A 56,553-nucleotide genomic window follows, 5' to 3' on the forward strand; every position below is an offset into this window, starting at 1 on the left:
GGCAGGCCTTGCAGCCAGTTGCGCACCTGCGCCAAGCGGGGGTCGTGATCGTTTTTCAAGGAAGATCCGTGTCAGAAGGGCAAAATTGGGGAATTTTCGATTTGGCGAACATAAGGCTGGGCGTTGTTCGCGGCTTCTCTATAATACCGGCTCGTTTCCGTCAGCATTGGCGCCGCGTGGGCGTCTCTGTGCGGCTCTCCCATGGTCATAAAGGGCTGTTTTCATTCGTGCGCAAGGTTCCGTGGTTGATCCTCTCCGTAGTCAGCGTCGCCGCCGGAGCCGCCCAGGCTCAAAGTAGCCCGGGCGCCGCTGCTTCCGCGCCGTCGGTCACGTCAACCCCGCAATTGCGCACCTCGCCTGGCCTGCGCATGCACCGGTTGCCCGACGAGAGCATTCCCGCTTTCATGGAAGCGGACACGATTTCGGGCGATCCCGACTACGAGCTCAACCTGACCGGCAACGCGCAGGTGCGCCGCATCGACGGCGTGATCAAGGGCGACGCGATCAATTACCGCAAGGACACCGGCAAGGTCGACGTCCGCGGCAATGCCCGCATGATGCGCGATGGCACCCTGGTCACGGGCCCGTCCGCCACGTTCAACGTGGACCGGTATTCCGGCGAGGTCGAAAAGCCCAACTTCTGGCTGGGCGCCACCGGCGGCTTTGCCGTCGCCGACCACGCGGACATTTTCAGCAAGTCGCAGATGCGGCTGCACACGGTGACGTACAGCGGCTGCCCGTGCGAAAACCCATCCTGGTACATCAAGGCCAATTCGGTCGACATCGACTTCGACGAAAACGAAGGCGTGGCCCGCGGCGGTGTCCTGTACTTCAAGGATGTGCCGATCCTGGCGTCGCCCTACATGACCTTCCCGGTCAAGCGCGAACGCAAGTCCGGCTTCCTGATCCCGACCTACGGCACGACCAGCCAGGGCGGCTTCGACATTTCGATTCCGTACTACTTCAACCTGGCGCCCAATTACGACCTGACGGTGCAGCCGCGCTACTTCTCCAAGCGCGGCACCCAGCTGGGCGGCGAGTTCCGCTACCTGGGTTACGGGTACAGCGGCATTATGGACGGCACCTACCTGCCCAATGACGACGTGACGGGCAAGGACCGCTGGATGTACTGGTGGCGCCATCAGCAGCAGTTCTCGCACGGTTTCTACGCCGACTGGGATATCGCCAAGGTCTCGGACGACAATTACTTCCGCGACATTTCGCAGCTGGGCCTGAACCAGGCCTCCACGACTTACCTGCCGCAACGCGGCCGTGTGGGCTGGGTCTCCAACTACTGGAGCGCCTACGCGCAGGTCTACAAGTTCCAGACGCTGCAGGATCCCGATGCGCCGCTGGTCCCGCCGTACAACAAGGAACCCGAGATCTACCTGCGCGGTTCGCGGTACGACGTCGGCGGCTTCGACCTGGACTGGACCTCGACCGCGGTGCGCTTCAGCATGCCGGAGTACGGCGCGGCGTTGCGAGCCCCCGATGGCGACCGCTTCCAGACCTATCCCACGATCTCGTATCCGATCGTCCGCCCCGGCTGGTTCATCACCCCGAAGGCGGGCGTGAACTACACGTCGTATCAGACCAAATGGTATGGCGTGGATGCGCAGGGGCTCAATGGCGGCACAGCCAATGGCCTGCCGCGCTCGCAGTCCCGCACGGTGCCCATCCTGTCGCTGGATTCGGGCCTGATCTTCGAGCGCGACACCACGCTGTTCGGCAAATCGTCCACGCAGACGCTCGAACCGCGTCTGTACTACCTGTACGTGCCGTACCGCGACCAGTCCAAGATTCCCGTCTTCGACACGTCGCTGGCTGACTTCAGCTTCACCCAGGCATTCGAGGAAAACATCTACTCGGGCGGCTGGGACCGTATCGCCAACGCCAACCAGCTGACCGCGGCCCTGACGACGCGCTGGCTCGATGCCGACAGCGGTTTCGAGCGCCTGTCGGTGGGCGTGGCGCAGCGTCTGTACTTCGAAGACCAGAAAGTCACGCTGCCGCTGGAAACCCCGCGCACGGACGTGCGTTCCGACTTCCTGGTGGGCGTCAGCGCCGCGTTGACCGATACGCTGAACACGGACCTCGCCGCGCAGTACAACCCCTACGACAACAATTGGTCGCGCGGGCTCATCAGCGCGCGCTGGTCGCCGCAGCGCCTGACCACCGTGGCGGTGGCCTACCGCTACCAGCGCGATCCGCAGCCGGGCGTGTTCTACCAGCCGCAGGGCCAGAACCAGGTCAGCCTGGCCGTTCAATGGCCATTCAGCAAGCGGTGGTACGGTGTGGGCCGGGTTGACTATTCTTTGCGTTCCGGACCGTCCAGTACGATTGCCAATACGACGGAATCCCCGCGCGTGACGCAGGCCATCGCCGGCCTGGAGTACAAGGGCGACTGCTGCTGGGTGGGCCGCATGGTCTACCAGCGCTACGCTGTATCGGCGGCGGACACCAATTCCGCGCTGTTCTTCCAGCTTGAGCTCACGGGCCTGGGTTCCCTCGGAACCGACCCCATGAGCCTGCTGAACAGAAGTATCCCCGGTTACACGCGCGTCACGCCGCCCGCGCAGGCCGGGACCACATTTGAAAGGTATGAATGATGCGTAGGTTGCACTCTTTGCGCCGCCTCTCCGGCAACGCGCTGCTGCTGGCCCTGTGCGCCGGCTTGCCCGCCGCCCATGCGGCCGAGCAGACCAGCCGCGGCGCCAACAGCGCCAAGGCCGCTCCCGCCGCGCAGAAACAGGACGCGCCGGCGCCCAAGGGCGAGCAGTTCGTGGACGGCATCGCCGCGATCGTCGACAAGGACGTGATCACGCTGCGCGAACTGCGCGACGCCTCCCAGCGCGTTGCTGGCGAATTGAAGTCGCGCGGCATCCAGGTGCCCGATGACCAGACGCTGCAGCACCAGGTGCTCCAGCGTCTCATCATGGAACGCGTGCAGCGCCACGAAGCCGACCGCCTCGGCATCCGGGTTGACGACAAACAGATCGACACCGCCATCCAGGCGATCGCCTCGCGCAACAAGATCACGGTGCAGCAACTGCGCCAGGAACTGGAAAAGTCCGGCACGACCTGGGAAAACTACCGCAAATCGTTGCGCGACGAGATCCGTTCGGATCGCCTGCGCCAGCGCGCGGTCGACTCGACCATCGTCATTTCCGACGCGGAAGTCGACGCCTTCCTGAAAGACCAGCGCCGCAACCCGGCTTTTGGCGCGGCGCCTGCGCAGGCGGCGCAAGCGCAGCCTCAGGCGCAACCGCAGCCCGCGCCCGAGCAGGCCGCCGCGCCCGCCGGCCCGATGCTTTACGCGCTGGCTCAGATTCTGGTGCGCGTGCCGGAAGGTTCGTCGCCCGACCAATTGGCGCTGCTGCGCAAGAAGGCCGAAGGCCTGCTGGCGCAAGCCAAGCGCGGCGACGATTTCGCCAGCCTGGCCGCGGCATCGTCCGACGGCCCCGAGGCGCTGCAGGGCGGCGTCATGGGCGTGCGCCCGCTGGACGGTTGGCCTGACCTTTTCGTCAAGGCCATCAGCAATCTGCAAAAGGGCCAGGTCAGCCAGCTGATCCAAAGCGGCAATGGCTTTCACATCATCAAGGTGATGGACCGCGGCACCGCCCAGCCCGCGCCCGGCCGCACGGCCCGCGCCCCGGCGCCGCAAGCCGCGCCGCAACCGGCGCCTCAGCCGGCCGCACGCGAGCAGGCGCCCCAGGGTCCGACGCAGGTCATCCAGACGCGCGCCCGCCACATCCTCATCAAGACGTCGACCGTCATGAGCGATGATCTGGCCCGCCAGCGGCTGGAGCAGGTTCGCCAGCGCCTGGTCAATGGCGCCGCCACGTTCGAGGAAATGGCGCGCCAGTATTCGCAGGACGGCAGCGCGCCGCAAGGCGGCGAGCTGGGATGGCTGAACCCGGGTGAAACCGTGCCGCCGTTCGAGGCCGCAATGAACGCGCTGCAACCTGGCGAAATCAGCCAGCCCGTGCAGTCGCCGTTCGGCTGGCACCTGATCCAGGTGGAAGAGCGCCGCGAGCACGACGCGACCGACGACCTGGCGCGCATGCGCGCCCGCCAGACGCTGTTCGAGCGTCGCGCCCAGCCGGCCTTCGAAGACTGGCTCGAGCAGCTGCGCGCACAAGCGTACGTCGATAACCGCTTCGAGAAGCAGCAGAAAATTCAGCAGAACAACCGCTAAACGCATTACGGGCTTTTCATGTCTCAACACCAGGCGCGCAAGCGCTTTGGCCAGAACTTCCTGACCGACGACAGCGTCGTCGAGTCCATCGTCCGGGCGGTTGCGCCCGCCCGCGACGATGCCGTGGTCGAGATCGGACCTGGCTTGTCCGCGCTGACGCGGCCGCTGCTCGAACGGCTGGACCATCTCACTGCGGTCGAAATCGATCGCGACCTGGCCGCCCGGCTTCGCAAGCAGTTCGACGCATCACGCTTGACGGTGGTCGAGGCCGACGCGCTGACGGTGGATTTCTCGCAGTTTGGCGGCGCGCTGCGCGTCGTGGGTAATCTGCCCTACAACATTTCCAGCCCGTTGCTGTTCCACCTGATGACGTGGGCCGACCACATCCGCGATCAGCATTTCATGCTGCAGCGCGAAGTGATCGACCGCATGGTGGCCAAGCCCGGCTCGGGCGACTTCAGCCGCTTGTCCGTGATGCTGCAATCGCGCTACCGGATGCACAAGCTGTTCGACGTGCCGCCCGAGGCCTTCGATCCGCCTCCTAAGGTCGTGTCGGCGATCGTGCGCATGGTGCCGTTGCCGGCGGACCGCCAGAGGCCCCTCAGCGAGCGCGCTTTCGAAACCGTGGTGGCCCGCGCCTTTTCGCAGCGCCGCAAGATGCTGCGGCGGGTGCTGGCCGACTGGGCCGCGCAAGTGCCTTGGGAAGCGCTGGACATCGCGCCCACCGCGCGCGCCGAGGACATTTCGGTGGACCGCTACATGCGTCTGTCGGATGCGCTGGTCGAAGCCGGGGTGTTGGCGCGGGAGTGATGTCTTTTCGGTATGGCAAGGCAGTGCAAAAAGGCCCCGCGGGGCCTTTTTGCATTTGGGTGCTGGGAGCGTGAGACGGTGTCAGACACCCAGGGGACATGGGCGTCAGCCTGTGACGGCGGTTCAGCGGGTTGCCCCTGGCGCCCGATCACAGCATGCGTTTCTGCGCGGCCATCCACAGCTGCATCACGTCGCGTGCCCGGTCGGCAAGCAGGCGCTCGGCGTCGGCCAAGGCCTGCTGCAATGTGATGGGGCCGGGGGCCAGGCTGAATGCGGCGCTGATGCCGCAGGTGTGCAGGGCCTCGTAGCCTTCGCCCAGGGAGCCGGCCAGCGCCACGACGGGAACGCCCGCGCGCTGGGCAATCCGGGCCACGCCTGCGGGCGTCTTGCCGCGCAGCGTCTGTGCGTCCATCCGGCCTTCGCCGGTGAATACCAGCGTTGCGCCTTCCACGGCGTCGGCCAGACCGCCCAGCTCTGCGACGATCTCCACACCCGGCCGGAAATGCGCGTTCAGGAACGCCTTGGCGGCAAAACCCAGGCCACCGGCGGCGCCCGCGCCAGGGGCGTCGCGGTGGTCGGCGCCGAGGTGCTTTGCGCACACGTCGGCGAAGTGACTCAGCAGGGTGTCCAGGGTCTGCACCTGTTCCGGCGTCGCGCCCTTTTGCGGCCCGAACACGTGCGACGCGCCATGCGGGCCGCACAAGGGATTGTCGACGTCGGAGGCGATGTCGACGCGCACCTGGGCGAGCCGCGGGTCCAGGCCATGCGTGTCGATGGAGGCAAGTTGGCCCAGCGCCCCGCCGCCCGGCGGCAGGCTGTTGCCGCCGGCGTCCAGCAGCCGCACGCCCAGCGCCGTCAGCATGCCGGCGCCCGCGTCGTTGGTGGCCGAACCGCCCAACCCCAGGATGATGCGCTTGGCGCCCGCGTCCAGCGCCGCGCGCATCAGCTCGCCCACGCCGTGGCTGCTGGCGCGCATCGGGTCGCGCTTGGAAGGAGAGATCAATTCAAGGCCCGCCGCGGCGGCCATCTCGATGACCGCGGTGCCGTCGTCCAGCAAACCCCACACGGCGTCGACCTTGTGGCCGAGCGCGTCATTTACGGTGATCTGATGTTCCTTGCCGCCGGTGGCCGCGAGCACGGCTTCGACGGTGCCTTCGCCGCCGTCGGCCATCGGGATGCACACGGTGTGCGCGCCGGGAAAGGCGGCCTTGACGCCGCGCGCAATGGCCGCCGCCGCATCGGGCGCGGAAACGCTTTCTTTGAACGAGTCGGGAGCGATGACGATTTTCACGGTCGGAAGGGGGCGCGTTAGTGATCGATGTGTCACCCATGATACCCGTGACAACGCGGCCGGCGTACCATAGCGCTTTCGTTGCTTTTGCGAGAGTGGACCGCCATGCCTGTATTGCGCCGCACAAAAATTGTCGCCACCCTGGGACCCTCGACCTCGTCGCCCGAACGTATCGACGCGCTGATCCGCGCGGGGCTGGACGTCGCACGGCTGAACTTCTCGCATGGCAGCGCGGACGATCACCGCGAGCGCGCGCGGCTGGTGCGCGAGATCGCGGCCAAGCAGGGCCGCTTCGTCGCGATCATGGGCGACCTGCAAGGGCCCAAGATCCGCATCGCCCGCTTTGTCGACAAGCTGGTGCAATTGCACGTGGGCCAGCCGTTCACGCTGTCGCGCGTGCATCCCAAGGATGCGGGCACGTCCAGCATCGTGGGCATCGACTATCCGGAACTCGTGACCGATTGCCGCGTGGGCGACGAGCTGCTGCTTGATGACGGCCGCGTCGTGCTGGTCGTGGATCGCGTCGAAGGCGACGAAGTCCACACCACTGTCACGGTGGGCGGTCCGCTGTCCAACAACAAGGGCATCAACCGCCGCGGCGGCGGCCTGTCCGCGCCCAGCCTGACCGACAAGGATCGCGTCGACATCAAGCTGGCCGCCGAAATGGAGCTGGACTACGTGGCAGTGTCGTTCCCGCGCTATGGCAGCGACATCGACGAGGCCCGCACCTTGCTTGCCGAGGCCGGCAGCCAGGCATGGATCATCGCAAAGATCGAACGCGCCGAGGCAGTTGCCGACGACGAGGCCCTGGATGCGCTGATCCGCGCAAGCGACGGCGTGATGGTGGCGCGGGGCGACCTGGGCGTGGAAGTGGGCGACGCCGAGCTGGTGGGCATCCAGAAGCGCATCATCCAGCACGCGCGCACGCTGAACAAGGTCGTCATCACCGCCACGCAGATGATGGAATCGATGATCTCCAGCCCGATGCCCACCCGCGCCGAAGTCTCCGACGTGGCCAACGCGGTGCTGGACTACACCGACGCCGTCATGCTGTCGGCTGAAAGCGCCTCGGGCCAGTATCCGGTCGAAACCGTGCAAGCCATGGCGCGCGTGTGCCTGGGCGCGGAAAAGCATCCCACGTCCACGAAGTCGCATCACCGCATGGGCGAGACCTTCACGCGCTGCGACGAAACCATCGCGTTGGCGGCCATGTATGCCGCCAACCATTTTCCCGGCGTCAAGGCCATCATCGCGCTGACCGAAAGCGGCCACACGCCGCTCATCATGTCGCGCATCCGCTCGGGCGTGCCCATCTATTGCTACAGCCCGCACAGCGTGACGCAAAACCGCGTGACGATGTTCCGCGGCGTGTACACGATTCCGTTCGCGCCGTCGGACTACGATCCGGCCGATCTTTCCAACGCCGCCATCGACGAGCTGCGCAAGCGCAATCTGGTGCAGACCGGCGATTGGGTGATCCTGACCAAGGGCGATTTCTATCGCGACAGCGGCGGCACCAACGGGATGAAGATCCTGCTGGTGGACTGAAGCAGGGCGCCTAGCCGAAGAACCAGTAGCAGACGCCGATCGCGGCCAGCACCCCGGCCAGGTCGGCGATCAGCGCGCATCCGACCGCATGCCGAGCGCGCAGAATCCCCACCGACCCGAAGTACACCGCCAGTACATAGAAGGTGGTCTCGGTGCTGCCTTGCACCACCGCGGACAGCAGCGCCGGGAAGCTGTCGACGCCGAAGTGCGTCATGGTCTCCAGCATCATCGCGCGCGCCGCGCTACCCGAGAACGGCTTGACCAGCGCGGTGGGCAGCGCGTCCACGAAGCGCGTGTCCCAGTTTGCCTGCTGCGCCAGCCAGCGGATGCCATCCAACAGGAAGTCCAGCGCGCCGGACGCGCGCAGCACGCCCACGGCGCACAGCATCGCCACCAGATACGGCAGCAGGCTCTTGGCGATATCGAACCCTTCCTTGGCGCCTTCGATGAAGGCCTCGTACACAGGCACTTTTTTCCACGCGCCGACGACCAGAAACGCCAGCAGGATGCCAAACAGCGTCAGGTTGCCCAGCAGCGAAGACAGCGACGCGATGGCAGCTGCCGACATGCTGGCCAGAAGCGCCATGAATCCGCCCAGCAGCAGCGCCGCGCCGCCCAGCCACAGCAGGATGACCGGATCGGCCAGTCGCAGCCGCTGGCACAGCGCGACCGCCAGAAAGCCGGCCAGCGTGGACGCGCTGGTGGCCAGCAGAATGGGCAAAAAGACCAGCGTGGGATCGGGCGCGCCCTGCTGCGCGCGGAACATGAACAGCGTGACGGGCAGCAGCGTCAGCGACGACGCATTGAGCACCAGGAACAGGATCTGCGCGTTGGTGGCAGTGTCCGGCTTGGGATTGAGCGCTTGCAGCTCGCGCATGGCGCGCAAACCGATGGGGGTGGCGGCGTTGTCCAGCCCCAGGCCATTGGCCGCGAAGTTCAGCGTGATCAGGCCGATGGCTGGATGATTGCGCGGCACCTCGGGCATCAGGCGCGCGAACAGGGGGCCCAGGACGCGCGCAAGCTTTTCGACCAGGCCTGCGCCCTCGGCGATGCGCAGGAAACCCAGCCACAGCGTCAGCGTGCCAAAGAGCAGCACCATCACGTCCACGGACACGCGCGCCATGTCGAACAGGCTGGCGACCATCTGGCGAAAGACTTCCGGGTCCCCGATGACGAGCCAGCGGTACAGCGCGGCCGCGGCAGCGGTAAGGAAGAAGCCAAGCCAGAGTTTGTTCAGCATGCGGACGTGCCCGGACAGCGGTTGATTGCGCATCTGCGCGGCGACGCCCATTGTCGCAGAGTCGGTAAGCCGCAGCTTGGCCGGGCCGCGCCAATTCTGGTACTTTGGCCCGATACGTCTTGTAGCGAACAACAGGGGGACCCATGGATTTCAACGCCTGGCGCCGGCGCCGCATTTCGGAACCCGCATATCGCTGGGCCCGCAATGCCATGCCGGCCATGTCGGCCACCGAACGCGAAGCCATCGAAGCCGGCGACAGCTGGTGGGACGCCGACCTGTTCACGGGCAATCCCGACTGGCGCAAGCTGCTCAGCGTGCCGTCGGCCACGCTGACGCCGGATGAACAGCGCTTCATCGACGGTCCCGTGCGCGAACTGTGCGGCATGCTGGACGAATGGGATATCTCCTGGAACCGGCGCGATCTGCCGCCGCACGTCTGGGAATACCTCAAGACGCAGCGTTTCTTCGGCATGATCATTCCGCGCCGCCACGGCGGCCTGGGGTTCTCGCCCTATGCGCACTCCGAAGTGGTGCGGCGCATTTCCGCCTATTCCATCACGGCGGGCGTCACGGTCATGGTGCCGAACTCGCTGGGGCCGGGCGAACTGCTCATGCAGTTCGGCACGCAGGCGCAGCGCGATTACTGGCTGCCACGGCTTGCCGACGGCCGGGAAGTCCCGTGCTTTGGCCTGACCAGTCCCGAAGCCGGCTCGGATGCGGCCTCGATGGTGGATACCGGCGTCGTGTGCCGCCAGGTCGTGGATGGGCGTGAGCTCATCGGCATCCGGCTCAATTGGCACAAGCGCTACATCACGCTGGGGCCGGTGGCCACGGTGCTGGGGCTGGCGTTCAAGATGTCGGACCCAGACGGTATTCTGGGCGGGCCCAAGGATATCGGCATCTCGGTGGCGCTCGTTCCCACCGACGCGCCCGGCGTCGAGATCGGCCGGCGCCACCTGCCCGCCATGCAGGTGTTCCAGAACGGGCCCAACTCGGGCCGCGACGTTTTTGTGCCGCTGGATGCGCTGATCGGCGGCGTCGAGCGCGCCGGGCAGGGCTGGCAGATGCTGATGAGCGCACTGGCCGCCGGGCGCGGCATTTCGCTGCCGTCGCTGTCTGCCGCCGCCGCGGCGATGTGCGCGCACACCACCGGCATGTATGCGCGGGTGCGCGAGCAGTTCGGCATCCCGATCGGCAAGTTCGAGGGCGTGCAGGAGCGGCTGGCCAGTCTGGCCGGCAACGCCTATCTGGTCGAGGCCGCGCGCCGCCTGACCTGCGCCGCGCTCAATCAGGGCGTCAAGCCTGCGGTGGTGTCCGGCATCATGAAATACCACGCCACCGAGCGCATGCGCGTGTCGGTGAACGACGCCATGGACGTGCACGCGGGCCGCGCCGTCATGGACGGCCCCAGCAATTACCTGGGCTCCCTGTACCGCGCCGTGCCCATCGCCATCACGGTCGAGGGCGCCAACATCCTGACGCGCAATCTGATCATCTTCGGGCAAGGCGCCATTCGCGCGCATCCCTATCTGATGCCGGAGATCCTGGCGCTGGGCAACCCCGACGAGGAACGCGGCATCGAGGTCTTCCACGATGTCTTCTGGCGCCATCTGCGCCACGCGGGCATGAACACGCTGCGCGCGATCGGCCGCGCGTGGACGGGCGGCATGCTGGCGCCCGCGCCGGCCTCGGGACCGGTGGCGGGTCATTACCGCCGGCTGGGCCGTTATGCGTCGGGCTTCGCGCTGCTGGCCGACGCCACGCTGGCGCAACTGGGTGGGGGCCTGAAGCGCCGCGAAATGATCTCCGCGCGCCTGGGCGACATCCTGTCCGAACTCTATCTGCTGTCCGCGGTGCTAAAGCGCTGGGAAGACGAGGGGCGCAAGCACGATGACCTGCCGCTGGTGCGCTGGTGCATGGCGCAGGGTTTCGCCAGCATCGAGAAGAGCATGGATCAGGTGCTGCGCAACTTGCCGGTCAAGGCGCTGTCCTGGGCGTTGCGGGCGGCCATCCTGCCGCTGCGGCTGGCCAAGGGGCCGGACGACGCGCTCACGCGGGAATGCGCCGAATTGCTGCTCAAGCCGTCGCCCACGCATGTGCGTCTGGCGGCCGACCTGCAGCGCGAGCCCGGCGAGGATCCGCTGGGCCTGTTGACCCGCGCCTTTGCGCTGGCCGATGCGGTGCAGCCGATCCGCGACCGGTTGCGCCAGTCCAACGTGCGCAACTGGCGCGAGGCGCATCAGCGCGGCGCCATCACGGACGCGCAGGCGGCGCAGCTCGAAGCCGCGGAAGCGACGGTGCTGAAGGTATTGCAGGTGGATGATTTTGCGCCCCAGGCGCTGACGCCGCCGGGCGAAGGGGCGCCGGTTCAGGCGCAGGAACAGAAGCCGGAGCCGCAACCGCAGGCGTCCCAACAGCCGGAGCCGCCGCAGCAACCGCAGCCGCCGCAGCAGCAGGAGGACGAGCCCCCCGCTGCTGCGAAGCCCGGCGAGAACGCCTAGTCGTCCTGATTCGGGTCCATGCCCGGGAACAGGATTTCCGTGAAGCCGAACTTCGTGAAATCCTGGATCCGGGACGGATACAGGCGGCCGATCAGGTGGTCGCATTCGTGCTGAACGACGCGTGCGTGAAAGCCTTCGGCCTCGCGCTCGATCAGCTGGCCATACGGATCGCGGCCGCTGTAACGGATATGGCGGTAGCGCGGCACCAGGCCGCGCAGTCCCGGCACCGACAGGCAGCCTTCCCAGCCGTCTTCCATCTCGTCCGAAAGCGGCGTGATGACCGGATTGCACAGGATCGTCTGCGGCACCGGCGGCGCGTCGGGATAGCGGTCGTTGCGGTCGAACCCGAAGATCACCAGTTGCAGGTCCACGCCGATCTGCGGCGCGGCCAGGCCCACGCCCTGCGCGGCCGCCATGGTTTCGAACATGTCGTCGATCAGGGCGTGCAGCTCAGGCGTGTCGAAACGGTCGACCGGGGGCGCCACGCGCAGCAGCCGCGGGTCGCCCATTTTCAGGATGGGATGGATCATGGCTGGCGTTCCGCTCAGTCCTGGCGGTCTTTCTTCTGGATGAATTCGATCTTGTAGCCGTCGGGGTCTTCCACGAAGGCGATGACCGTCTTGCCGTGCTTCATCGGGCCGGCCTCGCGGGTGACCTTCCCGCCGCGCTCCTTGACCTTGTCACAGGCTTCGTAGGCGTTGTCGACTTCCAGGGCGATGTGGCCGTAGCCGTTGCCCAGGTCGTACTTGTCGGTGTCCCAGTTGTGGGTCAGTTCGATGACGGCGCCGTCGACTTCGTCCTGGTAGCCGACGAAGGCCAGCGTGAACTTGCCGTCCGGATAGTCGTTGCGGCGCAGAAGGCGCATGCCCAGCACGTTGGTGTAGAAGTCGATGGACTTGTCGAGGTTGCCGACGCGCAGCATGGTGTGGAGCAGACGCATGGGAGAATTCCTTAAGCGATGAGAGGTTGGGGGAAGCGCTGGGGGGTTCCGGCGCGTTCCCGGGAGATTCCGATGTCGCGCAGCGCGCCGCCCATGGCGTCGACCGCCTGCCGCATCTGGCCGGCGCCAAAGGCGCCGATGCAGCCGACCCGGAACGTGGGTTCTTCGGTGTTGGTGAAGTTGCTGATCACATAGCCGCGCTGCTTGAGCGCGTCCACGAAGAGCTGCAGGTGCCAGGTCGGCGCATCCGGCGCGCGGACGTTGACGACGATGGGGCCTTGCAGCTCGGGCGGCAGGTATGGGGTCAGGCCAAGATCGATCACGCCATCATAGAGCGTGCGCATGTTGGCCGTGTAACGCGCCAGACGGGCCTCGCGGCCTTCCTGGCGGAACAGTTCCAGCGCCACGGCCAGCGCGGCCAGCGTGGGCGCGGCGGGTGTGAATCGCGGGCCCGCGTTGGGCGCCAGGGTGTGCTGGTAGATGTCCGCCAGGTCGAGCGACCAGCTGCCCGCATTGCCGCGGGCGGCATCCAGGCTGTCACGGCGCGCGACGACGAAGGCGGCGCCCGGCAGGCCTTCCAGGCATTTGTTGGCGGTCAGCACCACGGCGTCGACCGCGGGCAGGGCGCGCAATTCAAGCGGCAGCGCGCCGAACGCCGACACGGCGTCGATGATCACGCGGCGTCCCAGCGCATGGGCGATGCGGGCAAGATGGGGCACGTCGTGGCAGATGCCGCTGCCGGTTTCGCTGTAGACCAGCGCCAGGTGCGTGAGCGTGGGGTCGCGTTCCAGGGCGTCGGCCACGGCCTGCGGATCCACGCGCTCGACGGCGCCCACCGATAGCGGCACGGCGATGCGGCCGGCCTCGGCGGCCAGCTTTTGCAGGCGGGCCGCGTAGGCGCCGGTGGACGGGGCCAGCATGCGGCCGCCGGGCGGCACGAAGGTGCGGATCGCGGCCTCGACGGCAAAGTGGCCGCAGCCCGGCAAGGCCAGCGCCACGTGCTCGTCCGCGCCGGCCTGCGCAATCGCCAGCACGCCGTCGCACACCTGCCGGTACAGCGTGCGGAAATCGTTGTCCCACGGCGCGTAGTCCTGCGCCATGGCGGCCTTCACCCGCGCGTCGGTGGTGACCGGGCCCGGAATCAGCAGCAACATTTCGATTCTCCTTGGGATCGCAACAGGCGCTGGGTGCCGCGCGCTTCAGAACTGAGGCAGCGAAGCGGGATCGTGACGCCGCAGGATGTTCTTGGCGTCTTCGAAGTCGGGCAGGATCTGGCCGACTTCGCGCCAGAAGTCCTGACTGTGGTTCATCTCGCGCAAATGGGCAAGCTCGTGCGCGATGACGTAATCGATGATGGCCGGGGCGAAGTGGATCAGGCGCCAGTTCAGCATGATGTTGCCGTCGCTGGTGCACGACCCCCAGCGCGTGGCGGCCGACGACAGGCGCCAGCGGCGGATCTTCAGGCCGCTCACCTGCAAAAAGTGCGCCAGCCGCGCACCGAACCAGGCGCCCGCGCGCTGTTGCAGCCACGCTTGGGCCGCATCGCGGATGCGGCCCTGGTCGGCGTGGGACGGCAGCGCCAGCCACAGGGTGTCGCCATCTTGCGGCGCGTCGGCGTCGCCGGACAGATTGGCCTGGCGGCTGTCGCCGCCCACGCCGATGACGATGCGCCGGCCCAGATACGGGAGTTCTCCGCCCGCCTGCCAGCGCGTGTGCGCCATGGCCAGTTGCTGCTTGCGGGCGTGCCATTCGCGCAGCTTGGTCAGGATCCAGCGCGATTTTTCGCGCACCGCGTCGTCGATCTGCGTCAGCGTCACCCAATTGGGGGCGGTCACGCGCAGGCCGTCGTCGGTGATGACGAAGCCGATGCTGCGCCGCCGCGAACGCAGCAGCACGAAGCCGATGGTCTGCTGATCGGTGGGCACCTCGCGCCAGCGCGCGCCGGGCGGCAGCGGGTCGGGGCAGGGCGTGGGCACGCGCGACGCCGCATTGGGCGACAGCGTCAGCAGCGGCTCGCCCGCGGGGGCGGGGGCCTTGGCGGCGTCGGGAAACAGGTTGGGGGGCGCGACAGGGCGGGCGGTGCCCGGCCCGGCGGACGGCGCGCGCGGGGCGGCCGGCGCCGCCGGCACGGCGATCAGCGGCGGCGCGCCCGCGGGCGCGTCGTCTTCCTGCGTGTTGAACAGGAGTTCTAGCTGATCAGTGCTGGGCATACCTTTCGGGGTTGAGACGCCGCATTTCCCCTTCGATCCAGTCCTGAACCTTCTGGTTCAGTTCCTCGGGGGTGAGTCCCTTGGATTCTATCGCGGGACCGATCGACAGGGTGATCATGCCGGGATACTTGATGAAGGCGTTGCGGCGCCAGCATTCGCCGGCGTTATGCGCAACCGGGATGACCACGGCGCCAGTGCGCGAGGCCAGCAGCGCGCCACCCATCTTGAAGCGTCCGGTCTTGCCGGGCGCCACGCGCGTGCCTTCGGGAAACAGCAGCGGCCAGCGGCCTTCGTTCAGGCGGGTCTGGCCTTGCTTGACCACTTGTTCAAAAGCGTCGCGGCCCTTGGCGCGGTCGATGGCGATCATGCGCAAGAGCGCCAGGCCCCAGCCGAAGAACGGCACCATGTGCAGTTCTTTCTTGTAGACGAAGCAGACCTCGCGCGGCATGTAGGCCGGGAAGAACAGGGTTTCCCAGGCCGATTGGTGCTTGGACAGCAGCACCGCGGGGCCGTCGGGCAGGTTTTCCCAGCCCTTGACCTGCCAGCGGATGCCGCAGAACACCTTGGCGCCCCAGATGGCCAGCCGGGGCCAGCCGACCGTCAGCTTGTAGCGCCAGTGCAGCGGCAGCGGCGCCCACAGGACACAGGCGAAGGCATACGGAATGACCGTGACGGCCAGGAACACGAAGTACAGGAACGAACGAAGCCAGGCCATCGGGTCACGCGTCCTGCAGCAGGGCGTCGACCAGGGCCGACAGGTCGTCGCAGACGCGCGTGTTGTCGGGCAGGCCGCCCTTGGCCAGCGTCTTGGCGCCATTGCCCGTCAGGACCAGCCACGGCGAGCATCCCGCTGCCGACGAGGCCTGCAGGTCGCGCAGCGAATCGCCCACGGCCGGCACGCCGGCCAGGTCGACGTCGTAGCGGTGCCCGATCTGCTCGAACATGCCCGGACGCGGCTTGCGGCAGGTGCAGTCGTCGTCGGGGCCGTGCGGGCACATGAAAATGGCATCGATGCTGCCGCCCACCGCGGCGAGCTCGCGCCGCATCTTGGTGTGGATGGCGGTCAGCGTGTCCATGTCGAACAGGCCGCGCGCCAGACCCGACTGATTGGTGGCAACCACCACCTTCCAGCCGGCCTGCGTGAGGCGCGCGATGGCCTGCAGGCTGCCCGGCAGCGCGATCCATTCGTCGGGCGTCTTGACGAAGGCGTCACTGTCCTGATTGATGACGCCGTCGCGGTCGAGGATGATGAGCTTCACTGGGCGAGCCTGGAGATGTCAGCGACCTGGTTCATCAGGCCATGCAGCTGGGCCAGGAGGGCCAGCCGGTTGGCGCGCACGGCCGGGTCTTCGGCCATGACCATGACGTCGGCAAAGAACGCGTCCACGGGTTCGCGGGCCTGGGCCAGCGTGGACAGGCTGCCGGTGAAGTCGCCGGCGGCCAATTGCGCCTCGGCCTTCGGACGCAGGGCAGCCACGGCGGCGGCCAGGGCCTTTTCAGCGGGTTCCACCAGCGCCGCGTCGTTCACCGTGCCGATCTCGCCTTCGGCCTTCTTGAGCAGGTTGCCGATGCGCTTGTTGGCGGCGGCCAGGCTGGCGGCTTCGGGCAATTGCGCGAATGCCGCGGCGGCGCGCACGCGCTCGGCGACCTGATGCAGGGGCGGGGTCAGCGCGATCACGGCCTCGACGGCATTGCGGTCGAAGTCGTTGATGAGCTGGTTGCGGTAGCGCTCGTAGATGAAGGTGCGGACCTCGGCCAGCGTGCCGGACGGGATCTTGCCGTCCGCGAACGTGCTGGCGGCCAGTTGCAGCAGGCCGTCCAGGGTCAGCGGACCGTCCTGGCTGATTTTCAGCCAGCCGCCCGCGGCCAGTTGTTCGAAGGCGCTGATCAGGCCCAGCGCGGCGCGGCGCAGGCCGAAGGGGTCGCGCTCGCCGGTGGGGGCAAGACCGATCGCCCAGATGCCGACCAGCGTTTCGACGCGTTCGGCGATGAACAGCGTGGCGGCGGTCAGGGTGTCCTGGGTAACCGGCGTGTCGTAGCGGTTGCGGTACTGGGTGCGCAGGGCCTCGACGACGCTGGCGGGTTCGCCGTCGCCGGCGGCGTAGTACGCGCCCATGATGCCTTGCAGCTCGGGGAATTCGCCCACCATGTTGGAGCCGAGGTCGGCCTTGGCCAGCATGGCGGCGCGGTCGGCGGCGGACACGTCGCCGCCCAGTTCGCCGGCAATGCCGCGGGCGATCGCGCGCACGCGCTCCACGCGTTCGAGCTGGGTGCCCAGCTTGTTGTGATAGACGATGGAACCCAGTTGCTCGACGCGCGCGGCCAGCGGCGTCTTGCGGTCGGTTTCAAAGAAGAACTGCGCATCGGCCAGGCGCGGACGCACCACGCGCTGGTTGCCCTCGACGATGTTCACCGGATTGTTCGTGCGCATGTTGCTCACGATCAGGAAGCGGTGCGTCAGGCGGCCGGTGGCCGGATCGAACAGCGGGAAGTACTTCTGGTTCAGCCGCATGGTCAGGATCAGGCATTCCTGCGGAACCTGCAGGAACTGTTCCTCGAACTGGCCCACGTAGACGGTGGGGTGTTCGACCAGCGCGGTCACTTCGTCCAGCAGCGCGGTCACTTCGGGGTCGTCGCCCAGCGTGGCGGACAGGCGGGTCGCTTCTTCTTGCAGCTGGCGCTGGATCTCGGCGCGGCGCGCTTCGAACGACGCCACGACGTGGCCCTTTTCGGCCAGCGTGGCGACATAGGCGTCGGCGTCGGCAATGGCAACGGCGCCCTGGCTCATGAAGCGGTGGCCCAGCGTCTCGCGGCCAGCGGACAGGCCCAGTGCCTGCACCGGCACCACGTCGGCGCCAAACAGCGCGATCAGGCCGTGCGCCGGGCGCACGAACTTGACGGTGGTGACGCCGTCGGCCAATTGGTAGCGCATGACCTTGGGGATGGGCAGGCCGTCGATGGCGGCCTCGATGCCTTCCTGCAGGCCGGCGGCCAGTTGCGCACCGGCGGCCGTGCCGCGCGCCACCAGGTAGTCCTGCTTGCCGTCGGATTCGCGGTCCAGCGTGGCGACATCGATGTTTTCAAGGCCCTTGGCGGCCAGCTTCTTTTGCAGCGCCGGCGTGGCCTTGCCGTCTTCGGTCAGGCCGATCTTCACGGGCATCAGCTTTTCGGCATAGGCCTGGTCGGGCGCCTGCGCCAGCACGGCGGACAGGTGGACGGCCAGGCGGCGTGGCGTCGAATACGGCGTCACGGCGCAGCCTTCGGCCAGCAGGCCGTGGCGGTCCAGCGTGGCGCGCACGCCTTCGGCAAAGGCCTGGCCCAGTTTCTGCAGGGCCTTGGGCGGGAGTTCTTCGGTCAGCAGTTCGACCAGCAGCGGGCGGATGTTCGTCGTCATTTATGCAGCCTCCCCGGCGGCCTTGTCGCGGCCCAGCATGGGAAAGCCCAGTCGTTCGCGGGAATCGTAATAGGCCTGCGCGACGGCGCGCGACAGGTTGCGGATGCGGCCGATGTAGGCGGCGCGCTCGGTCACGCTGATCGCGCCGCGCGCGTCCAGCATGTTGAAGGTGTGCGCGGCTTTCAGCGCGGCCTCGTAGGCCGGCAGCGCCAGCGGCACGTCCATCAGGCGCTTGGCCTCGGCTTCGTAGTCGTTGAAATGCGCAAACAGCATGTCGGCCGACGAGTGCTCGAAGTTGTACGTGGATTGCTCGACTTCGTTCTGGTGGAACACGTCGCGGTACAGCACGCGCTTGCCGTTGGCGCCTTCCGTCCAGACCAGGTCGTAGACGCTTTGCACGTCCTGCAGGTACATGGCCAGGCGTTCCAGGCCGTAGGTGATTTCACCGGTGGTGGGCGTGCAGTCCAGGCCGCCGACCTGCTGGAAATACGTGAACTGGGTCACTTCCATGCCATTCAGCCAGACTTCCCAGCCCAGGCCCCAGGCGCCGAGCGTGGGGTTTTCCCAGTCGTCCTCGACGAAGCGGATGTCGTGCTGCGTGGGATCGATGCCCAGCGCCTTCAGCGAACCGATGTACAGATCCAGGATTTCAGGGGGCGCGGGCTTGAGCACGACCTGGTACTGGTAGTAGTGCTGCAGGCGGTTGGGGTTTTCGCCGTAGCGGCCATCCTTGGGGCGGCGCGAGGGCTGGACGTAGGCGGCGCGCCAGGGCTCCGGCCCGATGGCGCGCAGGAACGTGGCCGTGTGCGAGGTGCCGGCGCCGACTTCCATGTCGTAGGGCTGCAGCAGGGCGCAACCCTGTTTGTCCCAGTATTCCTGGAGCGTAAGGATGATTTGCTGAAAGGTGAGCATAGGATTCTTGGAATTCGGCCGCCGGGCAAGGGCTGCCCTGCGCGTGGGAAACCCGGCATTTTAACTGGCCTGCGGCCGCAGCGGTCCCGGGCGTCGGCGCGGCGGTTACATATCGGGGCCGAAAGGGCCGCCAAAAGCGTCCCCGAATGTGCCCCTGGTGGACACCCGGCCGGCCTGGCCTGCGGCCGCAAACCAATGGTCGTATGATTCCAGGTTGAGTCTTGAGTCTTATATAAAACCCGGAACCCGATTCCGAGAATTCGCGAAAAAGGAGCAGTCCCATGTCCGACCTGATCACGGTGGAAGTCACTGACGGCATCCAGATCATCACGATCAACCGTCCCGAGGCCAAGAACGCCATCAACCTGGAAACCGCCGTGGCCATGGCCGCCGCGCTGGACCAGCTGGACAGCCGTGACGACGTTCGCATCGGCATCCTGACGGGTGGCGGCGGCACATTTTCGTCGGGCATGGACCTGAAGGCGTTTGCCGCGTCGGGCCAGCGCCCCTACGTGGAAGGCCGCGGGTTCGCGGGCCTGAACGAGCGTCCGCCCAAGAAGCCGCTGATCGCCGCGGTCGAGGGTTATGCCCTGGCAGGCGGTTGCGAAATGGCGCTGGCCTCCGACCTGATCGTGGCTGCCAGCAACGCCAAGTTCGGGCTGCCCGAGGTCAAGCGCGGCCTGGTGGCCGGCGCCGGCGGCCTGTTGCGCCTGCCGCGCCGCCTGCCGTACCACATCGCCATGGAAGTGATCCTGACCGGCGAGATGCTGACCGCCGAGCGCGCCCACGCCTTTGGCCTGGTCAACCGCCTGACCGAGCCGGGCGGCGCCCTGGCCGGCGCGCTGGAACTGGCCCGCGCCATCGTCGAGAACGGCCCGCTGGCCGTGCAGACCGCCAAGAGCATCGTGGCGCAGGGCGGCGACTGGGATCAGGCAGACATGTTCGACCGCCAGCGTCCGCTGATCGCGCACATCTTTACGTCGGCCGACGCCAAGGAAGGCGCCACCGCCTTCGCCGAGAAGCGCAAGCCCGTGTGGCAAGGCAAATAGGTGGTTGGCCCCCACGCCGCGCACGCTTCGCGCGCTTGCTGCCCCCCGAGGGGGCGCATTTTGCCTTGGGGCGGCCCGGCGGCAAAATAGTTCTTTTCACCTGCGGCTGATTACCTGATCAGCCGCGTTTTCACGTTTTCCATCCAGACCTGCAAACCGCCATGTCCGTCATCATTAAAGAAGAAGACTTGATCCAGTCGATTGCCGATGGCATCCAGTTCATCAGCTATTACCATCCCGTCGATTACATCCGCCACTTGGCGCGCGCCTACGAGCGCGAGGAAAGCCCGGCTGCGCGCGATGCGATGGCGCAGATCCTGACCAACTCGCGCATGTGCGCCGAAGGCAAACGTCCGCTGTGCCAGGACACCGGCATCGTCAACGTCTTCCTGAAGATCGGCATGAGCGTGCGCTTTGACACCAAGCGCACCCTGCAGGAACTCTGCGACGAAGGCGTGCGCCGCGGCTACCTGAACCCGGACAATCCCCTGCGCGCTTCCGTGCTGGACGATCCGCTGTTCGCGCGCAAGAACACGCGCGACAACACGCCCTGTATCCTGCACGTCGAGCTTGTCCAGGGCGACAAGGTCGACGTGCAGATCGCCTCGAAGGGTGGCGGTTCCGAGAACAAGACCAAGTTCGCGATGCTCAATCCCAGCGATTCGCTGGTGGATTGGGTGCTCAAGACCGTTCCGTCGATGGGCGCCGGCTGGTGCCCGCCCGGCATGCTGGGCATCGGCGTTGGCGGCACCGCTGAAAAGGCGATGCTGATGGCCAAGCAGTCGCTGATGGAAGACATCGACATGTACGAGCTGCTGGCCCGCGGCCCGCAGAACAAGCTGGAAGAGCTGCGCATCGAGCTCTACGAAAAGGTCAACGCGCTGGGCATCGGCGCGCAGGGCCTGGGCGGCCTGACGACCGTGCTGGACGTCAAGATCAACACCTTCCCGACGCACGCGGCCTCCAAGCCCGTCGCCATGATCCCGAACTGCGCGGCCACGCGCCACGCGCACTTCGAACTGGACGGTTCGGGCCCCGCGCGCCTGGATCCGCCGTCGCTGTCCGAATGGCCCGAAGTGCACTGGGCGCCGGACTACAACAAGTCCAAGCAGGTCGACCTGAACACGCTGACCAAGGAAGAAGTCGCCAGCTGGAAGCCGGGCCAGACGCTGCTGCTGTCGGGCAAGATGCTCACCGGCCGCGATGCCGCGCACAAGCGCATCCAGGACATGCTGGCCAAGGGCGAACCGCTGCCCGTGGACTTCACGAACCGCGTCATCTACTACGTGGGCCCGGTGGATCCGGTGGGCGACGAAGTGGTCGGCCCCGCCGGCCCCACCACCGCCACGCGCATGGACAAGTTCACGGACATGATGCTGGAGAAGACCGGCCTGATCTCGATGATCGGCAAGTCCGAGCGTGGTCCGGTCGCCATTGAAGCCATCAAGAAGCACGGCTCGGCCTACCTGATGGCCGTTGGCGGCGCGGCTTACCTGGTGTCCAAGGCGATCCGCGGCGCCAAGGTGCTGGGCTTTGCCGACCTGGGCATGGAAGCCATCTATGAGTTCGACGTGAAGGACATGCCGGTGACCGTGGCGGTGGACGCCCAGGGCACCTCGGTCCACACGACCGGCCCCAAGGAGTGGCAGGCCAAGATCGGCAAGATTCCGGTTGCCGTTGCCTAAGTGAAGACGAATTGGCCGCTGGAAACAGCGGCCAATTTTTTATGGAGTCCGGGCCGATCTTGGATCAGTCGATTTGCCGATTCTTGGACCTGTTTCACCGATACGCCGGCGTGTAAGGTGGCGGGGTTCACTTTTCGACAGCAAAGGACTGACATGACCCGCATGAACTGGCAAGAGATTGCACCGGACGGCGCGAAGGCGCTCTTTGGCGTCCACCACTACGTCACCACACGCACGAACCTGCCGGCAGAGCTCATTCATCTCGTTTTTCTGCGCGTCTCGCAGATCAATGGCTGCGCGCACTGCATCGACCTGCACAGCCGCGACCTGCGCAAAACCATGTCGGTCGACAAGATCACGCTATTGCCGGTATGGGACGAGGTGCCGCATCTGTTCTCCGACCAGGAACGTGCCGCGCTTGCCTGGGCGGAGGAGGTCACGCGGGTGAGCGAAACCCACGCCTCGGACGAAGCGTACGCCGCCGCCTCGGCCGCGTTCGAGCCCAAGGACCTGGTCGACCTCACGATCACGATTGCCGCAATGAATGCGTTCAATCGGCTGGGCGCGCCGTTTCGGCTGCCCGTCGCCGCCAAGGCGTGATGCGATTCCAACGCGCCGTCACGCCTGCGCTTTACCCCTGAACGCCGCAATTGCCTGCGCCGACTTGCCCAGCACGTCGCGCAGCACTTCCTCGGTGTGTTCGCCCAGCATCGGCGGCGCGCGCCGGTAGACGACCGGCGAATCCGAAAACCGCAGCGGGCTGGCCGTCACGGGCGCCACGCCGCCGGCTGGATGCGGCATGTCGCGCCGCAGTTGCCGCGCCTGCGCCTGCGGATGGGCGAAGGCCTGCGCAATGTCGTTGATCGGCCCGCACGGCACACCCACCGCTTCCAGCTTGGCGATCCAGTCGTCGCGCCGGCCTTCTCGCATGATGTCCGTCAGGATCCCGATCAGCTCCACGCGGTTCGTGACGCGCAGCCGGTTGGTGGCAAAGCGCGGATCGTCGCCCAGTTCGGGCACGCCGATGGCGCGGCAATAGGCGCGGTACTGCGATTCGTTGCCCGTGGCCACGATCAGGTGGCCGTCGCTGGCGGCAAACACCTGGTAGGGCACCACGTTCTGATGCGCGTTGCCGGCGCGAGTGGGCGCCACGCCCGAGTTGAAGTAGTTGGAGTTCTGGTTGGCCAGCAGGGCCACGTGGCTGTCCAGCAGCGCAATGTCCAGGTGCTGGCCCTGGCCGCTGCGATGGCGCTCTTGCAGGGCAGCCAGCACCGCCACGGTGGCGTACATGCCGGTGACGATATCGGTGACGGCCACGCCCGCCTTCTGCGGTCCGCCGCCGGGCAGGTCGTCGCGCTCGCCCGTGATGCTCATCAGCCCGCCCATGCCCTGGATCATGAAGTCGTAGCCGGGGCGCTGCGCAAACGGCCCATCCTGCCCAAAGCCCGTGACCGAGCAATAGATGAGGCGCGGGTTGACCTGCTTCAGGCTTTCGTAGTCCAGCCCGTACTTGGCCAGACCGCCCACCTTGAAGTTCTCGACCAGGATGTCGCTGACAGCGGCCAGCTCCCGGATCAGCGCCGCGCCCTCGGGCGTGGCCATGTCGGCTTCGACCGAGCGCTTGTTGCGGTTGGCGCTGAGGTAATAGGCCGACTCGTTGGTGTCCTGGCCGTTGCCGTCCTTCAGGTAGGGCGGCCCCCACGCGCGGGTGTCGTCGCCCACGCGGGGGCGTTCGATCTTGATGACGTCGGCGCCCAGGTCGGCCAGGTTCTGCGTGCACCACGGGCCGGCCAGGATGCGCGACAGGTCCAGCACGCGGATGCCGTCAAGCGGAGGCGGGCGCGTCATGATTGCACCGTCGCGGTGCCGTGGCTCATGACCACGATGCCGCGCTCTTTGGCGCGGGCGATGAAGCGGATCTGGCCGTCCGGCATGCGCCACATGTCGCATTGCAGCGTCTCGCCCGGATAGACGGGCGCCGAAAAGCGCGTGTTCAGGCTGGTGAGCCGCGCCGCGTCATAGCCGCAGTACGTTTTGACCAGGGCGTGCGCGGCAACGCCATACGAGCACAGGCCATGCAGGATGGGCCGGGGATAACCCGCCTGACGCGCAACGTCCGGATCGGCGTGCAGCGGATTGCGGTCCGCGTTCAGCCGGTACAGCAGCGCCGCGCTGGGCGGAATGCGCAGCTCGCAGCGCGATTCGGGGTCGCCATCGGGCGCGGCGGGCAGGGCCTGCGGGCTGGCGTCGCCCTCGCCAAAGCCGCCGTCGCCGCGGCAGAACGTGCTGGACTGCAGCGTCGCCAGGCACTCGCCATTTTCGTCGTGCAGCGTGCGTTCGCTGACGATGATGGCGCCCTTGTCCGCGCCCTTGTCGATGACGTGCGTGTTGCGCGTCCTGCCCGTGACAACGCCCGCCACCGGCAGCGGCGCATGCAGCGTCAGCCGCTGCTCGCCATGCACGACCTTCACCCAGTCCACCGTCGAGCGAGGGTCGCTGACCCAGAACCCCGGGTAGCCCAGGATCACGCTCATCGTCGGAAACGTGCGCAGGTCTTTCTCGTACACATAACGAAGCTGGCCGGTGTCCTCGGGGTCCTGCCCCAGCCCGATGCCCAGCGCATACAGCATCGTGTCCTTCTGGTCGTAGCGCTGGCGCACGTCGTCAAAGCGCCAGTCCTTCACGGTTGCATAGTCCAACGGCATGTGGCGGCCTCAGATGGGATCCCAATCGATCACGTCGGGCGAACGCTCCAACGCGTAGAAGTGCTTGCGCATGGCGGGCGCCGCGATTTCGGCAATGCGCTCCGGTGTCCAGCCTTCGCCGTGGTGCACGGTGCGCAAAGGGCGCGGCTGGCTCATCAGCATGATCTCGTTGGCGCGCACGGCAAAGATCTGCGCCGTGATCTCGCTGGCCGCGTCGCTGGCCAGGAACACCGCCATGGGCGCCACCTTGCCGGCTTCCATCTTCTTCAGCTTTTCGACGCGCGCCTTCTCTTCGTCCGTTTCCGCGGGGATCGAACTGGTCATGCGGCTCCAGGCAAACGGCGCGATGCAGTTCGAGCGCACGTTGTAGCGCGCCATGTCCAGCGCAATCGACTTGGACAATGCCACGATGCCCAGCTTGGCCGCCGCGTAGTTGGCCTGGCCGAAATTGCCGATCAATCCCGACGTGGAGGTCATGTGCACGAAGGCGCCGGATTCCTGTTCGCGAAAGTAGGGCGCTGCCGCGCGGCTCATGTAGAACGAGCCGTTCAGGTGCACATCGATCACCTGGCGCCATTCTTCTTCGCTCATCTTGTGGAAAACCCGGTCGCGCAGATTGCCCGCGTTGTTGATCACGGCATCGACGCGGCCGAATGCATCGATGGCCGTCTGCACGATGCGGCTTGCGCTGTCGTAAGCCGCCACGCTGTCGGTGTTGGCGACGGCCGCGCCGCCTGCGTCCACGATTTCCTTGACGACCGCCTGCGCGGGACCGTCTGCTCCGCCTTCGCCCGTGAGCGAGACGCCGATGTCGTTGACCACGACCTTCGCGCCCGCCTCGGCCATCGCCAGTGCAACGCCGCGGCCGATCCCTCCGCCCGCGCCCGTCACGATCACCACCTTTCCGGATACCAAGCCGCTCATTGCCTCTGACTCCTGTGCTGCGGCGCGCACGCCGTCTGTGGAAAACAGTTCCGCATCAACCCGTCTGGTTGATGGGCATGGCCTCATGGTAGATTCGACCCGGCATTCGAAGAATTCAAAATTAGAAATGCCCCCCTTCTGCGTGGTGGAACATGAGACATGATCTGACGGACCTGCGTTTGTTTCTGAACGTGGGCGAAACACTCAATCTGACCCGTGCTGCGGAACGCACTTTCCTGTCCTTGCCGGCGGCAAGCGCGCGGGTCAAGCACATGGAAGAGGCATTCAAGGCCCGGCTGCTGGTGCGCATGGCCACGGGCGTGGCGCTGACGCCGGCAGGCGAAGTGCTGCTCAAGCACGCCAACGCCGTCTTTCGCCAGCTTGAATGCCTGAATGCGGATCTGCAGCCTTACGCCAGCGGCCTGAAGGGACGCCTGCGCCTCTTGGCCAACACCACCGCCACCAACTCCTTCCTGGCCGATGCGCTGTCCACGTTCCTGTCCGAGAACCCCGACGTCGACGTCGAGCTAGAGGAAAAGATCTCCGGCGACATCGTCATCGCCATCCGCGCCGGCGCGGCGGACCTGGGCCTCGTGGCGGGCAACATCGACGTCGAAGGCCTGGACGTCACGCCGCTCTTTCGCGACGAGCTCACCGTGGTCACGTCGCTGGACCACCCGCTTGCCGCGCAGAAGACCGCGCACTTCGCCGATCTGGTCGATGCCTACCAGTTCGTCGGCATCCACCCGGACAGCGCCATCCAGACGTTTCTTGAAGACATCGCAAGCGGCCTGGGCAAGCGCATCTGCCAGCGCGTGCACGTGGGCAGTTTCGAAGCCGTGTGCCGCATGGTCGAGGCCGGGGCGGGCATCGCCGTCGTCCCGCGCGCCTGCGCCGCGCGCTACAGCCGCCCCGACGGGCTGCATGTGCTCAAGCTGGATGACGCCTGGGCGATGCGCGATCGCCTCTTGTGCCGCCAACGCGGCCGCGACCTGCCCAGCTTCGCCGAGTGCTTCATCGGCCACGTGCAGCGGGCCGCACGCGGCCAATAACGCGGCGCCGGCAGCCCCTGTTCAGATCGGGGTTTGCCCTGACCCATACGCCGTAATCCATGCGCCGTAGCGCCGCGCCACAGGGGCGCACGCGCACATCCGATGCCTGCTTCAGCCCGCGCGAAAGAGGGGCTTTTGCAAATACGTAGCGGCGTATCCCGGCATTCGGCAAATAATAAAAAAACGCGGCGGGTGGCAGTGCTGAAGGCCTGACCGCGACCAGAACAAGACTCAGGAGACTGCCGTGATCCATCAAGACCGCCGCCGCGTCCTCGCGGGGCTGGGCGCTGCATGCGCCGCCGCCATGCTTCCTTCCTGGGCCCGCGCCGCCACCTGGCCGGGCCACGCCGTCACCTTCATCGTTCCCTTTCCCGCTGGGGGGCCGGTGGATACCACCGCACGATTCACGACGCAGCCGCTCGGCCAGCTATGGTCCGTGCCCACCGTGGTCGACAACAAATCCGGCGCCGGCGGCATCGTTGGCGCGCAATTTGTCGCCAAGGCCGAGCCCGACGGCTACAACTTTTTCTTCGCGTCCATCCACCACGCCGTGCTGCCCAGCCTGCGCAACAACCTCAGCTACGACATCACCACCGACTTCGTGCCGGTCGGCATGGCCGCCGTATTCCCCATCGTTCTCGTCGTCAACGCGTCGCTGCCGGTGAACACGGTCGGCGAACTCATCGCCTACGCCAAGCAGAATCCCGGCAAGCTGTCCTTCAGCTCGTCCGGCACCGGCGGCGGCACGCACCTGGCCGGTGAACTCTTCAACGCCATGGCCGGCGTGCGCATCCAGCACGTTCCGTACCGCGGCAGCGCGCCCGCCATGCAGGATCTGCTCGGCGGCCAGGTCCAGGTCATGTTCGCAGACGGCCCGTCCGCCGTGCCCCACCTGAAGGGCGGCAAGATCCGCGCGCTAGGTGTCGGCAACCCCACGCGATCCAGCATGGTGCCCGACATCCCCACCATCGCCGAATCCGGCCTGCCGGGCTACGAGGCCTACTCGTGGAGCGGCGTCATGGCGCCCAAAGGCACGCCGCCCGACATCGTCAAGCGCATCAATGCGGACATGGTGAAAGTGCTGTCCGACGACAGCACGGCAAAGGCGATGATCGCGGCCGGCGCCGAGCCCAAGCCCGGATCGCCGGAAGCCTTCGGTAAATTCGTGCGCGACGAAATCGCAAAGTGGCGCGACCTCATCAAGACCGCGAACATCAAACTGGAATGACCCGTGCGCGGCGGGTGAGCACATCGCGGCTCACCCGTGCATCCCAAGAAGCCCGATCAGCGCACCGCGAACCAGTCGCCGTGGAGGTTGCCATTCATGCCGCAGAACGGCGGCCCGAAGCCGTCATCCTTGCCCCCCGGCGGCGGCGTCACCCGCGCCACCAGCACCGCGCCGCGGCGCTTGAGCGTCAGCGTCCAAGGCGGCCCATCCTGATAGGTCACCGTCAGCGTGTCGCCCGACACCACCGCCTTGCCGCTCAGATCGCACACCCAGCGCCCGTCATAGGGCCGCGCGGAATTGGCCGCCACCAGCAGCTCGCCGTGGGCATTCTGCGTGATCTCGATCTCGCCTTCGATGTTCTTCCACTTGCCCACAAAGCCCGCTGCCGGCTTGGGATTGATCTCCTTCAGGAACGCCAGCCGGTAACGCATGGTGTCGGTAAGCGCTTCAAACGGCGTGCTTTGCACGTACGGTTCCGCGTAGGCCGCGTCGCGCACGCTCAGAAAGTACTTTTGATCGGCCATCAACGCCTTGGCCGACTCTGGATCCATTTGATCGCGCACAGCCTTGTATTGCTGCGCAATCGCAGCATCCTGATCCCCAAGCCTGGAATTGCCGCAAAGGGATTTCTCAACCGGCGTGGAAGCCCTGGCGCAATTGAACGATGGTGCGGCCACCGCGCTGCCAACCATCGCCAGCGAAGCGGAAAGGACCAGAAGACGGATCATGGTGTGAAGCTCTCCAGAGGATGTACAAGTCGGATCGCCGACCGGCGCCGCATGACTGCGCAGTTTACCGGTGTCATCTTGGAGAAGGTGTCAGACACCCTGCGAAGACTGCCGTCGGGCATACGTTGTGCCCCAAGGGTGTCAGACCCCCGAGCGATGCCGACGATGTACGTCAAGGGTGTCAGACACCGGGCAGATATCCGAGCAGATACCCGATCTCGAACCGGCCCCGCAAGCGTGAAGCGTCATCCGCGAACGCAAGACACCGCGTAAGCGCCCGGAGGCCGCCCGCGCGGCCAACCGGGCGCGGGCCCCGCAAGAAGCTCCAAACCCGTGCAAGTGCGGGCAAGAACCTTAAGAACCCCACCCACCCCAGCGACCGCCAAGTTCAAACCACCGGAGCCCGGCGTGGCGTCGGCCTGGGGTGCGCGGGGCGTGTAGATGCGCCCGACGGAATCCGAAGGCAGCCGCCGCAGGCGGCAACGAGGATGAGGATGGGGCAGTCCGGAGCGAAGGCTCCGGACCGCAATCGTAGCCCCGCGCGCCCCAGGCCGACGCCGCGCCGGGCGTCAAAAGAACGCCATCGCCCAACCAGCAAGAACCTCTATCAAGGAAACGCATTGCCGAACCAGCAAGGCCTCTATCAAACCCGTTCCAACGCCGCTTCAAAGGCGCCGCACAGCCCCTTCAAAATCCGATCAAAGCCCGCGAGGAACCGCCGCAGAAGCCCCCCAATACTCCCCCTCCAACTGCGCCACCAACTCCGCCACAGCCAACACCTCCTGCACAGCCCCCACGCCCTGCCCAGCACTCCAGACATCCTTCCAAGCCTTCGGCCGCGAGCTCTTGTCCATGTTCGCCGGCGGGGCCACGCCATTGCTGGCCAGCACAACAGGATCCAACCCCGCCGCCAAAATGCTCTCAGACAAATAATTAGCCGGCACCCCCGAGAAGTACGGCGTGTAAGTCACATCAGCCGCCTGCGCCGCCATCACCATTTCCCGGTAAGCATCTCCCGCCAACGACTCCTGCGTCGCAATGAACCGCGTCCCCATGTACGCAAAATCGCATCCCAGGACTTGCGCAGCCAGAATGTCCTTCCCGTGGCTGATGCACCCCGACAGCGCCAACGGCCCGTCGTAAAACGCCCGGATCTCGTTCACCAGCGCGATCGGATTGATCTGCCCCGCATGTCCGCCCGCGCCCGCGGCAACCAGGATCAGCCCATCGGCCCCCGCATCCAGCGCCCGCTTCGCATGCCGCACGTTCGTCACGTCGTGAAAGACCAGGCCGCCATAGGCGTGCGCCACCTTCACCACCGCCTCCGGCGCGTGCAGCGACGTGATCAGCAGCGGCACCCGGCGTTCCGCGCAGATCGCAAGGTCTCCCTGCCAGCGCGGATTGCTTGGATGCACGATCAGATTCACGCCATACGGCGCCACCTTCTCGGACGGCGCGGCAAGCCGCCGCGCCGCCAGCCCGTCCTCGATCCGCGTGATCCACGCGTGCAACTGCTCTTGCGGCCGCGCGTTCAGCGACGGGAATGTCCCGATGATTCCCGCCGCGCACTGCGCGACCACCAGTTGCGGCCCCGAGACCAGAAACATCGGGGCGCCGATCACAGGCAGGCGGATCTGGTCGCGCAGGGCGGACGGGGGATTCATCGTGTTGCTCCGGGGGAGGTCAGTTGGCCTGGATGTTGGCGGTCTGGATCACGTCCGACCACAACGCGTACTCGCGGTCGATACGTTCCTGCAGGGCTTGGGAATCGCCCGTGTTGATCGAGTAGCCGCCTTCGGTCATTGCCTGGCGGAAGGCCGGATCCTTCGACACCTCGGCCAGGGCGCGGGTCAGACGCGCGGTGACGGCATCGGGCAGCTTCTTGGGACCGACCAGCGCATACCAGCCCACCACCTCGTAGTCCTTCATGCCCGCCTCCCTCATCGTCGGCACGTCGGGCAATTCGGGATTGCGCGTCTTGGACGTCACCGCCAGCGCCCGCGCCTTGCCGCTCTTGATGAACGGAATGGCCGTGCTCGTGATGTCGAACATGAACGTCACCTTGCCGCTCACCACGTCCATCATCGCCGGCGAATTGCCGCGATACGGCACGTGCAGCATCGACGCCTGCGCCTGCTTCTTGAGCAGCTCGGCCGACAGGTGATTCGAGGCGCCGATCCCCGCCGACCCGAACGACACCGCGTCCGGATGCTCGCGCGCGTAGGTCACCAGTTCGCCCACGTTCTTGGCCGGAATCTGCGGGCCGATCAGCAGCACGTTCGCGTAATCGACCACCAGGCCGATCAGCGAGAAATCCTTGCGCGGATCGAACAGCGTGCTGCGCTGGACCAGCGGCGACATCGTCAGCGTGGGGCTGGCGGCAAAGCCCAGCATATAGCCGTCCGGCGTCGCCTTGGCGGTGGCATCCGACGCGATCATGCCGCTCGCGCCCGCGCGGTTCTCCACCACCACCGCCTGCCCCAGCTTGTCTCCCAGATACTTGGCGAAGACGCGGGCCGTCGTGTCGACCGGACCGCCCGGCGCGTAGCCCACGAGCAGGCGGATGGGACGGTCCGGATACGTTTGTGCCGTCGCGGTCTGGGCGCCGACCAGCGCAGCCACGGCGGCGGCCGCGGCAATAAGGGTCTTGATGTTCACGCTCTTGTCTCCTTGTGCATGGGTGGCCGGTCGTGGAGCGGAACGTCAGCCCGCGCCTACGCCAGCCTTTCTTTCAGCGGCTGCTTCAGGATCTTGCCGCTGACGGTGGTGGGAATCGTCTCGATGGGAATGATCTGTGCCGGCCGCTTGTACGGCGCAAGCTGCGCGCGCAGGTGCAGCATCAGCAGGTTCGTGTCGATCGTCGCGCCGGGCAGGGGCTCGACAAACGCGATGACTTCTTCGTTGTGATCGGCCGTGTCGCGGCCCACCACGGCGGACAGTCGCACGCCGGGAAACGCGTTGATCACCGACTCGACCTCGATCGGGTAGACGTTGAACCCCGAGCGGATGATGAGGTCCTTTGACCGGCCCGCGATGAACAGTGCGCCGCTCGCGTCCAGGTAGCCGATGTCGCCCGTATTGAGCCAGCCGCCCGGCAGCAGCGCCTGCGCGGTCTGGTCCGGGTTGCGGTAGTAGCCCAGCATCACGCCCGGCCCGCGGATCAGCAGGTCGCCGCGCGTGCCGGGCTCAGGGAATACATCCGGGCTGCCGATGCGCAGCTCGACGCCTTCCACCGCATGACCCGCCGAGCAGTCGTCGCGCGGCGCGTCGATGTCGGTGATGAACATCGAACCCGCATATTCGGTGATGCCGTAGCCGTGGTGCATCGGCACGCCGAAGTAGCGTTCCGCGTCGCGCTTTTGCGTCGGGTCAAGCGCGGCGCCGCCGGTGTAGAGGTAGCGCAGGGCCGGCGCACGCAGTTCCGCGCGGGGCGGCGCCGCAGCCATCAGGCGGCTGAACATCGTCGGCACGCCCTGCAGAATGCTGACGCCGGGATGCGCCAGCGCCTTGAACACGTCTTGCGGATCGAAGCGGCTGCGCAGCACCAGGCTGGCGCCCGCATGCAGCGTGGCCATCAGCACGGTTGCGATGCCGAAGATGTGCGACATGGGCAGTGCGGCATAGCCGATATCGTGCGGCGTCAGGCGGCGCGAAGCCGCCGACACCCGCGCGAAATGCACCAGGCCCCGGTGCGGCACCATCACGCCCTTGGGGGCGCCCGTGGTGCCGGACGTGTAGATCACCGTGGCCACCTCGCCGGCCAGATCGCCGGTCTCGGCCTGAGTGGGAGAGGGCGCGCGCGCGGCAGCGATGCCCGGCCCCCAGACGGCAGCGTCGGCATCGGAAGCGCCCGCCGCCGCGGCGTGCGCGGCAGCCGCCGTCGACACGCCGCTGGTGTACAGCATCAATTCGGGCTGCGCATGGTGGCGGATGTTCTCGACCTCGCGCGCCGACAGTCGCGCATTCACGCCCACCGGCCATGCGCCTGCCACGCCGCAGCCAAACAGCGTGGCGATCATCGCCGTGCAGTTCTCGCCCACCATCATCACGCGGTGGCCGGGCTGCACGCCTTGGCCGCGCAGCCAGTCGGCCGTATCCTGCACCCGCTGCCACAACTGCCCATAGGTCAGCGTGCCGCCGCCTTCCTCGTACAGACAGATGGCGTCGGGCTGCCGGCGCGCCTGCAGCGCCAGGACGTCGTGGATGCGGGTGATCGATTCAGCGTGAGACATGGGTTGATACGTGGGGATCAAAGGGTTGCCTGGGTTCCCAGGATGGCGGTCGATTGGCTGGACAGCGTACCGCCATTGCCATGCACCAGCGCAAGCTGCGCATCCGCGACCTGCCGTTCGCCGCATTCCCCGCGAAGCTGGCGCACCGCCTCGATCATGATGAAGACGCCGTACATGCCCGGATGCACGCAGCACAGGCCGCCGCCATTGGTGTTGACGGGCAGCCTGCCGCCGGGCGCGATGGCCCCGTCCGCGATGAAGTCCCGGCTTTCCCCCTTGGCGCAAAAGCCCAGGTCTTCCAGGAACAGCAGCGTGTTGATGGTGAAGGCGTCGTAGAGTTCCACGACGTCGATGTCGCGCGGCGCGACGCCCGCCATCGCGTAGGCGCGGCGTCCGGATTCGGCGGCGGCCGTGACGGTCAGGTCTTCCATGGAAGAGATCTGCCGGTTCCACACCGCCGTCGCGTTGCCCAGCACGTACACGGGCGGGCGCGGCAGGTCGCGCGCACGGTCGGCGCGCACCAGCACGTAGGCGCCGGCCCCGTCAGTGACCAGGCAGCAGTCGCGCACGCTCAGCGGATCGGACACCATGCGCGCGGACAGGATCTGATCCAGCGTCGCCGGTTCGCGCAATTGCGCTTCGGGGTTCAGCTGCGCCCACTGGTTGGCCGCCAGCGCCACGCGCGCCAGGTCTTCGCGCCGGGTGCCGTACTGATGCATGTGCCGCGCCGCCGCCAGCGCATACGAGGACAGCGGACTGAGCGGATCGTAGGGCGTTTCATACGGTTGCGGGTCGAACTGCTTGCGCACGCGTCCGATCTCGGCGCGGCTCAGCGTGGACGTGCGCTGCGTGCTGCCGTAGCAGACCAGCACCGCGTTGCATTGGCCCGAGGCCAGCGCATGCAGCGCCGGCATCAGGTGCGCCACGAAGCTGGACCCGCCCAGCATGGTGCTGTCGATGAACGTGGGGCGGATGCCCAGGTGTTCGATCACCGGCATGGCCCACATCGGGGCCGCGACGCTGGCGGTGCACAGGCCGTCGATGTCGCGCATTGTCAGGCCCGCGTCCGCGACGGCGCGCTGCGCCGCCTGGACCAGGATTTCCATTTCGGTAAAGCCAGCGGCCTGCCCCAGGCCGGCGTGGCCTACCCCGGCCACCGCGACGGCGCCGCGCAATTCGTTCAGCGTCATGGCGCCTCCTTGTTGGGCACGAAAACCACCAGCCCGCGCCCGTCCTGCTGGATTACTTGCGCGCGCACGCCCATGCCGATGCGGACCGCGTCCGGCGCCACGCCGTCGACGCGGCTCATGAGCCGGACGCCTTCCTGCAGGTCGATCAGCGCCACGTTGTAGTCGCCGCCCGCGTCGGGCTTGCGCCGCACGACGGTGGTGGAATAGACGGTGCCGCGTCCGTCGGGCGTGACCCAGTCAAGTTTGTCCGCGCCGCAGTGCGGGCAGATCATGCGGGGATAGAACACGGCGCGGTCGCAGCCGGCGCAATGCTGGATGAGGAAGCGGCCGTCGTCGAGCGCCTGGCGGTACTGCGCCTCGACGCCTTGCGACACGCCATCCGTCTGATCGGGAGCAGTCATGGTGCGATGGGATTCCAGTGGATCGGGTGAAACGGAACAGGCCCTAGTGTCCGCACTGCCACCCGCTTCGGCCATTCTTCATTGCTGAAGCAGGACTTTTGCCAATCCGTAGTGGGCGGCGCGCCCTACACGCAGCGCGAAGCCCGTCTTCGGAAGAGGCAGATTGTCCGGCCGTGCGCGCCGTGGCTAGATACCGGGCAAAGGAGGTGGACCATGAACCTGACCTGGACGCCGCAAGAGCGCCAATTCCGCGAGAGCGTGCGCGCCTTCGCCGCCGACAAACTGCCCGAGGACATCCGCGCCAAGGTGCTGCGGCACCAGCGGCTGGAACGCGACGACTACGTGCGCTGGCACAACGTCCTGGCCGACCAGGGCTGGGGCGCGCCGAATTGGCGGGTCGAACACGGCGGCACCGGCTGGAACGCCTTGCAGCGCCTGATCTTCGAAGTGGAATGCTTCAAGGCGGGCGCGCCACGGTTGCTGCCGTTCGGCCTGTCGATGATCGGCCCCGTGCTGATGAAATACGGCAGCGCGCAGCAGCAGGCCCGCTTCTTGCCCCGCATGATCCGCGTAGAGGACTGGTGGTGCCAGGGCTATTCCGAGCCCGGTTCGGGGTCGGACCTGGCGTCGCTCAAGACGCGCGCCGTGCGCGACGGCGACGAATACGTCGTCAATGGCCAGAAGACCTGGACCACGCTTGCCCAGTACGCCGACTGGATGTTCTGCCTGGTGCGCACCGACCCCGAGGCGCGCGCGCAACGCGGCATCTCCATGCTGCTTATCGACATGCATTCGCCGGGCGTCACGGTGCGGCCGATTCGCACGCTGGACGGCGGTCACGACGTCAACGAGGTCTGGCTGGAAAACGTGCGCGTGCCGGCCGCCAATCTGGTCGGCGAGGAGAACCAGGGCTGGACCTACGCCAAGTACCTGCTGGGCCACGAGCGCACGGGCATCGCGGGCCTGGGCCACTGCCACCGCGAACTGGGCATCCTGAAGGACATGGCGGCGCGCGCGCAAACGCGCGGCAAGCCGCTCTTGCAGGACAGCCGCATGCGCGACCGCATCTCGCGCATCGAAGTCGACATCATGGCGCTGGAGATGCTGCTGCTGCGCGTGGCCGCCAGCAACGACGGCACGCCGGGCCCGGAGGCCTCGGTGCTGAAGATCCGCGGCTCGGAGATCCAGCAGGACCTGGCCATGTTGCAGATGGAGGTCGCGGGGCCGGACGCGTGGCCGTACGACCCGGACTGGATGGAGGCCGGCAACGCGTTTCATGGCCCGGGTCCGGAGATGGCCGCGGCCGCGGGCGCCGGTTACGCGGATATGCGCAAGACCTCGATCTACGGCGGCACGACCGAAGTGCAGAAGGGCATCATCGCCCGCCTGGTGCTGGGCGTGTAGGCCCGCCGCGCAACCTCGACAGGAACACGACGCATGGATTTCATCTACACCGAAGAACAGCGCATGCTGGCCGACAGCCTGCGCCGCCTGGTGGACCAGGCATGGACCTTTCCGCAGCGGCGGGCCCGGCAGGCCGCGGGCAAGCTGGACCGGCAGGCGTGGCAGGCGCTGGCCGAACTGGGCGTGCTGGGCCTGAACATCTCGCAAGATCACGGCGGCTTCGGCGAAGTGCCCGCCAGCCTGCTGCCGGTGCACGTCGAACTGGGGCGGGGGCTCGTGTCCGAGCCGGTCATTCCGAGCGCGGTGATGGGCGCGGCGCTGGCCGACGCCTGCGGCGAGACGGCGCGCGGGCGCTGGCTGCCGGCCATTGCGTCGGGCGAGGCCATCGTCAGCGTGGCGTGGCAGGAGCCCGGCCGCCGTTACGCCGCCGGCCCGCAGGACTGCCGCGCTGCCCGCACCCCTGAAGGCTGGCGGCTGGACGGGGCCAAGCATCTGGTGTGGCACGGCGCGGCCGCCGATGCGTGGTTCGTCAGTGCAAAGGGCGAGGACGGCCAGACGGTCCTGCTGGCGGTGCCCGCCGATGCCGCCGGCGTGCGTGTGACGGATACGCCCACGCTGGACGGCGCGCGCTGCGCGCGGCTGGACCTGGACGCGGTGCCCGTGCCCGCGCAGGCGTTGCTGGCAGAAGGCGAGGCGGCCGACCACGCGCTGGCGCAGGCCTTGCAGTGGGGCACCGCCGCGCTGTGCGCGCATGCGGCAGGGGCGATGGAGCGCCTGCTGGAGATCACGGTCGATTACCTGAAGACCCGCAAGCAGTTCGGCCAGCCGCTGGCGTCGTTTCAGGCCTTGCAGCACCGGCTGGCCGAAATGCTGGTGGCCAAGGAGCTTGCGCTGTCGATGGCCTATGTGGCCGTCGCGGCGCTGACGGAATCCGACGCGGCGCAGCAGCGCCGCATGATCGCATCGGCCAAGCTCGAGGCCGCCCGCGCCGGGCGCCTGGTCGCGCAGCTGGCCGTGCAGTTGCACGGGGGCATGGGCATGACGGACGAACTGGAGGTGGGCGACTACTTCAAGCGGCTGACCGTGGTCGATCAACTGATGGGCGATACCGCCGAGCAACTGGCCGTTCTGGAGGAATTGGCATGAGCGCGCACGCACCGGCCTTCACGCAGATCCTGTTTACGCTGGATCGCGGCGTTGGCGTCATCACGCTGAACCGGCCCGAGCGCATGAACAGCTTCACCGAGGTGATGCACGGCGAGCTGTCGCGCGCGCTGGACCTGCTGGAAGGGCACGCGGGCCTGCGCGGGCTCGTGATCACCGGGGCCGGCCGCGGATTCTGCGCCGGGCAGGATCTGGGTGAACGCAAGCCCGCCGAGGACGGCTCGCGCCGGGACCTGAGCGTCATGCTGGACAAGTGCTACCGGCCGCTCATCAACCGCCTGCGCGCCTTGCCCGTGCCGGTGGTGTGCGTCATGAACGGCGTGGCGGCCGGCGCGGGCGCAAGCCTGGTGCTGGCCTGCGACGTGGTGTTTGCAGTGGAATCGGCGCGCTTCGTGCAGGCGTTCAGCAAGATCGGCCTCTTGCCCGACGCGGGCGGAACGTGGTTCCTGCCGCGCCTTGTGGGATCGGCGCGCGCGATGGGGGCCGCGCTCTTCGGCGAACCGGTGTCGGCGGCGCAGGCGGAATCCTGGGGACTGATCTGGCGCGTCGTGCCCGACGCGGCGCTGGCGGACACGATCGGGCAGGTGACGGACACGCTGGCCGCCGGCCCCACGCGCGCCTACGCGGCCACCAAGGCGGCGCTGCAGGCGTCCAGCGGCAACACGCTGGCGCAGCAGTTCGATCTGGAATGCGGGCTGCAGCGCGAACTGGGGTACACCGACGATTACCTCGAAGGCATGCGCGCGTTCGCGGAGAAGCGGCCGCCGGCGTTCATGGGCAAATGAGGCGCGGCGAAAAAAGGCGCCTCGGAAAAAAAGGCGCCCCGGAAAAGCAGTCGCGCTGGATTCAGGCTTGTCGCGGCGTCTGGATCTGATCGATGAGTTCGCGCGCGCAGCCGGGCAGGGCGTCGATGTCGCGCACCAGCAGCTTGCGCTCGCGCACCACCCAGGGTTCGTCCAGTTCGACGACTTGCAGCTTGGTCTCCGACCCGTAACGGCGCGCGGCCGAGTCGGGAATGACGCCGATGCCCACGCCCGCCTGCACCATGCGGCAGATCGAGTCGAAGCTGTAGAGCTGGATGCGCTGCGGCAGGCGCTGGCCGATGCGCTCGAGCTGGTCGCGCAGAAAAGCCACCAGCGTGGAGCCTTCGTGCATGGTGATGAACGGGTAGCGCACGGCGTCCGCCAGTTTGACCTTGTCCTGATCCTGCAGCGGATGGCCGTTGGGCACGACCAGCACGAGGCGGTCGGTGCTGAAGTGGATGGTCTGCAATTCCGGCGCATCCACCGGGCCTGCGACGATGCCCAAGTCGGTAGTGCCGTCCAGCACGCCGCGCACGATGTCGCGGGTCAGGCGTTCCTGCAGGTCCACCGTGACGCCGGGGTGGCCCGACAGGAATTGCGCCAGGATGTCCGGCATGAATTCGGTGACGGCGGTGGTGTTGGCGAAGATGCGGATGTGGCCCGCGTCGCCGTCGGACTGTTCCTGGAAATCGTGCTTCAGGTGGTCCACCTGCCGCATGATGACGCGCGCATGCTGCAAGAGTTTCTGCCCGGCGGGCGTGATCTCGACACCGCGGCTGTCGCGGTAGAGCAGGCGGGAATTGAGCTGGTTTTCCAGCGCCTTGATCCGCACGCTGACCGCGGCCAGGGACAGATGCGCCCGCTTGGCCGCCTGCGTCAGGCTGGGGGATTCGGCGATGTGGATGAACAGTCGGAGGTCGGCAAGGTCGAAGTGCATGGTCCATATATTACGGCGTGGCGCCGGGGGGCGGCCATTCGGGATAGGGATCGATTTGCGACGGCCAGCCGGGGCGCGGATGGCCGATTCAGGCGCAGCAAACCCCGCCTTGAGGAAAAACGAATTCACAGCCCAGACGGCTTGCGGGCATGCTTCAGTCTGTAAAAACACCACCAGAGGAACTCGGCATGACATCTACAGATCCGGCCGCATGGATCGGCAGCGGCGAGCGCAAGGCGGACGCCATGGATCCCGGCCACGCCGCGCGTATCGCCGCCACCTTGGGCGGACCGGTGCCGGCCCAGGGAGACGACCTGCCGCCGCTGTGGCAATGGGCGTTCTTCATTGCCACGGTCGGCATGGATGGATTGGGGACGGATGGGCATCCCTCGCGCGGCGGGTTCCTGCCGCCCGCGCAGGACCGCAACCGCATGTGGGCCGGCGGCCGGGTGGAATTCCGCCAGCCGCTCAAGGTCGGCGTGCCGGCCGAGCGCGTCTCCACCGTGGCCGAGGTCAAGGAGAAGGCGGGCCGCACCGGCGCATTGCTGTTCGTGACCGTGCGCCACGAATACCGGCAGTCTGGCGAGGTTGCGATTTTGGAAGAGCAGGACATCGTGTACCGCCAGCCCTCGCCGCCCAAGCTGACGGGCAGCGAACCCGCGCCGCAGGCCGAATGGCGCGACACGGTCAATCCCACGTCCGTCTTGCTGTTCCGCTATTCGGCGGTCACGTTCAATGGCCACCGCATCCATTACGACCACCCCTACGTCACCGGCGTGGAAGGCTATCCCGGCCTCGTCGTGCACGGTCCGCTCATCGCCACCGAGATGGTTGCCGCGTTTGTCCGCGCCCATCCCAAGGCCCGTCTCACGCACCTGGCCTACCGCGGCTTGCGCCCGTTGATTTCCCCCACGCCTTTCCAGGTTGCCGGCCGCCTGTCCGAGCCGGGCGTCGCCCAGCTCTGGGCCGAGCAGGACGGCACGCTCGCCCACCAAGCCGAATTGAGGTTCACCGAATGAACATGCAGGCCTCCCGCCCACTGGACGGCATCACCGTCGTCAGCCTGGAACACGCCATCGCCGCGCCTTTCTGCACCCGCCAGTTGGCGGACATGGGCGCGCGCGTCATCAAGATTGAACGTCCGGGCACGGGCGACTTCGCCCGCGGCTACGACGAGCGCGTGCGCGGGCTGTCCTCGCACTTCGTCTGGACCAACCGCTCCAAGGAGAGCCTGACGCTGGACCTGAAGCGCGACGAAGCGGCCGGGATCATGGACCGCCTGCTGGAATCGGCCGACGTGCTGGTGCAGAACCTGGCGCCCGGCGCCGCCGCGCGTCTGGGACTGTCCTTCGAGGCGCTGCACGCGAAGCATCCGCGCCTGATCGTCTGCGACATCTCGGGCTACGGCGAAGGCGGCCCCTACCAGGACAAGAAGGCCTATGATCTGCTGATCCAGAGCGAAAGCGGCTTCCTGTCGGTCACCGGCACGAAGGACGATCCGGTCAAGGCGGGGTGTTCCATCGCGGACATCGCTGCCGGTATGTACGCGTATTCGGCCATCCTGAACGCGCTGCTGCTGCGCCAGCGCACTGGCGTGGGCAGCCGCCTGGACGTCTCCATGCTCGAAAGCATGGTCGAGTGGATGGGCTTTCCGATGTACTACGCCTTCGATGGCGCGGCGCCGCCCGTGCGCGCGGGCGCGGCCCACGCGTCCATCTATCCGTACGGGCCGTTCCCGGTGGGCGGCGGGTCGACCATCATGCTGGGTCTGCAAAACGAACGCGAATGGCGTGTCTTCTGCGCTCAGGTGCTGCGCCAGGCCGATCTGGCCGAAGACCCGCGCTTCATTTCCAACTCGCTGCGTACCGCCAACCGCGACGCCCTGCGCGCGCTCATCGTGGCGGCGTTCGCGGACCTGTCCATCGAGCAGGTGACGCAGCGCCTGGAAGACGCGCAGATCGCCAATGCCCGCGTCAACGACATGGCGGGCGTGTGGGCGCATCCGCAATTGCAGGCGCGCCAGCGCTGGAGCGAGGTCGACAGCCCGGCCGGCGTGCTGCCGGCCCTGCTGCCACCCGCCAGCAGCAACGCGTTCGCGCCGCGCATGGGTGCGGTGCCCGCGGTGGGCCAAAACACCGATGCGGTGCTAGCATCACTGGGATACGCGCCGGATCAGGTGGCGCAGTTCCATGCCTCGGAGGTCGTGTGACACATCCCGTCGTTCGTAGCGCCCTGTTTGTGCCGGCTTCGCGGCCCGAGCGCATCCCCAAAGCGCTGGCCGCCGGTGCGGACGCCGTCATCGTGGACCTGGAAGACGCCGTGGAACACCTGGCCAAGGCGTCGGCCCGCGAAGCCCTGTGCGATTTCCTGGGCATGCATCGCGAGGCCCGGCTCTGGGTTCGCATCAACGACGCCTCCACCTCCTGGCACGACGACGATCTGAAGGCCTGCCGCGGCAAGGCCGGCGTGGCGGGCATCCTGCTGCCCAAGGCCGAAAGCATGATGCAGGTGCGGCACGCGGCGCAGGCCGGCTGTCCGGTGATCCCCATCCTTGAAACCGCGCAGGGCATTCTCAATGCGGGCGAGATCGCCGCTACCCCCGGCGTCGCGCGGCTGGCGTTCGGCAGCCTGGACTACGGCCTGGATATGGGCCTGACGCCCGACACGCCGGGCGCCGAAACGGTGCTGGACCACGCGCGGGTGCAGGTGCTGCTCCACACGCGCGCGGCGGGTCTGGCGCCTGCGCTGGACGGCGTTTTTCCGGGCGTGCAGGATCAGGCGGGCCTGGCGGCCGCCGCGGGCCGCGCGCAGCAAATGGGTTTCGGCGGGATGCTGTGCATTCATCCCACACAGGTTCCGGTCATTCACGCCGCGTTCGTGCCGGCGCAGCAGGAACTGGACTGGGCGCGGCGCGTTGTCGCCGCGCACCGCGACACGGCCGCGGGGACGTTCATGCTGGATGGCAAGATGGTCGACGCGCCCGTCATCGCACGGGCGCGTCTGGTGCTGGCGCAGGCGGGCGAGTCCGCGCGCGGCTGATTCTCGCGCCGGCGCCTCGTCCAGACCACACCGAGGCGCCCCGCGCGCAACTGACAGGGCGGGCCCATGGGCGAGGCGCTTTTTATCGGACATACCTACATCGACGTAACCGTGCTGGCCGACGAATGGCCCACGGGCGACCAGAAAAGCGTGGCGCGCGATTACGCGGTGTCTTTCGGCGGCAATGCGGTCACGGCGGCCTTTGCCTGCGCGCGGCTGGGATTGCCGCCCGATCTGATCTGTTCCCTGGCGCCCGACTGGCTGGGGCACATGTACACGGACATGGCCGCCGCGCATGGCGTCACGCTGCACGCGCGGCACGTGCGGCGGTCGTCGCTGTCTTTCATCATGCCCAACAACGGCAAGCGCGCCATCCTGCGCGCCCGCGATGCCGACTACCTGAACGACTTTCCCCGCCTGGACATCGCCGGCTATCGCGCGCTGCATCTGGACGGCCATCAGCCCGATGCCGCGCTGCATTACGCAAGGGCGTGCCGCCAGGCCGGCGTGCTGACCTCGCTGGACGGAGGCGGCGTGCGCGAGAACACCGACGAACTGCTGCGTTACATCGATGTGGCCGTGTGCGCCGAGCGCATGTGCGAGCAACTGAACCTGCCGCCCGAGGGCCTGCTGGACTTGCTCAAGGCACGCGGCTGCCGCATCGGCGCGGTGACGATGGGCGAGCGCGGGATGCTCTGGTACGACGAAACGGGTCGCGTCGACACGCTGCCTTCGCTGGATGTGCCCGCCTCGCGGATCATTGACACCTCGGGGGCGGGCGACGTGTTTCACGGCGCCTACGTGTGGTCCTACCTGACGCGGCCGGACCAGCCCTGGATCGAGCACTTCACGTTCGCGCGCGCGGCCTCGGCGCACAAGATCCAGCATCTGGGCAATGAGGCGGGGCTGCCGGACGTGGAAGACGTCGAGCGCGCCATGATGGCCTTCACGCCCAAGCCCTGACGCCCGGTAGGCGGCGCGTACCGAGGGGCGTGATCAGCCCGCGAGCCGTTCGATGGGCTGGTCGTGGATCGCGCCGATCCACGCATCCAGCGGTTTGCCGTGCACCGACAGGTCAGGCGCCAGGTCGCGCAGCGGCAGCAGCACGAAGGCGCGCAGATGCAAACGGGGATGGGGCAGGATCAGCCGTTCGTGATCAAGCTGCGCATCGCCGTGCAGCAGCAGATCCAGATCGAGCGTGCGAGGGGCGTTGCGGTAGGGACGCTGGCGGCCGTGTTCGTGCTCCAGCGCCTGCAGGACGTCCAGCAGCGCCAGCGGCGCAAGGACGGTATCCACGGCGGCCACGGCATTGATGAAGTCGGGGCCGATGGCGTCGACCGGCGCGCTGCGGTAGAACGGCGAGGCCGTCACCCCGGCGATGCCGGGCGTGGCCTCGAGCTGCGCCAGGACCTGGCGCAGGGTGGCCGCGCTGTCGCCCAGATTGGCGCCAAGGCCCACGTAGGCGCGGACAGGCGGCTGCGGCACAGCGGTTACTCGCCGGCGGGCGCGCTGCGCGGCCCGCTGCGGCGCGGGCGGCGGCGCCGGCGCGCGGGCGCGGCGGCGGCGTCGCTGGCTTCGCGCGGCTGGCGCGACACTTCTTCGATCATGTCGGCACGGGTGGCGTCGTCGGCGTTGGCCAGATCCATCCACCACTGCGCCAGCACGCTGTCGAACTCGCCGGCGGCGGCGCGCAGCTGCAGGAAGTCGCAGGCGGCGCGGAAACGCGGCTGCTCGATCATGCGGTAGATGGTCTTGCCCATGCGCCGTTCGAAACGCGGTTGCATGAACCAGATCTCGCGCATGTCGGACGAGAAGCGGCGCTGGATGGCGAGTTTCTCGGTCTGTTCGTCCAGCACGGAGTCCGCAGCCGACGACAGGGCCGGAATGGTGTGCTCGCCCTGCGCGCGCAACTGCTTCCAGCGCACTTCGACCTGCTGCCACAGCAGCGCGGCAAACAGGAAGCTGGGGCTGATGGTCTTGCCGGCGCGCACGCGCGCATCGGTGCGTTCCAGCGCCAGTTCCACGAAGTGTTCGCCGCCGGGTTGTTCAAGCACCACGTCCAGCAGCGGCAGCAGGCCGTTGTGCAGGCCATCGGCGCGCAGCTGGCGCAGGCAGTCCATCGCGTGGCCGCAGGTCAGCAGCTTGAGCATCTCGTCGAACAGGCGCGAGGCCGGAACGTTCTCGATGAGGTCGGCCATCGTGCTGATGGGCTCGCGCGTGGCCGGATCGATCGTGCCGTTCAGCTTGGCGGCAAAGCGCACCGCGCGCAGCATGCGGACCGGATCTTCGCGGTAGCGCTTGACGGGATCACCGATGATGCGGATCTGGCGCTTCTTCAGGTCGGCCACGCCATTGTGGTAGTCGATGACTTCCTCGTTGTGCGGGTCGTAGTACAGCGCATTCATGGTGAAGTCGCGGCGCTTGGCGTCTTCTTCCTGGGATCCGAACACGTTGTCGCGCAGGATGCGGCCGTGCTCGTCGGTTTCCTGGTCTTCCGAGGCGGGCGCGCGGAAGGTGGAGGTCTCGATGATTTCCTGGCCGAACACCACGTGCACCAGCTGAAAGCGCCGGCCGATGATGCGCGCGCGGCGGAACAGCGGACGGATCTGTTCTGGCGTGGCGTTGGTGGCCACGTCGAAGTCCTTGGGCTCGAGCCCGACGATCAGGTCGCGCACCGCGCCGCCGACGATATAGGCTTCGTAGCCATGCTGGCGCAGCACCTCGCACACCTTGATGGCGTGGCGCGACACGTTGCGGCGGTCAATGCCGTGTTTGTCGCGCCCGATGCGCAACGGCCCCCTGGGTGTCGGCGCGAATAGCCGGCCGACGAATTTTTTTATGGTTTCAGTGATCATTTAGGACTTCGAATCTTCCATGTGGTCGAACAGGTCGATCACTTGCCAGCCGCGTTCCTGCGCAATGGCGCGCAGGGCGGGGCTGGGGTTGGCGGCAATCGGACGGGTCACTTTTTCGAGGAGCGGCACATCATTGACCGAATCGCTATAGAAAAACGATTCGGAGAAATCCGCAAGCCCCAAGCCCATGCTGCCCAGCCAGTCGTTCACGCGCACCACCTTGCCTTCCTTGAAGCTTGGCGTGCCCAGGATGCGGCCCGTGTAGCGGCCGCGCAGGTACTCGGCATCGGTCGCGACCAGATGGGGCACACCGAACGCGCGGGCGATCGGGGCGGTGACGAAACTGTTGGTGGCCGTGACGATGGCGCAGAGGTCCCCGGCTTCCAGGTGGCCGTCCACCAGGTCGCGCGCGGCGGGGGTGATGGACGGGCGGATGACTTCGCCCATGAAGGTTTCGTGCCACACGGCCAGATCGTGAGGCGCGTGCGCGGCCAGCAGGCCGAGCATGAATTCGGCGGCCTGTTCGGCCGTGAGTTCGCCGCGGTTGTAGCGCTCCATCAGATCGTCATTCAGGCGGCGGGCCTCGACGGGATCGCCCGCGCGGCCCGTGCGCGCCAGATAGTCGGCCCATTGATAGTCGCTGTCGAGCGGCAGCAAGGTGTGATCAAGGTCGAACAGGGCAAGACGTCGGGTGGTCATGTGCGTTGTGAATCAGGATCTGCGAGCATGGCGCGCAGCAGGGGGAGGGTGATGGGGCGGCCGGTGGCCAGCGAATAACGATCCAGCGCGTCGAGCAACGCCGCAAGCTTGCGGATGTCGCGCTCGTGGTGCGTGAGCATCCAGTTGATGATTTCGGGCGCCAGGTGCAGCCCGCGTTCGGCGGCCTGCGCCGACAGCGCGGCCAGCTTGTCGGCGTCGGACAGCGGATCCAGCCGGAACACCAGGTCCCAGCCCAGGCGCGTGCGCAGATCTTCGCGCAGCGGCATCGACAGCGGCGCGCGGTCGCCGGCCAGCGCAAGCGCAAAGGCCCGCTGCGTGGCGGCCGATTCGCGCCAGCGGTTGTACAGCGCAAACAAGGCGGCCTGGCGGCTGTCGTCCATGCGGTGCACGTCGTCGACGGCCACGAAGTGGGGCATCGGCGATTTGGAATCGGCTTCGGCCAGGCGGCGCAGCATGTTTTCGCCGTTGGCCGGGTCGATGTAGACGGCATCCGGGCGCGCGGTCAGGGCGCGCAGCAGATGGGTGCGGCCGCAGCCGGCGGCGCCCCAGATGTACAGGGCACGGCCGGGCTTGAGCGCACGCACGGCTGCCACCGCTTCTCCGTTGGGGCCGGCGATGTAGTTGTTCAGCGATGGCGCTGGCGCGGGGAGAACGTCGAGCAGCAGCTGGCGGTTCATGAGAGTTAGCAATCAGGCGTTTTCGGGGGCGCCGGTAGGTCCAGGCCGGGCCGCCGCAAAAAGCCAAGAAAAATCGGTGATACAAGGGCCATGTAGAAACTGGCAAAATCAATACCGGCCAACCCTACACTTTAAACCACCTGAGGCGATGGTGTCGCGTCCGAACGCTTGGCCTGGCGGGGGTTTGCGCCCTTTAGCGCCTGTCCGCGGCCGGGTCATCGTAAAATGCAGGGCGTTCCACCAAAATCCCAGCAATTGTTACATACCCCACGGCATTTCTCATGACGAACCAACCTAAAGCCCCCCTGACCTACCGCGACGCCGGTGTCGACATCGACGCAGGCGACGCCCTGGTCGACCGAATCAAACCCCTTGCCGCGCGCACGATGCGCCCCGGGGTGCTGGCCGGTATCGGCGGCTTTGGCGGCCTGTTCGAAGTGCCCAAGACCTACAAGGAGCCCGTGCTGGTGTCCGGCACGGACGGCGTGGGCACCAAGCTGCGCCTGGCCTTCGACTGGAACCGCCACGACACGGTGGGCATCGACCTGGTCGCCATGAGCGTCAACGACATCCTGGTGCAGGGCGCAGAACCCCTGTTCTTCCTGGATTACTTCGGTTGCGGCAAGTTGTCGGTGGACACGGCGGCGGCAGTGGTGGGCGGCATTGCCAAGGGCTGCGAATTGTCGGGTTGCGCGCTGATCGGCGGCGAAACCGCCGAAATGCCGGGCATGTACCCGGACGGCGAATACGACCTGGCCGGTTTCGCGGTGGGCGCGGTGGAAAAGTCCAAGATCATCGACGGCAAGTCCATCAAGGCGGGCGACGTGGTGCTGGGCCTGGCTTCCAGCGGCGCGCACTCGAATGGCTACTCGCTGCTGCGCAAGATCCTGGAACGCGCCGGCGCCAAGCCCGACGACGATTTCCACGGCCAGAAGATGGTCGACGTGGTCATGGCCCCGACCCGCATCTACGTGAAGCAGGTGCTGGCCGCCCTGGCCAAGCACGGCACCGACATCAAGGGCCTGGCCCACATCACCGGCGGCGGCCTGCTGGACAACGTGCCGCGCATCCTGCAGGACGGCCTGGCCGCCAAGCTGCACCGCGACGCCTGGGAAATGCCCAAGCTGTTCCAGTGGCTGCAAGCGCAGGGCGGCGTCGAGGACACCGAGATGTACCGCGTCTTCAACTGCGGCATCGGCATGGTGCTGGTGGTGGATCCGGCCCAGGCCGACGCCATTGCCGCCACGCTGCGCGACCAGGGCGAGACCGTCAGCAAGCTGGGCGAGATCGTGCCCCAGGAAGCCGGCATGGCGCAGACCTTCGTGGTGTGACGCCGCGGCGATCACGCTGCAATGAAGATGACCGCCGTGATGGCGGTCATTTTTTTTGGCGCCGCGTGAGGGCGCCTGGGCGGCATTCGAAGGTGTCTGACACCCCGACGAGACCAACTTCATCCTGCGATGCCGTCTCAGGGGGTGTCAGACACCTTTGAATGCGGGGTGTCAGACACCTTTGAATACAGCCCGTCAGTCCGCCAGCGCCAGCGCCACGGCGTCGATCGTCTGCGCGACCGCGTCGGCGGCCAGGCAGTCGACGATGACGCGATCGGGCTGCGCGCGCAGCCAGGTGATCTGGCGCTTGGCCAGTTGCCGCGTCGCCGCGATGCCCTGTTCGCGGGCGGTGTCCAGGTCGATCTGGCCGTCCAGGTGCGCCCACATCTGACGGTATCCCACGCAGCGCACGGACGGCAGCCCCGGGTGCAGGTCGGTGCGGGCGTGCAGGCCGCGCACCTCTTCCAGCAGTCCCTGGCGCAGCATGGCGTCAAAGCGCTGTTCGATGCGGGCGTGCAGGGCGGCGCGGTCCGAGGGCTCCAGGCTGATCGTCACGTAGCGGTTGCCGTCGTCGTCGGGCTTGCGCTGGGCGCGTTGCAGCAGGGCCGACATGGGTTGGCCGGAAAGCTGGCAGATTTCGAGTGCGCGCTGGATGCGCTGGCTGTCGTTGGGCGCCAGGCGCGCGGCCGTGACGGGGTCCAGCTTCGCCAGCTCGGCGTGCAGCGCGGGCCAGCCCAGCCGGGCGGCGCGCGCTTCCAGTTCGGCGCGCAGCGCGGGATCGGCCTGCGGCAGGTCGTCCAGACCGTCGCGCAGCGCCTTGTAGTACATCATCGTGCCGCCCGCCAGCAGCGGGATGCGGCCGCGCGCGCGAATGCCGGCGATCAGGCGCAGCGCGTCGGCGCGGAATTCCGCGGCCGAATACGACTGCGCCGGGTCCAGGATGTCGAGCAGGTGCTGAGGAACGCGGGCCTGTTCTTCAAGAGAGGGCTTGGCGGTGCCGATATCCATGCCGCGGTAGATCGTGGCCGAGTCCACGTTGACGATCTCGAGCGGCCAGCGTTCGGCCAGTGCCAGCGTCGAGGCGCTCTTGCCGGCCGCGGTGGGGCCCGCCAGGCAGATGACCGGGGGCAAAACCGGGGAGAGGGGCGCCGGCAAGCTATTGCCCACGCAGGAAGAGCTTGTCCAGGTCGGACATGGACCATTGCACCCAGGTGGGACGGCCGTGGTTGCACTGGTCGGCCCGTTCCGTCGATTCCATCTGGCGCAGCAGGCCGTTCATTTCTTCGAGGGTGAGCTTGCGGTTGGCGCGCACGGAGCCGTGGCAGGCCATGGTCGAGAGCAGTTCGTTGCGCTGTTCGGTCAACAGGCGCGAGACGCCCACCGCGCCCAGATCGCGCAACACGGCGCGGGCCAGGGTTTCGATGTCCCCGCGGGCCAGGATGGCCGGCACCGATCGGACCGCGATCGAGGTGGGGCCGGAAGGACGCATCTCAAAGCCCAGGTCGTTCAACTGTTCCTCGAATTCCTCGACCAGCGCCACGTCCTTTTCCTGGGCGTGGAACACCACGGGCACCAGCAGGTCCTGGCGCGGCAGGCTGCGCGCGTCCAGGGCCTGCTTGAGCTGTTCGTAGACCACGCGCTCGTGGGCGGCGTGCATGTCGACCAGCACCATGCCGCGGCGGTTCTGCGCCAGGATGTACACGCCGTGCAGCTGCGCCACCGCCATGCCCAACGGGTGTTCTTCGTCGGCGGGCAGCGCGGCGGGCGCCGGCGCCGGTTCACGCAGCGGCGCGGCCCGGGCGGCGGTGTCGTCGGTCAGCGGGCGGTAGAGCGATTGCCAGTCGGCGGCGGGAATGCCGGCCGGTTCGGCGTGCAGGCGGAAGGGCACCTGGGTATGCGGACGCTGCGGGGCGGGCGACGGGCGCAGCCCGTAGGCGGCGCCGTTGCCCGAGCCGTTGCCAGAGCCGGGGTGCGCACCTGCATGCGCGCCGCCCGCTGTGCTGCCTGTGGTGCTGCCTGCGTTGCCGCCATTCATGCCCCCATAGCCCGGGCGCGGCGATTCGGCCGGGGCCGGCATCGCAGGGCGGTAGGCGGGGGCGGCGGCGTTGGACGAGGCGGCGTCGCCCGCCGGTCGCGCGACGGTTTCGAATCCGCCGTCATCGGCCTGTGCCGCGGGCGCCACGGCCGACGAGCCGCCGGTCTGCGCCAGCGTCTGGCTGACCGCGTGCGAGACGAAGCGGTGCACGGCGCCGCTGTCGCGGAAACGCACTTCGTGCTTGGCCGGGTGGACGTTCACGTCCACGGCGGCCGGATCGATGTCCAGGAACAGCACATAAGCGGGCTGGCGGTCGCCGTGCAGCACGTCGGCGTAGGCCGCGCGCAGCGCGTGGCTGACGGTGCGGTCCCGCACGTAGCGGCCGTTCACGTAGAGGTACTGACGGTCGGCGCGGGCGCGGGCGGCGGTCGGCCGGGTGATCATGCCGGCCAGGCTGACCGTGCCGACCGAATGCGACAGCAGCAGGCCGTGCTCGGCGAATTCGGCGCCCAGCACGTCGCGGATGCGCTGCGGCGGTTCGGCCGGCAGCCACTGGCGTTGTGCGCGGTCGTGGTGGAACAGGCGGAAGGCAATCTGCGGATGCGCCAGCGCGATGCGCTCCATGGCGTCGACGCAATGGCCGAATTCCGTGGCTTCGGAGCGCAGGAACTTGCGGCGCGCGGGCACCGCGTCGAACAGCTGACGCACGTCGACGGTGGTGCCGGGCGGGCCGGAGGCGGGGCTGACCTGCATGCTGCCCGCGTCGATCTGCCAGGCATGGTCGCCGTCGCGGGTGCGCGAAATGATGGACACCTGGGCCACGGACGCAATCGAGGCCAGGGCTTCGCCGCGAAACCCCATGGATGCCACGGATTCCAGTTCGTTCAGCGAGCGGATCTTGCTGGTGGCGTGGCGGGCCAGCGCCAGCGGCAGTTCCTCGGGCGGGATGCCGCCGCCGTCATCCGTCACCGCAATACGCCGGATGCCGCCGCCTTCGAGACGGACCTCGATGGCGCGCCCGCCTGCGTCGATCGCGTTTTCAAGGATTTCCTTGAGCACGGACGCGGGGCGCTCGATGACCTCGCCAGCGGCGATCTGGCTGATCAGCAGGTCAGGAAGCGCAAGGATGGAACGACGTTCGGTCATGAGGCCCAGATCTTATGTAGCAGTGCGGACGATTTTAGCGTCATGCTCCGGTGGGCTATAGTCGCTGACAAATTCACATCGGATATCAGGGCCGCTTCAATGCTCGAGTTTTTCAATATGGTGCTCCACATCGACCAGACGCTGGGTCTCTGGGTCGAGCAGTACGGCGTGTGGGTGTACCTGGTGCTGTTTCTCATCGTCTTTGCCGAGACGGGACTGGTCGTGCTGCCTTTCCTGCCGGGCGACTCGCTCTTGTTCATCGCCGGCGCCTTTGGCGCCACGGGCCATATCGACCCCATCCTGATGTCGGTGCTGCTCATCGTGGCGGCCGTGACCGGCAACTCGCTGAACTACGCGATCGGCCGCTACATCGGACCGCGGGTGTTCTCGATGAACCTGCGCTTCCTGGACCGCGGCGCGCTGATGCGCACGCATGCCTTCTATGAAAAGCACGGCGGCAAGACGATCGTCATGTCGCGCTTCATCCCGGTGGTGCGCACCTTTGCGCCCTTCGTGGCGGGCGTGGCCGAGATGTCGATGGCGCGCTTCCAGATGTTCAACATCATGGGCGCGCTGCTGTGGGTGATCAGCCTGGTCGCGGCGGGCTATTTCTTCGGCAATATCCCGATCATTCGCGATCACCTGAACACCATCGTCCTGGTGGGCCTGGCGGCGGCCGTCGTGCCGGTCGTGGGGGCCGGCCTGGTCAAGCTGGTGCGCGCGCGCCGGGCGCACTAGGACGGCGCGCGGCGCCCAAACAAAAAGGCTATGCGCCAAAGGGTGCATAGCCTTTTTTCATGGGCCCAGCCAAAGGGCCGGGAACGCGCGTAAAACCTAGCTCACGTCACCCAGGCGCGCCAGCGGCGGGTTGGCGGTGAAGTAGCGCTGGATGCCGGTCATCATGGCCTGCGCCAGCTTGTCCTGGTGCCCTGCGCTGCGCAGCAGGGCTTCTTCCTGCGGATTGCTGATGAAGGCGGTCTCGACCAGCACCGACGGAATGTCCGGCGCCTTCAGCACGGCAAAGCCGGCCTGTTCGACGCTGTTCTTGTGCAGGCGGTTGATCTTCTTGATCTCGTCCAGGAAGGCGTTGCCCACCTTGAGCGAGTCGTTGATCTGGGCCGTGGTGGACAAGTCCAGCAGCACCTTTGCGACCTGGCGGTCGTGGCTGCCCAGGTTGACGCCGCCGATCAGGTCGGCCGCGTTTTCCTTGTCGGCCATCCACCGGGCCTGCGCGCTGGTGGCGCCGCGCTGGGACAGCGCAAAGACCGACGAGCCGTTGGCGGAGGGCTTGACCCAGGCGTCCGCGTGGATGGAGATGAACAGGTCCGCATGCACACGGCGCGCCTTCTGCACGCGCACGTGCAGCGGGACGAAGTAATCGTCGTCCCGCGTCAGATAAGCACGCATGTACGGCTGGCTGTCGATCAGCGACTTCAGGCGCCGCGCAATGCGCAGCACCACGTCTTTTTCGCGCAGGCCGGATTTGCCGATGGCGCCCGGGTCTTCGCCGCCGTGGCCGGGGTCCAGCGCGATGGTCAGCATGCGCGGCTTGCCGCGGCTGGCGGTGGCGGGGGGCTTGGGCGGGGTCGGCAGGGCGGGCGCCGGCTGCTGGCCGCGCACGCGGGGCGGCTCGGGCGGATCCGCGCGGGTCACCGGGTTGCGCTGGATGTCTTCCAGGATGCGCGCCAGCGGATCGTCCACATCGGGACCGCTGGACTTGTTCAGGATCGCGATCAGCGGATCCTGGGCAATCTTGGGGTACAGGTCCAGCACCAGCCGGTACTGGTAGTCGGCAACGGGCTTGAGCGTGAACACCTGCGGCGCCACGGGCTGCTTCAGATCGAACACCAGCCGCACGACGTTCGGGCGGTTCTGCGCCACGCGCAGGCTCTGGATGTAGGGATCGTCGGGCCGGACCTTGGAGACCAGGTCGTTCAAGGCCGCGCTGAGGGTCAGTCCCTCGATGTCGACCACCAGACGGTGGGGATTTTCCAGCGTGAACTGTTCAGCCTTGAGTTCGCTGTCCAGTTCCAGCGTGACGCGGGTGTATTCGTCGGCAGGCCAGGTCCGTACGGCCAGGATCGTGGCGGCCTGCGCCAGCCGCGGCACGACCGGCAGGACGAGCAGCGTGGCGGCGACGCTGATCAGGCGTCGGCGGGTGGCGCCTGCCGAGGGGAGGGCGCCGTCAGGGGCGGGGGGACAATCGCGTTCAACCATGTTTGTCCTCGGGCGGTGTACGCGGTCAGGGTGGCGTCACGTCCGTCGCCTGCATAGGCAAGGCAGATCAGCAGGTCCGGCGGGGGCAAAAGGCCTTCTGCCCGCTCCGGCCATTCGATCAAAACGACCGCATCGTCACGCAGTAAATCCCGAAATCCTGCGTCCAACCATTCGCGCGAATCACTAAATCTATAAAAATCAAGGTGATAGAAGTATAAGTTAGAAAGTTTATAGGATTCAAGCAGGGCGTAGCTTGGACTCTTGATTCGGCCTGTGATGCCGCTTTCACGCAACAATGCCCTGGAGAAGGCCGTTTTTCCTGCGCCGAGGTCACCTTGGAGATGAATACACGCGCCTGGCAGGCCGGTTTTGGCGCCCGTGACCATCGGCGCCAGCTGGCGTGCCAGCGCCTCGGTGGCGGCTTCGTCGGGCAGGTGCAAAGTCAGGGTGGCAAGGGGGGCGGACATGGCGCGGGGCGAGTGGTAAAAAACGAGGATCGGAGCACAGTTTGGAGCAATTATAGGAATGCGGGTTTCTGCTAACCTATAACTGATATTTATTCTCAATATGTCGTGACCGACGGCGTCCCGCCGCCCGCGACTGACGCCGCCACGGAGTTGTACGCGCCATGAAGACCCGCATCGAAAAAGACACCTTTGGCCCCATCGAGGTGCCGCAAGACCATCTGTGGGGAGCCCAGACGCAGCGCTCGCTGCATTTCTTCGCCATCTCCACCGAAAAGATGCCGGAGCCGCTGGTCAATGCGATGGCGCGGCTAAAGCGTTCGGCGGCCAAGGTCAATGCCGACCTGGGTGAGCTGGACGCGCAGATCGCTGACGCGATCATGCGCGCCGCCGACGAAGTCATCGCTGGCAAGTGGCCCAACGAATTTCCGCTGTCGGTCTGGCAGACCGGGTCGGGCACGCAGAGCAACATGAACATGAACGAGGTGCTGGCCAACCGCGCCTCGGAACTCCTGGGCGGCGAGCGCGGCGAAGCGCGCAAGGTGCACCCGAACGATCACGTCAACCGCGGGCAGTCGTCCAACGACACGTTCCCGACCGCTATGCACGTGGCGGCCGCGGTCGAGGTCGAGCATCGCCTGCTGCCGTCGTTGAAGGCGCTGCGCGCCACGCTGGCGGAAAAGAGCGCCGCGTTCTACGACATCGTCAAGATCGGCCGCACCCACCTGCAGGACGCCACCCCGCTGACGCTGGGTCAGGAACTTTCGGGCTACGTGGCCCAGCTCGATCTGGCCGAGCAGCAGATCCGCGCCACGCTGCCGGGCCTGCACCAACTGGCCATCGGCGGCACGGCGGTGGGCACGGGCCTGAACGCGCACCCGCAATTCAGCGCGAAGGTGTCGGCCGATCTGGCCCACGCCACGGGCACGGCGTTCGTCTCGGCGCCCAACAAATTCCAGGCGCTGGCCTCGCACGAAGCGCTGCTGTTCGCCCACGGCGCACTGAAGTCGCTGGCGGCCGGCCTCATGAAGATCGCCAACGACGTGCGCTGGCTGTCGAGCGGCCCGCGGTCGGGCCTGGGCGAGATCAGCATCCCCGAGAACGAGCCGGGCAGCTCGATCATGCCGGGCAAGGTCAACCCGACGCAGTGCGAGGCCATCACGATGCTGGCCGCGCAGGTCCTGGGCAACGACGTGGCGATCAACATCGGCGGCGCCAGCGGCAACTTCGAGCTGAACGTCTACAAGCCGCTGGTGATCCACAACTTCCTGCAGTCGGTGCGCCTTTTGACTGACGGCATGGCCAGCTTCGACAAGCATTGCGCCGCGGGCATCGAGCCCAACCACGAGCGCATTGCCGAACTCGTGGACCGTTCGCTGATGCTGGTGACCGCGCTGAATCCGCACATTGGCTACGACAAGGCCGCGCAGATCGCCAAGAAGGCGCACAAGGAAGGCCTGTCGCTGAAGGAATCGGCGCTGGCGCTGGGTTATGTGACCGAAGCGCAGTTTGCCGAATGGGTCGTGCCGGGCTCGATGACGAACGCGCACAAGCCCTCTTGAACTGGCTTGTGCCACCCGCATGAGATGGCCGCCCTTGCCTGGGCGGCCATTTTTTTTGGGGGGAAGGTCAGCCGCCGGCCAGCAGCAGCCACATCGGGATCGTGACGGCCGAGAACAAGGTGCCCAGCGAGATCAGCACGGCCACCATGCGGCCATCGCCGCCCATGCGCATCGCCAGCACGTACGCCGCCGAGGCCGTCGGCAGCGCCGCGAAGAGCAGCAGCATGCGTGCTTCCAGCGGCGGCAGGCCGACCAGATGCGCCACCAGCAGCGCGACCGCGGGCAGCGCGACGAGCTTGACCGCCAGCATCCAGGCAATCAGCGATCCGTAGCCCTTGCCGCCTTCCCATGCCAGGCTGGCTCCCACGCAGAGGATGCCCAGCGCAATCGCCGCCGCGCCCAGCCGCGCCAGCACGGTGTCGACGGGGCCGGGCAGTTGCAGTCCCGCGAGATTGCAGGCCAGGCCCAGCAGCGTGGAGACCACGAGCGGATTGCGCGCCAGTTCCCGCAGCAGGTTGCCGCCGTTGTGCCGCGCCAGGCCGTACACGGCCGCGATGTTGGCCATGGGCACCGCAAAGCCGACGATCAGCGCCATGACGGTCTGGCCCTGCGTGCCCGCCAGACTGGCCGACAAGGCCAGGCCGATGTAGGTGTTGAAGCGGTAGCCGCATTGCGCCGACGAGGCCAGCCCGAGGGAGGAGGGCCGCAGGACCGGGCCCGCCAGCCACGCCATCGCCACGCCCGCGGCCACGACCGCGGCAGAAGCCTGCAGCAGCAGCGCCGCGTTGCCCGCCGTGATCGGCGTGCGCACGATCGCCTGGAACAGCAAGGCAGGGAACAGCACGAAGTAGACGAGGCGTTCCGTTCCGGCGAAGAATTCGCGTGAAAAACCGAGCTTGTGACGTAGCGCCCAACCCAGCGCGACCAGCATGAAATCGGGGAAAACCAGGAGGGCAACAGACATGGGAGAAGAGGTTTTTGCCGAGCGCCGGGCGGTGGCCGGCGCGCTATGCGGGTGTAAGCGTTTGCTGCTATTCTCCGACATTCTGGCGGGCGCTTGTGCCACAAGCAACCTATAAATGCAGCGCCGACACGCTGCGCACAAGCAATGCGCCCGCACCGTTATCTGCTGTTCCGTCTACAGGCGGACACAACACACAACGGGCCGTCTACAAACGGGCTCGCACTCTTGGAGGAAACACATCTATGAATAAGGTCCGCTCTCTGGCCGTGGCCATCGCCCTTGCTACCGGCGCAGCCGGCACGTTGGGCGCTTCGGTCGCGCACGCCGCAGACAAGTACCCCAGCAAGGCCATCCGCGTGATCGTTCCGTTCGCGCCTGGCGGTTCCACCGACATCATTGCGCGTCTCGTGACGCAGCGCATGAGCCAGGAACTCGGCCAGCCCATGGTCGTTGAGAACAAGGGCGGTGCGGGCGGCGCCATCGGTGCGGCCGAAGCCGCGCGCGCGCCGGCCGACGGCTACACGCTGTCCATCGCCACCGTCTCCACGATGGCCGTGAATCCCGCTTGCCGTCCGAAGGACCTGCCGTACGATCCGATCAAGGACTTCCAGCCGGTCACCAACTTCGCCAACACCGCCAACGTCGTGGCCGTGAACCCCAAGTTCCCCGCCAAGGACTTCAAGGGCTTCATCGAAGAACTGAAGAAGAATCCGGGCAAGTACTCGTACGGCAGCTCGGGCACGTGCGGCGTGCTGCACCTGATGGGCGAATCCTTCAAGATGGCCACCGGCACCGACATCGTGCACGTGCCCTACAAGGGTTCGGGTCCGGCGCTGGCCGATGCCGTTGGCGGCCAGATCGAAATCCTGTTCGACAACCTGCCGTCGTCGATGCCGCAGATCCAGGCCGGCAAGCTGAACGCCATGGCCATCGCCTGGCCCGAGCAGATCGGCACGCTGAAGGGTGTTCCGACGTTCAAGGACGCGGGCTACCCGGT

At 67.2% G+C, this 56,553-nt stretch carries 51 protein-coding genes (2 of these 51 running past the window's edge); 21 read left to right on the forward strand and 30 right to left on the reverse strand.

Translation table 11 applies throughout. The features are described from left to right. Positions 1 to 59, reverse strand: the 5' end (the start) of a protein-coding gene (locus tag LN047_RS04445; RefSeq protein ID WP_179690986.1) for a phosphotransferase. Its footprint begins 982 nt before the window's first position; the window shows 59 of its 1,041 coding nt (coding positions 1-59); its start codon is at positions 57 to 59; its stop codon lies beyond the left edge, outside the window. Between the two features lie 168 nt (positions 60 to 227). Between LN047_RS04445 and LN047_RS04450 the strand changes: the two genes are divergently transcribed. The 3 genes from LN047_RS04450 to rsmA are packed head-to-tail and all read left to right on the forward strand — an operon-like array spanning position 228 to position 5,008. Next, positions 228 to 2,609 carry an LPS-assembly protein LptD gene (locus tag LN047_RS04450; RefSeq protein ID WP_152383488.1) on the forward strand — a complete coding sequence of 794 codons (2,382 nt, stop codon included), beginning with the start codon at positions 228 to 230 and terminating at the stop codon, positions 2,607 to 2,609. Next, positions 2,606 to 4,198, forward strand: a complete 1,593-nt coding sequence (locus LN047_RS04455; RefSeq protein WP_373981200.1) for a peptidylprolyl isomerase — start codon at positions 2,606 to 2,608, stop codon at positions 4,196 to 4,198. Before LN047_RS04450 ends, LN047_RS04455 begins: the two co-directional genes overlap by 4 nt. 18 nt (positions 4,199 to 4,216) lie before the next feature. After that, positions 4,217 to 5,008, forward strand: a complete 792-nt coding sequence (gene rsmA / locus LN047_RS04460) for a 16S rRNA (adenine(1518)-N(6)/adenine(1519)-N(6))-dimethyltransferase RsmA (RefSeq protein WP_373981201.1) — start codon at positions 4,217 to 4,219, stop codon at positions 5,006 to 5,008. Between the two features lie 148 nt (positions 5,009 to 5,156). On the opposite strand, the gene LN047_RS04465 is transcribed toward rsmA, so the two are convergent. Continuing rightward, on the reverse strand, positions 5,157 to 6,299 hold the full coding sequence (locus tag LN047_RS04465; RefSeq protein WP_056320900.1) for a glycerate kinase: 1,143 nt from the start codon (positions 6,297 to 6,299) through the stop codon (positions 5,157 to 5,159). A 105-nt stretch (positions 6,300 to 6,404) separates the two neighbouring features. Here LN047_RS04465 and pyk point away from each other — a divergent pair, with 105 nt between their 5' ends. Further along, complete coding sequence (pyk, locus tag LN047_RS04470; RefSeq protein ID WP_062841680.1) at positions 6,405 to 7,847, forward strand: pyruvate kinase; 1,443 nt, start codon at positions 6,405 to 6,407, stop codon at positions 7,845 to 7,847. Positions 7,848 to 7,857: 10 nt separating this feature from the next. On the opposite strand, the gene LN047_RS04475 is transcribed toward pyk, so the two are convergent. Beyond that, positions 7,858 to 9,087 carry a nucleoside recognition domain-containing protein gene (locus tag LN047_RS04475; RefSeq protein WP_373981202.1) on the reverse strand — a complete coding sequence of 410 codons (1,230 nt, stop codon included), beginning with the start codon at positions 9,085 to 9,087 and terminating at the stop codon, positions 7,858 to 7,860. A 143-nt stretch (positions 9,088 to 9,230) separates the two neighbouring features. On the opposite strand from LN047_RS04475, the gene LN047_RS04480 reads away from it, so the two are divergent. Then, complete coding sequence (locus tag LN047_RS04480) at positions 9,231 to 11,588, forward strand: acyl-CoA dehydrogenase (protein ID WP_373981203.1); 2,358 nt, start codon at positions 9,231 to 9,233, stop codon at positions 11,586 to 11,588. On the opposite strand, the gene def is transcribed toward LN047_RS04480, so the two are convergent. Genes def through glyQ form a run of 8 tightly spaced genes read right to left on the reverse strand, consistent with a single transcriptional unit; the run spans position 11,585 to position 19,044 of the window. Further along, complete coding sequence (gene def / locus LN047_RS04485) at positions 11,585 to 12,118, reverse strand: peptide deformylase (RefSeq protein ID WP_152383492.1); 534 nt, start codon at positions 12,116 to 12,118, stop codon at positions 11,585 to 11,587. The genes LN047_RS04480 and def overlap by 4 nt on opposite strands. 14 nt (positions 12,119 to 12,132) lie before the next feature. Further along, on the reverse strand, positions 12,133 to 12,528 hold the full coding sequence (gene gloA / locus LN047_RS04490; protein ID WP_063955180.1) for a lactoylglutathione lyase: 396 nt from the start codon (positions 12,526 to 12,528) through the stop codon (positions 12,133 to 12,135). 11 nt (positions 12,529 to 12,539) lie between these two features. Next, entirely contained in the window at positions 12,540 to 13,682 is a 1,143-nt protein-coding gene (locus LN047_RS04495) for a 2-aminoethylphosphonate--pyruvate transaminase (RefSeq protein ID WP_373981204.1), read from the reverse strand. A 45-nt stretch (positions 13,683 to 13,727) separates the two neighbouring features. Beyond that, positions 13,728 to 14,738, reverse strand: a complete 1,011-nt coding sequence (locus LN047_RS04500; RefSeq protein WP_373981205.1) for a M48 family metallopeptidase — start codon at positions 14,736 to 14,738, stop codon at positions 13,728 to 13,730. Further along, the gene (locus LN047_RS04505; RefSeq protein WP_062840273.1) at positions 14,725 to 15,453 is read right to left on the reverse strand and encodes a 1-acyl-sn-glycerol-3-phosphate acyltransferase; all 729 of its coding nucleotides are present in this window, start codon (positions 15,451 to 15,453) and stop codon (positions 14,725 to 14,727) included. Before LN047_RS04505 ends, LN047_RS04500 begins: the two co-directional genes overlap by 14 nt. Positions 15,454 to 15,457: 4 nt before the next feature. After that, entirely contained in the window at positions 15,458 to 15,997 is a 540-nt protein-coding gene (gmhB, locus tag LN047_RS04510; RefSeq protein WP_056320914.1) for a D-glycero-beta-D-manno-heptose 1,7-bisphosphate 7-phosphatase, read from the reverse strand. Continuing rightward, positions 15,994 to 18,132 (reverse strand): glycine--tRNA ligase subunit beta, encoded by a 2,139-nt coding sequence (gene glyS / locus LN047_RS04515; RefSeq protein WP_373981206.1) that lies wholly within the window; start codon positions 18,130 to 18,132, stop codon positions 15,994 to 15,996. The genes gmhB and glyS overlap by 4 nt, the downstream gene beginning before the upstream one ends. Continuing rightward, complete coding sequence (gene glyQ / locus LN047_RS04520) at positions 18,133 to 19,044, reverse strand: glycine--tRNA ligase subunit alpha (RefSeq protein WP_056320918.1); 912 nt, start codon at positions 19,042 to 19,044, stop codon at positions 18,133 to 18,135. 281 nt (positions 19,045 to 19,325) lie between these two features. Here glyQ and LN047_RS04525 point away from each other — a divergent pair, with 281 nt between their 5' ends. From LN047_RS04525 to LN047_RS04535, 3 genes are all read left to right on the forward strand, one after another. Further along, positions 19,326 to 20,093, forward strand: a complete 768-nt coding sequence (locus LN047_RS04525) for a crotonase/enoyl-CoA hydratase family protein (RefSeq protein ID WP_056320931.1) — start codon at positions 19,326 to 19,328, stop codon at positions 20,091 to 20,093. Between the two features lie 161 nt (positions 20,094 to 20,254). Then, entirely contained in the window at positions 20,255 to 21,778 is a 1,524-nt protein-coding gene (locus LN047_RS04530) for a fumarate hydratase (RefSeq protein WP_056320934.1), read from the forward strand. 153 nt (positions 21,779 to 21,931) lie between these two features. Beyond that, positions 21,932 to 22,378: a carboxymuconolactone decarboxylase family protein gene (locus LN047_RS04535; RefSeq protein ID WP_262761198.1), complete on the forward strand. Its 447-nt coding sequence runs from the start codon at positions 21,932 to 21,934 to the stop codon at positions 22,376 to 22,378. A gap of 18 nt (positions 22,379 to 22,396) precedes the next feature. On the opposite strand, the gene LN047_RS04540 is transcribed toward LN047_RS04535, so the two are convergent. From LN047_RS04540 to LN047_RS04550, 3 genes are read right to left on the reverse strand one after another with little or no spacing between them, the layout of a single operon-like run. Beyond that, complete coding sequence (locus LN047_RS04540; RefSeq protein ID WP_373981207.1) at positions 22,397 to 23,626, reverse strand: CaiB/BaiF CoA transferase family protein; 1,230 nt, start codon at positions 23,624 to 23,626, stop codon at positions 22,397 to 22,399. Continuing rightward, on the reverse strand, positions 23,623 to 24,483 hold the full coding sequence (locus LN047_RS04545) for a MaoC/PaaZ C-terminal domain-containing protein (RefSeq protein WP_373981208.1): 861 nt from the start codon (positions 24,481 to 24,483) through the stop codon (positions 23,623 to 23,625). The genes LN047_RS04540 and LN047_RS04545 overlap by 4 nt, the downstream gene beginning before the upstream one ends. 9 nt (positions 24,484 to 24,492) lie before the next feature. Then, the gene (locus LN047_RS04550; RefSeq protein WP_056320944.1) at positions 24,493 to 25,407 is read right to left on the reverse strand and encodes an SDR family NAD(P)-dependent oxidoreductase; all 915 of its coding nucleotides are present in this window, start codon (positions 25,405 to 25,407) and stop codon (positions 24,493 to 24,495) included. 152 nt (positions 25,408 to 25,559) lie between these two features. On the opposite strand from LN047_RS04550, the gene LN047_RS04555 reads away from it, so the two are divergent. Both LN047_RS04555 and LN047_RS04560 read left to right on the forward strand, forming a co-directional pair. Further along, positions 25,560 to 26,459: a LysR substrate-binding domain-containing protein gene (locus LN047_RS04555; protein WP_056320945.1), complete on the forward strand. Its 900-nt coding sequence runs from the start codon at positions 25,560 to 25,562 to the stop codon at positions 26,457 to 26,459. Between the two features lie 244 nt (positions 26,460 to 26,703). Further along, positions 26,704 to 27,687, forward strand: coding sequence for a Bug family tripartite tricarboxylate transporter substrate binding protein (locus LN047_RS04560; RefSeq protein ID WP_373981209.1), 984 nt, complete (start codon positions 26,704 to 26,706; stop codon positions 27,685 to 27,687). A 56-nt stretch (positions 27,688 to 27,743) separates the two neighbouring features. On the opposite strand, the gene LN047_RS04565 is transcribed toward LN047_RS04560, so the two are convergent. The 6 genes from LN047_RS04565 to LN047_RS04590 form a co-directional block, all read right to left on the reverse strand. After that, positions 27,744 to 28,415, reverse strand: coding sequence for a lysozyme inhibitor LprI family protein (locus LN047_RS04565; protein ID WP_373981210.1), 672 nt, complete (start codon positions 28,413 to 28,415; stop codon positions 27,744 to 27,746). Between the two features lie 698 nt (positions 28,416 to 29,113). Beyond that, positions 29,114 to 30,079 carry an NAD(P)H-dependent flavin oxidoreductase gene (locus LN047_RS04570; RefSeq protein ID WP_373981211.1) on the reverse strand — a complete coding sequence of 322 codons (966 nt, stop codon included), beginning with the start codon at positions 30,077 to 30,079 and terminating at the stop codon, positions 29,114 to 29,116. 19 nt (positions 30,080 to 30,098) lie between these two features. Continuing rightward, on the reverse strand, positions 30,099 to 31,073 hold the full coding sequence (locus tag LN047_RS04575) for a Bug family tripartite tricarboxylate transporter substrate binding protein (RefSeq protein WP_373981212.1): 975 nt from the start codon (positions 31,071 to 31,073) through the stop codon (positions 30,099 to 30,101). Positions 31,074 to 31,129: 56 nt separating this feature from the next. Beyond that, positions 31,130 to 32,647, reverse strand: coding sequence for a class I adenylate-forming enzyme family protein (locus LN047_RS04580; RefSeq protein WP_373981213.1), 1,518 nt, complete (start codon positions 32,645 to 32,647; stop codon positions 31,130 to 31,132). 17 nt (positions 32,648 to 32,664) lie between these two features. Next, complete coding sequence (locus LN047_RS04585) at positions 32,665 to 33,837, reverse strand: thiolase (protein ID WP_152383504.1); 1,173 nt, start codon at positions 33,835 to 33,837, stop codon at positions 32,665 to 32,667. Beyond that, positions 33,834 to 34,238, reverse strand: coding sequence for a Zn-ribbon domain-containing OB-fold protein (locus LN047_RS04590; RefSeq protein ID WP_062840285.1), 405 nt, complete (start codon positions 34,236 to 34,238; stop codon positions 33,834 to 33,836). Before LN047_RS04590 ends, LN047_RS04585 begins: the two co-directional genes overlap by 4 nt. Before the next feature lie 213 nt (positions 34,239 to 34,451). Between LN047_RS04590 and LN047_RS04595 the strand changes: the two genes are divergently transcribed. From LN047_RS04595 to paaG, 3 genes are read left to right on the forward strand one after another with little or no spacing between them, the layout of a single operon-like run. Beyond that, positions 34,452 to 35,642: an acyl-CoA dehydrogenase family protein gene (locus tag LN047_RS04595; protein WP_373981214.1), complete on the forward strand. Its 1,191-nt coding sequence runs from the start codon at positions 34,452 to 34,454 to the stop codon at positions 35,640 to 35,642. Between the two features lie 33 nt (positions 35,643 to 35,675). Next, positions 35,676 to 36,788, forward strand: a complete 1,113-nt coding sequence (locus tag LN047_RS04600; RefSeq protein WP_373981215.1) for an acyl-CoA dehydrogenase family protein — start codon at positions 35,676 to 35,678, stop codon at positions 36,786 to 36,788. Then, positions 36,785 to 37,591 (forward strand): 2-(1,2-epoxy-1,2-dihydrophenyl)acetyl-CoA isomerase PaaG, encoded by an 807-nt coding sequence (paaG, locus tag LN047_RS04605; protein WP_217618774.1) that lies wholly within the window; start codon positions 36,785 to 36,787, stop codon positions 37,589 to 37,591. Before LN047_RS04600 ends, paaG begins: the two co-directional genes overlap by 4 nt. Before the next feature lie 61 nt (positions 37,592 to 37,652). Here the strand turns inward: paaG and LN047_RS04610 are convergent, their stop codons facing one another. Next, complete coding sequence (locus tag LN047_RS04610) at positions 37,653 to 38,546, reverse strand: LysR family transcriptional regulator (protein WP_056320969.1); 894 nt, start codon at positions 38,544 to 38,546, stop codon at positions 37,653 to 37,655. Between the two features lie 188 nt (positions 38,547 to 38,734). Here LN047_RS04610 and LN047_RS04615 point away from each other — a divergent pair, with 188 nt between their 5' ends. The 4 genes from LN047_RS04615 (at position 38,735) to LN047_RS04630 (ending at position 42,548) form a co-directional block, all read left to right on the forward strand. After that, positions 38,735 to 39,565 carry a MaoC family dehydratase N-terminal domain-containing protein gene (locus LN047_RS04615; RefSeq protein ID WP_056320972.1) on the forward strand — a complete coding sequence of 277 codons (831 nt, stop codon included), beginning with the start codon at positions 38,735 to 38,737 and terminating at the stop codon, positions 39,563 to 39,565. Then, positions 39,562 to 40,755: a CaiB/BaiF CoA-transferase family protein gene (locus LN047_RS04620; RefSeq protein WP_082586256.1), complete on the forward strand. Its 1,194-nt coding sequence runs from the start codon at positions 39,562 to 39,564 to the stop codon at positions 40,753 to 40,755. Before LN047_RS04615 ends, LN047_RS04620 begins: the two co-directional genes overlap by 4 nt. Further along, positions 40,752 to 41,585, forward strand: a complete 834-nt coding sequence (locus LN047_RS04625) for a CoA ester lyase (RefSeq protein ID WP_062840290.1) — start codon at positions 40,752 to 40,754, stop codon at positions 41,583 to 41,585. The genes LN047_RS04620 and LN047_RS04625 overlap by 4 nt, the downstream gene beginning before the upstream one ends. Positions 41,586 to 41,651: 66 nt before the next feature. Continuing rightward, complete coding sequence (locus LN047_RS04630; protein ID WP_175236737.1) at positions 41,652 to 42,548, forward strand: sugar kinase; 897 nt, start codon at positions 41,652 to 41,654, stop codon at positions 42,546 to 42,548. A gap of 33 nt (positions 42,549 to 42,581) precedes the next feature. Here the strand turns inward: LN047_RS04630 and LN047_RS04635 are convergent, their stop codons facing one another. Genes LN047_RS04635 through hda form a run of 4 tightly spaced genes read right to left on the reverse strand, consistent with a single transcriptional unit; the run spans position 42,582 to position 45,837 of the window. After that, positions 42,582 to 43,070 (reverse strand): 2-amino-4-hydroxy-6-hydroxymethyldihydropteridine diphosphokinase, encoded by a 489-nt coding sequence (locus LN047_RS04635; protein ID WP_373981216.1) that lies wholly within the window; start codon positions 43,068 to 43,070, stop codon positions 42,582 to 42,584. A gap of 5 nt (positions 43,071 to 43,075) precedes the next feature. Then, the gene (pcnB, locus tag LN047_RS04640) at positions 43,076 to 44,440 is read right to left on the reverse strand and encodes a polynucleotide adenylyltransferase PcnB (protein WP_373981217.1); all 1,365 of its coding nucleotides are present in this window, start codon (positions 44,438 to 44,440) and stop codon (positions 43,076 to 43,078) included. Continuing rightward, complete coding sequence (locus LN047_RS04645; protein WP_128830006.1) at positions 44,441 to 45,139, reverse strand: HAD family phosphatase; 699 nt, start codon at positions 45,137 to 45,139, stop codon at positions 44,441 to 44,443. After that, complete coding sequence (gene hda / locus LN047_RS04650) at positions 45,136 to 45,837, reverse strand: DnaA regulatory inactivator Hda (RefSeq protein ID WP_056320988.1); 702 nt, start codon at positions 45,835 to 45,837, stop codon at positions 45,136 to 45,138. The genes LN047_RS04645 and hda overlap by 4 nt, the downstream gene beginning before the upstream one ends. Before the next feature lie 281 nt (positions 45,838 to 46,118). Here hda and purM point away from each other — a divergent pair, with 281 nt between their 5' ends. After that, positions 46,119 to 47,168 (forward strand): phosphoribosylformylglycinamidine cyclo-ligase, encoded by a 1,050-nt coding sequence (purM, locus tag LN047_RS04655; RefSeq protein WP_373981218.1) that lies wholly within the window; start codon positions 46,119 to 46,121, stop codon positions 47,166 to 47,168. Positions 47,169 to 47,363: 195 nt separating this feature from the next. On the opposite strand, the gene miaA is transcribed toward purM, so the two are convergent. Further along, complete coding sequence (gene miaA / locus LN047_RS04660; RefSeq protein ID WP_373981219.1) at positions 47,364 to 48,299, reverse strand: tRNA (adenosine(37)-N6)-dimethylallyltransferase MiaA; 936 nt, start codon at positions 48,297 to 48,299, stop codon at positions 47,364 to 47,366. 25 nt (positions 48,300 to 48,324) lie between these two features. Continuing rightward, positions 48,325 to 50,349 (reverse strand): DNA mismatch repair endonuclease MutL, encoded by a 2,025-nt coding sequence (gene mutL, locus LN047_RS04665; RefSeq protein ID WP_373981220.1) that lies wholly within the window; start codon positions 50,347 to 50,349, stop codon positions 48,325 to 48,327. Between the two features lie 99 nt (positions 50,350 to 50,448). On the opposite strand from mutL, the gene LN047_RS04670 reads away from it, so the two are divergent. Continuing rightward, positions 50,449 to 51,087, forward strand: coding sequence for a VTT domain-containing protein (locus LN047_RS04670; RefSeq protein ID WP_128830008.1), 639 nt, complete (start codon positions 50,449 to 50,451; stop codon positions 51,085 to 51,087). A gap of 96 nt (positions 51,088 to 51,183) precedes the next feature. On the opposite strand, the gene LN047_RS04675 is transcribed toward LN047_RS04670, so the two are convergent. Together LN047_RS04675 and tsaE are read right to left on the reverse strand one after the other, a co-directional pair. Beyond that, a complete protein-coding gene (locus LN047_RS04675; RefSeq protein WP_056320999.1) occupies positions 51,184 to 52,566 on the reverse strand; it encodes an N-acetylmuramoyl-L-alanine amidase in 1,383 nt (460 codons plus the stop codon). Continuing rightward, complete coding sequence (gene tsaE, locus LN047_RS04680) at positions 52,494 to 53,033, reverse strand: tRNA (adenosine(37)-N6)-threonylcarbamoyltransferase complex ATPase subunit type 1 TsaE (protein ID WP_081100995.1); 540 nt, start codon at positions 53,031 to 53,033, stop codon at positions 52,494 to 52,496. The genes LN047_RS04675 and tsaE overlap by 73 nt, the downstream gene beginning before the upstream one ends. Positions 53,034 to 53,194: 161 nt before the next feature. On the opposite strand from tsaE, the gene fumC reads away from it, so the two are divergent. Further along, complete coding sequence (gene fumC / locus LN047_RS04685) at positions 53,195 to 54,592, forward strand: class II fumarate hydratase (protein ID WP_056321003.1); 1,398 nt, start codon at positions 53,195 to 53,197, stop codon at positions 54,590 to 54,592. Positions 54,593 to 54,659: 67 nt separating this feature from the next. Here fumC and LN047_RS04690 read toward each other — a convergent pair whose 3' ends face one another. Beyond that, positions 54,660 to 55,637 (reverse strand): AEC family transporter, encoded by a 978-nt coding sequence (locus LN047_RS04690; protein WP_373981221.1) that lies wholly within the window; start codon positions 55,635 to 55,637, stop codon positions 54,660 to 54,662. Between the two features lie 161 nt (positions 55,638 to 55,798). Between LN047_RS04690 and LN047_RS04695 the strand changes: the two genes are divergently transcribed. Further along, on the forward strand, positions 55,799 to 56,553 hold the 5' portion of the coding sequence (locus LN047_RS04695; protein WP_338618093.1) for a tripartite tricarboxylate transporter substrate binding protein BugE. 238 nt of this gene lie beyond the right edge of the window; only the first 755 of its 993 coding nucleotides appear in the window; its start codon is at positions 55,799 to 55,801; its stop codon lies off the right edge, out of view.

It is taken from the genome of Achromobacter sp. JD417 (assembly GCF_041879325.1).
Classification (GTDB): Bacteria; Pseudomonadota; Gammaproteobacteria; order Burkholderiales; family Burkholderiaceae_B; genus Achromobacter; species Achromobacter mucicolens.

Coding starts and splice junctions, on each gene's coding strand:
- LN047_RS04455 (WP_373981200.1), top strand. CDS start 2,606: ATGATGCGTAGGTTGCACTCTTTGCGCCGCCTCTCCGGCAACGCGCTG.
- rsmA (WP_373981201.1), top strand. CDS start 4,217: ATGTCTCAACACCAGGCGCGCAAGCGCTTTGGCCAGAACTTCCTGACC.
- pyk (WP_062841680.1), top strand. CDS start 6,405: ATGCCTGTATTGCGCCGCACAAAAATTGTCGCCACCCTGGGACCCTCG.
- LN047_RS04475 (WP_373981202.1), bottom strand. CDS start 9,087: ATGCTGAACAAACTCTGGCTTGGCTTCTTCCTTACCGCTGCCGCGGCC.
- LN047_RS04480 (WP_373981203.1), top strand. CDS start 9,231: ATGGATTTCAACGCCTGGCGCCGGCGCCGCATTTCGGAACCCGCATAT.
- def (WP_152383492.1), bottom strand. CDS start 12,118: ATGATCCATCCCATCCTGAAAATGGGCGACCCGCGGCTGCTGCGCGTG.
- gloA (WP_063955180.1), bottom strand. CDS start 12,528: ATGCGTCTGCTCCACACCATGCTGCGCGTCGGCAACCTCGACAAGTCC.
- LN047_RS04495 (WP_373981204.1), bottom strand. CDS start 13,682: ATGTTGCTGCTGATTCCGGGCCCGGTCACCACCGACGCGCGGGTGAAG.
- LN047_RS04500 (WP_373981205.1), bottom strand. CDS start 14,738: ATGCCCAGCACTGATCAGCTAGAACTCCTGTTCAACACGCAGGAAGAC.
- LN047_RS04505 (WP_062840273.1), bottom strand. CDS start 15,453: ATGGCCTGGCTTCGTTCGTTCCTGTACTTCGTGTTCCTGGCCGTCACG.
- glyS (WP_373981206.1), bottom strand. CDS start 18,132: ATGACGACGAACATCCGCCCGCTGCTGGTCGAACTGCTGACCGAAGAA.
- glyQ (WP_056320918.1), bottom strand. CDS start 19,044: ATGCTCACCTTTCAGCAAATCATCCTTACGCTCCAGGAATACTGGGAC.
- LN047_RS04525 (WP_056320931.1), top strand. CDS start 19,326: ATGTCCGACCTGATCACGGTGGAAGTCACTGACGGCATCCAGATCATC.
- LN047_RS04530 (WP_056320934.1), top strand. CDS start 20,255: ATGTCCGTCATCATTAAAGAAGAAGACTTGATCCAGTCGATTGCCGAT.
- LN047_RS04535 (WP_262761198.1), top strand. CDS start 21,932: ATGACCCGCATGAACTGGCAAGAGATTGCACCGGACGGCGCGAAGGCG.
- LN047_RS04540 (WP_373981207.1), bottom strand. CDS start 23,626: ATGACGCGCCCGCCTCCGCTTGACGGCATCCGCGTGCTGGACCTGTCG.
- LN047_RS04545 (WP_373981208.1), bottom strand. CDS start 24,483: ATGCCGTTGGACTATGCAACCGTGAAGGACTGGCGCTTTGACGACGTG.
- LN047_RS04550 (WP_056320944.1), bottom strand. CDS start 25,407: ATGAGCGGCTTGGTATCCGGAAAGGTGGTGATCGTGACGGGCGCGGGC.
- LN047_RS04555 (WP_056320945.1), top strand. CDS start 25,560: ATGAGACATGATCTGACGGACCTGCGTTTGTTTCTGAACGTGGGCGAA.
- LN047_RS04565 (WP_373981210.1), bottom strand. CDS start 28,415: ATGATCCGTCTTCTGGTCCTTTCCGCTTCGCTGGCGATGGTTGGCAGC.
- LN047_RS04570 (WP_373981211.1), bottom strand. CDS start 30,079: ATGAATCCCCCGTCCGCCCTGCGCGACCAGATCCGCCTGCCTGTGATC.
- LN047_RS04580 (WP_373981213.1), bottom strand. CDS start 32,647: ATGTCTCACGCTGAATCGATCACCCGCATCCACGACGTCCTGGCGCTG.
- LN047_RS04585 (WP_152383504.1), bottom strand. CDS start 33,837: ATGACGCTGAACGAATTGCGCGGCGCCGTCGCGGTGGCCGGGGTAGGC.
- LN047_RS04590 (WP_062840285.1), bottom strand. CDS start 34,238: ATGACTGCTCCCGATCAGACGGATGGCGTGTCGCAAGGCGTCGAGGCG.
- LN047_RS04595 (WP_373981214.1), top strand. CDS start 34,452: ATGAACCTGACCTGGACGCCGCAAGAGCGCCAATTCCGCGAGAGCGTG.
- LN047_RS04600 (WP_373981215.1), top strand. CDS start 35,676: ATGGATTTCATCTACACCGAAGAACAGCGCATGCTGGCCGACAGCCTG.
- paaG (WP_217618774.1), top strand. CDS start 36,785: ATGAGCGCGCACGCACCGGCCTTCACGCAGATCCTGTTTACGCTGGAT.
- LN047_RS04610 (WP_056320969.1), bottom strand. CDS start 38,546: ATGCACTTCGACCTTGCCGACCTCCGACTGTTCATCCACATCGCCGAA.
- LN047_RS04615 (WP_056320972.1), top strand. CDS start 38,735: ATGACATCTACAGATCCGGCCGCATGGATCGGCAGCGGCGAGCGCAAG.
- LN047_RS04620 (WP_082586256.1), top strand. CDS start 39,562: ATGAACATGCAGGCCTCCCGCCCACTGGACGGCATCACCGTCGTCAGC.
- LN047_RS04630 (WP_175236737.1), top strand. CDS start 41,652: ATGGGCGAGGCGCTTTTTATCGGACATACCTACATCGACGTAACCGTG.
- pcnB (WP_373981217.1), bottom strand. CDS start 44,440: ATGATCACTGAAACCATAAAAAAATTCGTCGGCCGGCTATTCGCGCCG.
- LN047_RS04645 (WP_128830006.1), bottom strand. CDS start 45,139: ATGACCACCCGACGTCTTGCCCTGTTCGACCTTGATCACACCTTGCTG.
- hda (WP_056320988.1), bottom strand. CDS start 45,837: ATGAACCGCCAGCTGCTGCTCGACGTTCTCCCCGCGCCAGCGCCATCG.
- purM (WP_373981218.1), top strand. CDS start 46,119: ATGACGAACCAACCTAAAGCCCCCCTGACCTACCGCGACGCCGGTGTC.
- mutL (WP_373981220.1), bottom strand. CDS start 50,349: ATGACCGAACGTCGTTCCATCCTTGCGCTTCCTGACCTGCTGATCAGC.
- LN047_RS04670 (WP_128830008.1), top strand. CDS start 50,449: ATGCTCGAGTTTTTCAATATGGTGCTCCACATCGACCAGACGCTGGGT.
- LN047_RS04675 (WP_056320999.1), bottom strand. CDS start 52,566: ATGGTTGAACGCGATTGTCCCCCCGCCCCTGACGGCGCCCTCCCCTCG.
- tsaE (WP_081100995.1), bottom strand. CDS start 53,033: ATGTCCGCCCCCCTTGCCACCCTGACTTTGCACCTGCCCGACGAAGCC.
- fumC (WP_056321003.1), top strand. CDS start 53,195: ATGAAGACCCGCATCGAAAAAGACACCTTTGGCCCCATCGAGGTGCCG.
- LN047_RS04690 (WP_373981221.1), bottom strand. CDS start 55,637: ATGTCGGAGAATAGCAGCAAACGCTTACACCCGCATAGCGCGCCGGCC.